The sequence below is a fragment of the Allobosea sp. P4_E12 genome (genome assembly GCF_056401655.1).
The window spans coordinates 225,163-279,204 of record NZ_JBFUIY010000001.1; the positions used below are offsets into that span (position 1 = coordinate 225,163).

The window sequence follows — 54,042 nt, forward strand, 5'->3', positions numbered from 1 at the left end:
CGGACATCTCGTCATCGCCGACGTGATTCCACCCGATGTCAGCGCGCTGACCGACGCCACGCAACTGCTCTCCTTCGCCTGGCGCGGCGGCTTCCTGATTGCCGCGCTCGGCGGGCTCGTACGCACCGCGTTCTCCGACTACCGGAAGCTGCGCGCCGAGTACGGGCTCTCGACCTATAGCGATACCGCCATCGTCACTTTGATCCGAGAGGGCGGGTTCGACGAGATCGAGCGCCAGCCGAACTTCGGCCACAACCCCCACCGCATGACCTTCCGCGCCCGCAATCCGGGCTAAGCCGCCACTAGATCATCGGCCCGGAAATCGTATCCGGACAGATGATCTAACCCTTTGTGTTTGCATCGGCCTTCCCGAAAACCGCAATCCACATTTCGGGCCGATGCTTTAGACGCCTTCGCGATCCGCGAAGGAGAAGAATTTATGGCCGAGGAAGGAGAACACCATCACGAGCAGCGTCGTGACGATCTGCATCGGCAGATAGGGTAGGCCAGCCCGCGTCACGAAGATATGCATCAGGATGCCGGTCAGCACGAAGCCGCCCGCTGCGATCAGCGCAAAGCGCCAGGTCGCTTGGGCGTGGCTGTGCGTAGCGTCAAAGGTCAGCCAGCGATTCAGCGTATAGGACACGACCGCGCCGAGCGTGAAACCGGCAAGCGTAGCCGGCACCGGGGCGACCCCGCCAAGCTCGACCAGTCCGATCAGCAGCGCATAATGCGCCACCGCCGTCACGCCACCGGAGAAAACATAGGCCACGATCTGGCGCGACTGACGGGGAAGACGAGAGAGAGGCATCCCCGCCCTCTACAGCATTTTCCTGCTGGCCAGTACCGGCTCGCGTGAAGGCCCGCGCAAGCCCCGCATGGCACACTCAATCAAGGCAGCCCAGGCAAGGCGCGAGGCGGCGCAGGTCCGGAAGTCATCAGATCGCGGTGTGCCGTGATGGCTTCCGGAATTCCGACCGGAACGCTCCGCGCAGCCCTTCAGCCGGCATCGCCACCGCCGGCGAGATTGGCGGGCATCCCGCCGACCGGCATGTCGAGCCCCTGCTTCAGCGTATCCAAATGAAACTCCCTGATACGACCGCTCGTGGGATCGCTGACGAAGGCGCTGTTCCCGACGATGCCCAGGCTCGGCGTCGGCGATTTCGCGCCGTACTGGCAATCGAAGGCGGGTACCGCGTCGAAGCTGGCGAGTTCTCGCCAGGCCGGCGCGATTTCATAGACGCGGAGCTTGCCGTCCGGTGTGAGGTTCGCCAGGCGGTCGCCACCGGCGTCGAGATCGAACTGGCAGGCTGGCTGACCGCCTGGCACCGGCAGGACATCCGCGACCGAGAGCAAGGTTGCGGCAGGGTCGATCCGCAGAAGCGCATTGTATGGCCCCTTCAGCCCGTAATTGGCGACGGCATAGCGCGCGCCCGTGCGCGCCTTGATGGCACTGACGCGCCGCTCGTCGGGATAGGCGATCTTGCGCGCAGTCCAGCGCCCGGACGTATCCCGGGCGAGGACGAGAACGCCGCCATCCACCCCGTCATTGCAGCCGAAGACGTGGCGCCCCTTGCTCTCGGCATAACCGTGGAAGAGCTTGCAGGAGGCGTCAGTGCGTGCAGGATCGTTGAAGCTTGCGACCCGCTTCCAGCCCTTGCCGCGCTCGAGGATTTCAAAGCCGTCCGGCCGAGACGAGGCGCTGCGGTCCTCGCCCTTGGCGTAGATCGCATTCGGCACCGACATCAGCCACTGCCGGCGCCCGAGCGGAATGGCAATGCCGTGCTGCGGCGCCGGGCTTGGCCATATCTTGCTGACGGGAGACTTGCCATCCAGGCTCTTGAGATCGACCAGCACCGCCTTCGGCTCGCTCTTGCGCTCCCAGGGCCTGTCTCCGTCGAAGAACAGCGCAATCTGCCCATGCCTGGAAACGACATGGGCCGGGCGGTCGCCCTTCACGGCGAAGTCGAGCAGCCTGACCGGCCCCTTGTCGACATCGACGTGATCGCCATGAGATTCATAGCGCAGTCCGCTATCGAGGAAGCGGATGGTGCCAACCTCGTCGCCTGTCTTGATGACGATGAAACGGCCGCCCTCGGCGCTGGCGAAGGACGGGTTGGGTTTCGGCACATCGAAGCTATGCGTCACCTCGCCGGAGTCGAGGTCGAGCACGCGCACGACCGGCTTCTCGTGATCTGCAAAGACGAGCCGGCCACGCAAGGTGGCGTGATCATGGGCAGAGGCCGCAGCTGCGGCGAGAACAAGGGTAAGCGCAGCTCCCGCTGCGAACTGAAAACGCATCGTTGTCTCCTGTGAACGAAGGGCAAAGGTCCGCCGGTATGCGGACCGGATCTCTCAGGCCGCAGCGGCCCGGCGCCAGACCGGAAATGGGTCAGGCAGGTCGCGGTAGCGTTCCGGTTTGAAGCTGATGGTCGGCGTCTCGCCGAGCAGGCAGGCGTCGAGCGCGCTGGCGATGGCCTGCTGGTCCATGCCCGAGCCAATGAAGACCAGCTCCTGCCGCCGGTCGCCCCAGACCGAATGCCAGTGTCGGTTCAGGATTGCGTTCCATTCGGGATGGTCGGGCCAGCGGCTGCGCGGCACGGACGCCCACCAGAACCCCATCGCCTCGGTTCGGCAGACGCTGCCAGCAAGGCTCATCTCGCCGACCCATTCCGGCCGGGTCGCCAGCCAGAAATGGCCCTTGGCACGGATCAGGCCGTCCCAGTCGCGCGCCAGGAAGGCGTCGAACCGCTCCGGATGGAATGGCCGCCGGGCGCGGTAGACGAAGGAGGAGATGCCATACTCCTCGGTTTCCGGAACATGATCCCGGCGGCCATGGAGCTCCTTGTACCAGAGCGGATGCTGCTCCGCCTTCTCATGGTCGAACAGGCCCGTATCGAGGATCGCTGCGAGCGGAGCACGCCCGAAATCGGTTTCGACCAGCTTTGCATCGGGATTGAGCGCCCGGATGATCTTGCGCACCAGATCGCGCTCTTCCGGCGCGACATCCGACACCTTGTTCAGGACGACGACATCGGCGAACTCGATCTGCTCGACCAGGAGATCGACCAGGGTGCGCTCGTCGTCCTCGCCCGCCGTCTCGCCGCGCTCACGCAGGAAGTCGCGCGAGCCATAATCCTTCATCAGGTTGATGGCATCGACGACGGTCACCATCGTATCGAGCCGCGCGAGATCGGAGAGGCTGGCGCCATCCTCGTCGCGAAACTCGAAGGTCGCGGCGATCGGCAAGGGCTCGGCAATGCCGGTGCCTTCGATCAGCAGGTAGTCGAAGCGTCCTTCCCCGGCGAGGCGACGCACTTCGGCGAGCAGGTCATCACGCAAGGTGCAGCAGATGCAGCCATTGCTCATCTCGACCAGCTTCTCGTCGGTGCGCGAGAGCTTGCCCCCGCCCTCCCGCACCAGATCGGCGTCGATATTCACCTCGCTCATGTCATTGACGATGACCGCAACCTTGCGGCCTTCCCGATTGTTGAGGACGTGATTGAGGAGCGTGGTCTTGCCGGCCCCGAGAAAGCCGGAGAGCACGGTGACGGGAAGGCGGGAATCCATTCGGCATCCATTATGTTATGTTACAACATAACATAAACAGCGATGCGAAACATTGGCAAGCCGGTTTCGACCGGGATGGGCTGATGCCCCCTACGGAGCGAGCAGCTTGTCTTCGGAAAACCGGGGAAGCGACGGATCGCGCCGCGCCGTCGCAATGATGCTGTCGAGCAGCCCGGGGAAGCGGCCGTCGAGTTCTCCGCGCCGCAGGCTGATGAAGCGGGACGTGCCCTCCGCCCGGGCCCGGGTTATGCCCGCCTCGCGCAGCTTGGCGAAATGATAGGCCAGCAGCGAGGGGGAGGCGAAATCCGTAAAACTTCCGCAGCGCGCCTCGAACTCCTCGGAGTCGGCCAGCGCCAGGACGATGGCGAGCCGCGTCGGATCGGCAAGCGCGCCAAAGACCGTCGCTGCGTCAATGCCGTCCATGTCGGGATGAAAGATCGGCTTCATGCCCCGGACATAGGAGATTGCGGCACTCCTGACAATATTCAACGTTCATTGAAATTAAGATTGACGGCAGATCGAACACGATCTTAAATTCAACGATCATTGAAATTTTGAAGGAATGTCCAATGGACACGCGTCTCGTCTGGCTCGCCGGCGGCGCCTTCGTCATCGGCACGGGAAGCCTGATGATCACCGGCATCCTGCCGAATCTGGCGGCCGCCTTCGGCACCTCGATCGATACGGCCGGCTTGCTGATCTCGATCTTCGCCGTCGCCTATGCATTAGGCTCCCCGGTCCTTTCCACCCTGCTGGGCGACGTCGACCGCCGGATGGTCCTCGCCGGCTCGCTCAGCGTCTTCGCCCTTGCCAATCTGCTTGCCGCTTTCGCGGCGAGCTTCGCCTGGCTGATGGTCGCGCGCATCGCCATGGCGCTCGCGGCCGGCGTCTTCATGCCGTCGGCCAACGCGGTCGCGGTCGCGCTGGTCTTACCGGAGCGGCGTGGCCGGGCTATCGCGCTGGTCACGGGCGGCATGACGGTTTCGCTGATTCTCGGCGTCCCGCTCGGCACCGCCATCACCTCCTATGGCGGCTGGCATCTCGCCTTCCTCCTGGTCGCGTTCATTGGCGCCCTTGGCGTCGCCGGGCTGCTCCTGAACCTGCCTGACGACCTGCCGCGCGGCGCCAATTCGCTCGGCGAGCGCCTGCAGGTCGCTCGCCGCGCCGATGTGCTGCTGGCGCTCGGCACCACCGCGCTTTGGACCACCGGCGCCTTCACGCTCTACACCTATGTCGCGCCCTTCCTCGCGACCCATGCCGGCATCAGCGGCCCCTGGCTCAGCGCCGCCCTGATCGTCTCCGGCATCGGTTCGGCCATCGGCAACCAGGCTGGTGGAATGGCGAGCGACCGCTTCGGCCCGGAGCGCACCCTCACCCTCGTCCTCACGGTGCTCGCATTGGCGCTCGCCTCCGCCTCGCTCATGGCGATCACGCTGCCCCCCGCGGCGGCCGTCTTCGTCGCTCCGGCGATCCTCTTCGTCTGGAGCATGGCCGGCTGGGCCGGGCACCCCTCGCAGATGTCGAGGCTCGCCGCGATGGCGCCCGACGCGACCGTCGTCGCGCTCTCGCTCAATGCATCCGCGCTCTATATCGGCATCGCCGCCGGCTCGGCATTGGGCCAGCAGACCCTGCGCCACGGCGCCTCATGGCAACTCGGTTTCGTCGGCGCGATGTGCGAGATCGGTGCACTTACCCTGCTTTGGATCTCCATCCGGCGACGCCGGACCGCGCGTCGCGAACTGGAAATCGGCAGGGTCCCTGTGGCGACGTCTGTGCGTTGAAGAGAGGTAAGCGCGCTTTTCCCTTCCTTCCGCGGCAACCTCCCTCTATAGCGAGCGCCTAGCATTCATTCAGGCGCTCGCTGACTCCCCTTTCCTCGCGGACGGGGATCCGTCCGGCGCGCGCCCGCACAAGCACTGGCCGGACCCATGCCCAAGCGCACAGACATCAAGACGATCCTCRTCATCGGCKCCGGCCCGATCRTCATCGGCCAGGCCTGCGAGTTCGACTAYTCCGGMACCCAGGCCTGCAAGACACTGAAGGCCGAGGGCTACCGCATCGTCCTGGTCAATTCGAATCCGGCCACGATCATGACGGATCCGGACCTCGCGGATGCCACCTATGTCGAGCCGATCACGCCCGAGATCGTCGCCAAGATCATCGAGAAGGAGCGCAACGTCCTGCCCGGCGGTTTTGCGCTGCTGCCGACCATGGGCGGCCAGACGGCACTGAACTGCGCGCTTTCGCTCAAGAAGATGGGCGTACTCGAGAAATTCGATATCGAGATGATCGGCGCCACCGCCGAAGCCATCGACAAGGCCGAGGACCGCGAGCTGTTCCGCGAGGCGATGACCAAGATCGGTCTCGATACGCCGCGCTCGCACCATGTCAGGACGCTCGGCCAAGCCCTCGAGGCGCTTGACGACATCGGTCTGCCGGCAATCATCCGCCCCTCCTTCACCATGGGTGGAACAGGCGGCGGCATCGCCTACAACAAGGGCGAATTCATCGAGATCTGCGAGCGCGGCATGGACGCTTCGCCGACCAGCGAAGTGCTGATCGAAGAGAGCGTGCTCGGCTGGAAGGAGTACGAGATGGAGGTCGTCCGCGACAAGGCGGACAACTGCATCATCGTCTGCTCGATCGAGAACATCGATCCGATGGGCGTCCATACCGGTGATTCGATCACCATCGCCCCGGCGCTCACGCTGACCGACAAGGAATATCAGATCATGCGCGACGCCTCGCTGGCGGTGCTGCGCGAGATCGGCGTCGAGACCGGTGGCTCGAACGTGCAGTTCGCGGTCGATCCTGCCACCGGCCGGATGATCGTCATCGAGATGAACCCGCGCGTCTCGCGCTCCTCGGCGCTGGCCTCCAAGGCGACCGGCTTCCCGATCGCCAAGGTCGCCGCGCGCCTTGCCGTCGGTTACACGCTCGACGAAATCGAGAACGACATTACCGGCGGCGCGACGCCGGCCTCGTTCGAGCCGACGATCGACTATGTCGTCACCAAGATCCCGCGTTTCGCCTTCGAGAAATTCCCCGGCGCCGAGCCGACCCTGACGACCGCAATGAAGTCGGTCGGCGAAGCGATGGCGATCGGCCGCACCTTCCAGGAATCGCTGCAGAAGGCGCTGCGCTCGCTGGAGACCGGACTCGACGGCCTCGATGAGATCGAAATCGAAGGTCTGGGCCAGGGCGACGACAAGAACGCGATCAAGGCCGCCCTCTCCTCGCCGACGCCAGACCGTCTGCTGCAGGTGGCCCAAGCGATGCGCTTCGGCTTCACCGACGAGCAGATCCACGAAAGCTGCAAGATCGATCCTTGGTTCCTCGAGCAGATGCGTGGGCTGGTCGAGACCGAGGACAAGGTGCGCAAGTACGGCCTGCCGACGACGCCCGGCGCCTTCCGCCAGATCAAGGCGATGGGCTTCTCGGACAAGCGCCTCGCTGCGCTCGCGAACCTGACCGAGGCCGAGGTGACCCAGCGCCGACATGCGCTCGAAGTGCGGCCGGTCTTCAAGCGGATCGACACCTGCGCCGCTGAGTTCGCCTCACCGACCGCCTATATGTACTCGACCTATGCCATGCCCTTCGCCGGCATGCCGGCTGACGAGGCCAACCCGTCCGACCGCAAGAAGGTGGTCATCCTCGGCGGCGGCCCGAACCGCATCGGCCAGGGCATCGAGTTCGACTATTGCTGCTGCCACGCCTGCTACGCGCTGCGCGATGCCGGCTATGAGACCATCATGGTCAACTGCAACCCGGAGACGGTTTCGACCGACTACGACACCTCCGACCGACTCTATTTCGAACCGTTGACCGCCGAGGACGTGCTCGAGATCCTCGAGACCGAGAAGCGCAGCGGCACGCTGCATGGCGTCATCGTCCAGTTCGGCGGCCAGACCCCGTTGAAACTGGCGAATGCGCTCGAAGAGGCCGGCATCCCGATCCTGGGCACCTCGCCCGACATGATCGACCTCGCCGAGGACCGCGACCGCTTCAAGCGCCTGCTCGACAAGCTGCATCTGAAGCAGCCCAAGAACGGCATCGCCTATTCAGTCGAACAGGCGCGCATGATCGCGGCCGAGCTCGGCCTGCCCTTCGTCGTGCGTCCGTCCTATGTGCTCGGCGGTCGTGCCATGGCGATCATCCGCGACGAGCCGCAGTTCGAGGACTATCTGCTCGGCACGCTTCCGAGCCTGATCCCGTCCGAGGTGAAGGCGAAATACCCGAACGACAAGACCGGCCAGATCAACACGGTGCTCGGCAAGAACCCACTGCTGTTCGACCGCTACCTCTCGGACGCGATCGAGGTCGATGTCGACTGCCTCAGCGACGGCAAGGACGCCTTCATCGCCGGCATCATGGAGCATATCGAGGAGGCCGGTATCCACTCGGGCGATTCGGCCTGCTCGCTGCCGCCCCGTTCACTCTCGCTGGCGACCATCGCTGAGCTCGAGCGCCAGACCAAGGCCATGGCGCTGGCGCTCGATGTCGGTGGGCTGATGAACGTGCAATACGCCATCAAGGACGGCGTCATCTATGTCCTCGAGGTCAACCCGCGCGCCTCGCGCACGGTGCCCTTCGTCGCCAAGGTCATCGGCGAACCGATCGCCAAGATCGCAGCGCGCATCATGGCCGGCGAGAGCCTCGCGAGCTTCGGGCTGAAGCCCGCTGCTCTGACCCATGTCGGCGTCAAGGAAGCGGTCTTCCCCTTCGCGCGCTTCCCCGGCGTCGACGTGCTGCTCGGTCCGGAGATGCGCTCGACCGGCGAGGTCATCGGCCTCGATCGTTCCTTCGACATCGCCTTCGCCAAGAGCCAGCTCGGTGCAGGTTCCAAGGTACCGATCAAGGGGACTGTGTTCGTCTCGGTGCGCGACGCGGACAAGCCGCGCATCGTGCCCTCCATGCGCATCCTGTCCGATCTCGGCTTCCGCATCCTTGCCACCGGTGGAACGCTGCGCCTGTTGCAGGAGGAAGGCATTCCAGCCGCCAAGATCAACAAGGTTCTGGAAGGCCGGCCGCACGTCGTCGACGCAATCAAGAACGGCGAGATCCAGCTCGTCTTCAACACGACGGACGGCCCACAGGCACTCGCGGATTCACGCTCGTTGCGCCGCACCGCCCTCTTGCACAAGGTGCCCTATTATACCACCTTGGCCGGAGCGATCGCGGCTGCCGAGGGCATCAAGGCCTATTGCAGCGGCGATCTCGAAGTACGATCGCTGCAATCCTACTTCGTCCGCGCCGCCTGAACGGCCGCGCGGCCGAAGCAGTTCTGAAAACGATCGGAAGCTGAACGCAGGCCGCGGGGGACGCGGCCGGCGGGTTCTGGCTTTCGGAATTGGGACGAGAAGATGGATAAGGTTCCTATGACGGTGGGCGGATTTGCCGCCCTCGAGGTCGAGCTGAAGCAACGCCAGCAGGTCGAACGTCAACGCATCATCGCTGCGATCTCGGAAGCGCGCGCACTTGGCGATCTCTCCGAGAATGCCGAGTATCATGCGGCCAAGGAGGCACAGTCCCTCAATGAGGGTCGGATCCTGGAGCTGGAATCGCTGATTGGGCGGGCGGACATCATCGATGTCACCAAGCTCGGCGGCGACACGATCAAATTCGGCGCGACCGTCCATCTGATCGACGACGACACCGAGGAAGCCAAGATCTATCAGATCGTCGGCGAGCCGGAATCCGACGTCCGCTCCGGCAAGGTCTCGATCGGCTCGCCGATCGCGCGCGCCCTGATCGGCAAGAAGGTCGGCGATTCCGTGCAGGTCAACACCCCCGGCGGCGGCAAGTCCTACGAAGTCGTGAGCGTCAGCTTCCGCTGAGGCCTCCGGGGGCATAGAATTGATGCCCCCGGACGATTATCTCGTCGGTGATGCATTGGCATCGGGAGATACAGTCATGACCACCCGTCGCGCGTTTCTCATGTCATCATTGGCGGCCACGGCGCTCGCGTCGTCGCCGCTTGGAGCCGCATCGGCGCTTGCCCAGGCGCAAGGTCCGATCGGCGGCATCCATGTCGATGTCTCCCGCCTCGTCGAGCAAGGCTGGGGGGCCAATGCCGGCACGATCAAAGCCGGCATGGAACGGGAACTTCGGACCGCCTTTGCCGGCGCCATCCAGCGCGGAGGGCCGGTTCTCGTCGTCAAGGTCCGCGGCATTTACCTGACGAGTTACGCTGGCAATGGCGGCGGCCGTTGGGGCGGTGGCGGCGGCCAGAACAACGACAATCTCGACAGTGAGGCGGTCCTGGTCGGCGCAGGCAATCGCGTGCTTGCGTCCTATCCGGTGCTCTCGACGATTTCCGCCAGCTATTCGGGTCCCTGGTATCTGCAGGATATCGATCAGCGCCGCATCGTCAGCCTGATCCAGAACAACGTCGCTTGGATCAAACGTTACGTGGCCGGCTGATCTCGTTCACACGGCTGGGATTGTCGTTGCCGCGTATGGCGCCGCACTCGGTGGCGGCGTAGTTCATTGCTTCAGTTGCGCCCCTGCGGAATGCAGTACGATGTCCCTGTCCGACAGGAGAGAGCCATGCTGAATCGTCGCGCCGTATTGGCCGCCGCACTCGGCGGCACTGCCTCTGCCTTGTTCGCTGTCTCGGTCCAGGCGGCCGCAGGCGGCGTGCGCGTCGATGTTTCCCACCTTGTTCAACAGGGCTGGGGTCCCAACGCCGCCCTTGTGAAGGCAGAGCTGGAACGCGAACTTGCCGGCAGCGGCCGCGCGGGCTCGACGCTTGTCGTCTCGGTGCTTCGCATCAACATGCCGAGCTATTCGGGCGGCGACGCGGAGGAAACCGGCGGCACTGTGGACGGAATGGAATCCGAAGCCCGGCTGATCGCTGCCGATGGACGGGTTATCGCAAGCTACCCGATCGTTTCGTCTTCATCAGCCTCATCCGGAGGCGCCTGGTTCGAGCCCGGCTTCGACAAGCGCCGGCTCGCGGCCCTGGTCCGGACCAACGCCGCCTGGATCAGACGCTATGTCGGCGAATGAGCCGCGGGCCGCCTGATCTCGAAGGCGGTCTTGCTGCGCGAGAACCCGCAGGCCTCGTAGAAACCGAGCACCGCTTCGTCCTTTCGCCCCGTCTGCAGCATGACCTTGTAGCATCCTGCCGAACAGGCCTGCTCGACAGCGGCGCCGATGACCCGCTTTCCAAGCCCCTGGCCCCGAAACCGCGCGTCCGCGACGACATTCTCGATCAGCGCAAAGGGGCTGAGGTTCCGGGTGAGATTCGGCACGACCACGATCACGCAACTTGCGATGGCGGCTCCGCCCAATTCGGCGATGTGAACCGTGATCAGGTCGCTGCCCAGGATCCGGTGCCAGGTCTCGGCGGCCATTTCGGCATTCGGGCGCGGGTCATCGCGATTCAATTGCGCATAGAGCGCCAGGATGGACGGCAGATGCTCGATGCCCGCCTTGCGGATCGCGATCTGCATCCGGCCCCCGCTAGATCACGCTGCGCTTGGACGAAATCGTCCAAACGCAGCGTGATCGATTCTCATAGTTTAGAGCATGCGTGATGCGAAAAGCCGTTGCCACTTTTTCGCAGCATGCTCTAGCCGAACGGTACGATCGGCTCGTCCTTGACGCGGTCAAGCGCCAGGGCCGTGCGCACATTGCGGACATTCGGCAGCGCAGTCAGCTCTCCGACGAAGTCCTGAAACGCCTTCAGGTCAGGCGCCACGCATTTCAGGATGAAATCGATGTCGCCCGAGAGCGTCCAGCATTCGCGCACGGCACCCCACTTGCGGATGCGCTCCTGGAATATCGCGAGATCGGCCTCGGCCTGGCTGGCGAGATGCACGAAGGCAAAGCAGACGACCTCGATCCCGAGCTTGCGCTCATCGAGTTGCGCCCGATAGCCGGTGATCAGCCCCGCTTCCTCGAGTGCCCGGACACGCCGGAGGCAGGGCGGCGGCGAGATGCCGACCCGGCTCGCCAACTCGACATTGGTCATGCGCCCGTCGGCCTGTAATTCGCGCAGGATACGCAGATCGATTTCGTCGAGTTTGGAACGCACACAGATCCCCAGAGCAAAGTCGCGCTGGTGTAGACGCAGCTCCCACGCGATACAAGGCGTCCCAACCACTGCCGCGGAGCCTGCTCTTGCCAGTTGAACCGATCCCGACGATCTGGGTCCTCACCGACGGCAAGGCTGGCGACGAGATACAGTGCCTTGGCGTCGCCGAACGGCTCGGCATCACCCCAGAGATCCGGCACATCGCCCCCGGTCGCCCCTGGAGCTGGCTGATGCCGCGCGGGCCGATCGATCCTCGCGAGGCCTCCCACAGACCTCAAAGCCCGATCCGCCCGCCTTTCCCCGATATCGTCGTCGCTTCGGGCCGGCGTGCCGCCGCCTATTTGCGTGCGGTCAAGAAGGCCTCGAAGGGCAGGACCTTCACCGTCTTTCTCAAGGATCCGAGGATCGGAGCCGGAGCAGCCGACCTGATCTGGGTCTCCGAGCATGATCGCCTGCGTGGCCCAAACGTGCTCGTCACCGTGACATCGCCGCACCGGCTCTCCCCCGGCCAGCTCGCTCAGGCCAGGCAGAGCCCGCCGCCGGCCATCGCCGCCCTGCCCCGACCGCGCGCTGCGGTCATGGTGGGCGGCGACAGCCGGCATCATAGCTTCCAGCCCGATGACATCGTCCGTTTCGCGAACGCACTCGATGCGCTCGCGGGCTCGGGCGTTGCCCTGATGGGCTCGCGCTCGCGACGTACGCCGGATGCGCTCGACAAGGCCATTGCCGAGGTCTTCGCGCGCCATGGCGGCTGGTGGTGGGATGGCACGGGCGCCAATCCCTATGTGCCGCTGCTCGCCAATGCCGATACCGTGGTCGTCACCGCAGACTCGACCAATATCGTCGGCGAGGCTGCAGCCACCGGCGCCCCCCTCCTCGTCTTCGAGCCGCATGGCGGCCACAGCAAATTCGCTCGCTTCCTCGAGGCGCTGAAGCGGCAAGGCGTTGTGCATCATTTCGAGGGACGGCTTGATGGCACCCGCTATGACCCCATAGACTCCACCGGCGTCATCGCGGAAGCGGTGCGACAGGCTTGGTTGCGGCACCGCGCCGAACTCGGCCTCGCCTGAGCATGAGCGGGCCTGGGCTTGCGTCCGCCGCACGAGACCGTATCTGACGGAACGAGGACGCAGCGCCACGCTGCGCGAAAAGGACCGAAACCATGGCTCATACCCATGCCCGCGTAATGATCATCGGCTCGGGCCCCGCCGGCTATACCGCCGCGATCTATGCGGCCCGCGCGCTGCTTGAACCGGTGATGATCTCGGGCTTCCAGCCTGGCGGCCAGCTGATGATCACCACCGATGTCGAGAACTATCCGGGTTTTGCCGACGTGGTTCAGGGGCCGTGGCTGATGGAGCAGATGCGCGCCCAGGCCGAGCACATGGGCACCAAGATGGTTTCCGACCATATCTCGAAGGTCGATCTGTCACAGCGCCCGTTCCGGCTCTGGGGTGATGGCGGCGCCACCTATAGCTGCGATGCCCTGATCGTGGCCACCGGCGCCCAGGCGAAGTGGCTGGGTATCCCCTCGGAGCAGACCTTCCAGGGCTTTGGCGTCTCGGCCTGCGCCACCTGCGACGGCTTTTTCTTCCGCGGCAAGGAAGTGGTCGTCGTCGGCGGCGGCAATACCGCGGTCGAGGAAGCGCTCTATCTCGCCAACCTTGCTGCGAAGGTCACCCTGGTGCACCGGCGCGATTCGCTGCGGGCCGAGAAGGTGTTGCAGGATCGCCTGTTCAAGCATCCCAAGGTCGAGGTCGTCTGGGACAGCGAGATCGCCGAGATCTGCGGCGGCACGCAGCCGCCGTCAGTCACGCATCTGCAGCTCCGCAACCTGAAGACGGGCGCAGAGAGCGAACTGAAGACCGACGGTGTCTTCATCGCCATCGGCCACAAGCCGTCGACCGAACTCTTCACCGGGCAGCTCGCCATGCGTGAATCAGGGTATCTCGACGTGGCGCCCGGCACGACGCAGACCAACATCCCCGGCGTTTTTGCCGCGGGTGACGTCACCGACGAGCATTACCGCCAGGCGGTGACGGCCGCGGGACTGGGCTGCATGGCCGCGCTCGATGCCGAAAGATGGCTTGCCGCCAACGTCACGGAACAGCGTGAAGCGGCCGAATAGGCCGAAAAAGACAACCCATCACGATTGTTGATGGGTTGTCTCACGAGATTCAGTGTGAAAAGAGGCCCCGTCGGCAAAGCAATCGTTGACGTTCCTGCGTTTTACCCCCCAACATGCACGAAACGCATAACGGGGGAAACGCGGTGGATTGGGACCGCATCAGGATTTTTTATACCGTCGCAGAATCCGGCAGCTTTACCAAGGCTGGCGACGTACTTGGTTTGAGTCAATCCGCCGTTAGTCGGCAGATTGGCGCGCTTGAGCGTGAGCTGCGTGCACCGCTGTTTCACCGCCATACGCGCGGGCTCATTCTCACCGAGCAGGGCGAATTGCTCTGGCGCGCGGCACGCGAGATGACGCAGCGCCTGGAGCGTACGCGCGCCCAGCTTTCGGAGACGCGCGAGCATCCATCGGGCGAGCTGAAGGTCACCGCGACACGCGGTCTCGGCGGCCATTGGCTAACCCCAAGGCTGGCGGAGTTCCTCGATCTCTACCCCGACATCAAGGTTGACCTCATCCTCACCGATGAGGAACTCGACCTCTCGATGCGCGAGGCCGATATCGCGATTCGCCTGCGCCAGCCGCAGCAGCCGGACCTGATCCAGCGCAAGCTCTTCACCGTGCATTTCCACGTCTATGGCTCACCGGCCTATATCAAGCGCTTCGGTGAGCCGAAGAGCTACGAGGATCTCGACAATCACCGGCTCCTGTCCTTCGGCAGCACCTCGCCGTCCTATCTGACCGCCGTGCACTGGCTCGGAACCCTGGGCCGCGAACAGCGCAACCCACGCCCGATCCATCTCACCGTGAACAACATCACGGCGATGAAGCGGGCAGTCGACAGCGGCGCGGGCATCGCGGTGCTGCCGGACTATCTGATCGAGACCGGCTCACCCCTCGTCCAGCTCATGCGCGAGACTGAGATGCCGCAACTCGAAAGCTATCTGGTCTATCCGGAAGAGATGAAGTCGGTGGCCAGGGTGCAGGCATTCCGCGACTTCCTGATCCAGAAGGCCCAGCGCTGGACCTACTAAACGGCCGGATGCCCCGGCTATGCGCGCAGCGCGGGTATCCCGCGCTGCGGCGAACGCATGCTTTCAGCCATTTAGGCTAAAATTTGTCGCACATAATGATAGGTCATGCAGTTTCCGCATAGCGGCCCCAAGCTATGCTGCATTGCAAAACGGCACGTGCTGCCCGATATAGCAATCACGGTTGTTCGGAACGGGCTCCGCATTCTCCTCCCGGCGTTGAGTTCGTTCCAGCCGTTCCCCTCTGAGATGTTTGGCGGTAACGCCGGATGTTTCAAACTTCAAAGGCCAGCTCCCTCGGGACGCTGGCCTTTTTTTCATGCGTGGTTATGCAGCCCGGCGCGCGAGCAGGCCCGCAAGTTCGGCGAGTTGGTCGATGAAGGCCTGCAGGAAGGCGCGGGTCGATTCATCGGGGACATCGCCGGCCTCGTCGACCAGATTGGGCTTCAGGCCGATATAGGCCTCGCCGCCCATAACCAGCGCACCAAGATTGCCAAGAATCACCCGCAGATGCTGCTGCGCTATCGCGGCACCGATCGCTGCCGGGCTCGTGCCGGCGATGGCGACAACCTTGCCCCGCCAGGAACTCTTGCCATAGGGCCGCGCCGCCCAGTCGATCGCATTCTTCAGCAGCGCGGGAATCGAACGGTTATGCTCAGGTGTAACGACGAGAACGGCGTCGGCAGCCGCGATCTCGTTCTTGAGGCGCGTCGCGCTTGCCGGCCAGTTCGCCTCGAGATCCTGATTGTAGAGTGGCAGATCGTCGATCGTGATGACGCTCGCCTCGAAGGCGCCGGAGCCGAGTCGCGACAGCGCGACGGCGAGCTTGCCGTTGATGGAATCCTTGCGTGCGCTGCCAATGATGACGGCGAGCTTCAGCTTTGCCATGGGAGTTTTCCTTGGTTACAAAAAGAGACCGAGGCTCAATAAATGCCTGTGTCAAAGCCACGCAAGGAGGCACAATTTTGTCACCAGAGAACCTGCATGTGCCTCACGAGTGCCGCGCCGTTGGCGAGATGCTGTCCCGCGTCGGCGACAAGTGGACGATGCTGGTCGTAGATCTGCTCGGCGGAGGGCCGAAGCGCTTCACCGAGATCAAGCGCGCGCTCGGCAGCATCTCGCAGCGCATGCTGACGCTGACGGTGCGCAATCTGGAGCGCGACGGCCTCGTCACGCGCACACAGTTCCAGACGATTCCGCCACGCGTCGATTATGAGTTGACCGAACTCGGGCACTCACTGCGCTATCCCGTCAAGGCGCTCAGCGATTGGGTCGTCGCGAACCGGCGCGACATCACGGCCGCGCGGAGCCGCTTCGACGAAGCGCAGGAGCCGAAGCGCAAGCTTCTCAAACTCGCCTGAGAGAAAAACTCAGCGCCGCCGCGCTTCCAGCGGCAGCGAATCGAACAGGCTCGGCACAGCGCTGGTGCGCGCCTTCTCGATCGTCAGCATGCGCAGCTTGGTCTCCACCCCGCCATCGGCTGAGAAGCCGCCGGTCTTGCCGTTGGCCGCCAGGACGCGGTGACAGGGCACGATGATGGGAAAGGGATTCTCTCCCAACGCGACACCAACAGCGCGCGCTGCGCCCGGCTCTCCGATCCGCGCCGCGACTTCGCCATAGGTCAAAGTTTCGCCTGGCGGGATGCTCAGGGCAACGGCATAGACCTTTCGGTTGAAGGCCGAGAGACCGTCCATCTCGATAGGCAGGTGAGCAAGATCCCGCTTCTCTCCCCGCAGCAATGCCATGATCGCGCCAATCGCATCCTGCACGAACGGCGGAGCAGCGCTTTCGACAGCCTCCGGATAGCGCCGAGCCAACCGCTGGCGGGCTCGCGCCTCATCCTGCTCCGGCAGTTGCGCACCGATCAGGCGTTCGGCATTCCAGACCAGCGCGCAGGCGCCGATTGCCGTATCGAACAGGCAGAAACCCTGGCTCATCACGCCTCCCGACGGAAGCGGCGGCCTCAGACGTAGAGCCGCTCGCCTTCAAGCCCTTTGTACATCGCTGCGACCTGCTCGCCATAGCCGTTGAAGAGCAGTGTCGGTCGACGCACGCGCGAACCGAGAACCTGCTCGCTGGCCTGGCTCCAGCGTGGATGCGGCACCTCCGGGTTCACATTGGCCCAGAAGCCGTATTCCGACGATTGCAGAGCCTCCCAGAAGGTCTTGGGCCGCTCGGCGACGAAGCTGATCCGCGCAATCGACTTCACCGATTTGAAGCCGTACTTCCACGGCGTGATCAGGCGAACCGGCGCACCATGCTGATTCGGCAGTGGCTTGCCGTAGATCCCCGTCACCATCAGCGTCAGGTCGTTATTCGCCTCCGCCATAGTCAGCCCCTCGGTATAGGGCCAGGGATACCAGCGTTGCGTCTGCCCGGAGGCGACGCGCGGGTTAAGGAAGGTTTCGAACTTGACGTATTTGGCACTCGAGAGCGGTTTCGCCAGCGCCACCAGGGCCTTCAGCGGAAAGCCGGTCCAGGGCACGGCCATTGCCCAGCTCTCGACGCAGCGGAAGCGATAGAGCCGCTCCTCAAGCGGCATCTTGCGGACGAGATCGTCGAACCCGATCTCGAATGGCTTCTCGACCATGCCGTCGATCGCGATGTTCCAGGGCCGCGTCGGCAGCTTCTTCGCCGCACTGACGACATCCTTGGACATGCCGAATTCGTAGAAATTATTGTAGTTCGCCGCCAGCTCCTCGTCGGTCACCGGCCGGTCGAGCGTGTAGCTCGCATTGCGCTTGGCAGGATAGAGATCGAGCGTCGGATCCGCGCCTTGCGCGGCTGCGATCTGGGGCAATGTACTCCCGGCGATCAGCCCCGCGCTCCCGCCGAGAAAGGCCCGGCGGTTCATGGCGATATGTTCGGGAGTGGCCTGGCTTTCGGGCAATTCCCAGCCAGGGCGGCGTTTGATCAGCATCGACGGACATGCTCCGTTTCAGAGAGCGAAGCTTAGTCCACAGATGAGCTTCAAGTGCAATTCACGAGGGGGAGAGGCATCGGGCCCCTCACCGCATGGCTCCATGCATCCCGGCCCAAGCGAAGCGCAGGACCGGGATGACGTCGGAGTGTTTGGAGTGGACGCGTCAGCCGCGCGCTTCCAGCGCCTTGACGATCGCATCGCCCATCTCGGCGGTCGAGACGGCATTGGCGCCCGGCGCGGCGATGTCCTTGGTGCGGGTGCCGGCGCCAAGCACATCGGCGATCGCGCCTTCGAGCCGGTCGGCCGCCTCGATGGCGCCGAAGGAGTAGCGCAGCGCCATCGCAAAGGAGCCGATCATCGCGATCGGATTCGCCAGGCCCTTGCCGGCAATGTCGGGAGCCGAGCCGTGGACGGGCTCGTAAAGCGCCTTGCGCTTGCCGGTGGCCGGATCTTCAGCACCAAGCGAAGCGGAGGGCAGCATGCCGAGCGAGCCGGTCAGCATCGCCGCGACGTCGGAGAGAATATCGCCGAACAGGTTGTCGCAGACGATGACGTCGTACTGCTTCGGCCAGCGCACGAGCTGCATGGCGCAATTGTCGGCGAGCACATGCTCGAGTTCGACATCCCGGTAGTCCTTGGCGTGCAGGGCCGTGACCGTCTGCTTCCAGAGCACGCCGGTCTTCATGACGTTGTGCTTCTCGGCCGAGGAGACCTTGTTGCGGCGGGTGCGTGCCAGCTCGAAGGCGACGCGCGCGATGCGTTCGATTTCGGGCGTGGTGTAGAGCTGGGTATCGACGCCGCGCTTGGAACCGTCCTCCAGCGTGACGATCTCCTTGGGCTCGCCGAAATAGACGCCGCCGGTGAGCTCACGCACGATCAGGATGTCGAGCCCCTCGACCACCTCGGGCTTGAGCGAGGAGGCGGAAGCCAGCGCCGGATAGCAGATCGCAGGCCGCAGATTCGCAAACAGGCCAAGATCCTTGCGCAAGCGCAGCAGGCCGGCTTCGGGGCGATGCTGATAGGGCACATCCGCCCATTTCGGGCCGCCCACAGCGCCGAACAGCACCGCATCGGCATCCTGGGCGAGCTTCATGTCGCCTTCCGAGATCGCCGCCTTGTGCGCGTCATAGGCAGCGCCGCCGACAAGTCCGCGCTCGATGGCGAAGGAGGCGAGGCCCTGCCTCTCGAACCAGCCGACGATCTTCTCGACCTGGCCGGTCACTTCGGGACCGATGCCGTCGCCCGGCAGGAGGAGGAGCTTGTGGGTCGCCATGGTCGCCTCACGCGTTTGTCGGATGTTGCTGGGGCCAGAGCGGCCTTGCCGGGCTGATTAGGCGGGGAACGGGAGTGACGCAAGCGCAGCCGCGGGGCAGCGCGCCTGCGCGGCAAGCAGAAGCTGTACGATCGGCACCAGCATCGAACCGCTTCACTCCGGCCGGAGTGAAGCGGAGAGCTGGAAGCCGTCGCAGAGCGCGACGATGGTTTCCGGATCGGAGCCGCTAGCGCAGTGCCTCTGGCATCAGCCAGTATCCCGACGGCAACGGGTGCTCCGTCCTCAGGCCTTCTTCTCCATGTTCCAGAAGAACTGGACGGGCGAGAGCACCATGCCGGTCAGGCTCTTGCGATAGGCCATTGGCTGCTGCACCAGCCCCGCCGGCGCATAGGGCACCGTCTCGAAGGCGCGCTTCTCGATCGAGGCGGCCAGCTCCTTCTGCTTGGCCACCTCAGGCGTTGCAATCCACTGATCGCGCAGACCTTCCAGCGTGGCATCCTCCGGCCAGCCGAACCAGGCGGCAGGGCCATTGCTGCGCAACAGCGGATGCAGCGCGGGATTGAGCACGTCGGCGCCCGACCAGAGCGTGTGGAACACCGACCAGCCGCCCTGGTCCGGCAATCCGCGGTTGGAACGCCTGCCGATGAAGCTGGCCCAATCGGTCGCGACCAGATCGACAGTCATGCCGAGCTTCTTCAGCAGTTCCTGTGTCACCAGGCACTGGTTATAGGCGATCGGCTGGTCGGCGGGTGCCAGTAGCAACACCTTCTCGTTCTTGTAGCCGGCCTCCTGCAGCATGGCCTTGGCCCGCTCCAGATTGTTGCCGAGTGCAGCCTGTCCGCCCGCTCCGGTCGACATCGGCGAGCCCGGCGTGAAGAAGGTCTTGCACTCCTTGTAGTAGTCCTTGCTGCCGACGACCGCCTCCATGTAGTCGGTCTGATCGATTGCCATCATCACCGCCCGGCGGATGCCGGGATTGTTGAAGGGCGGCTGCAGATGGTTGAAACGCATCAGCAAGATCAGTCCCAGCGGCACGTTCTCGATCGCGATCTCGGGATTGCTCTTGAGCAGGGGCAGGAGATCGACCGGCGGCTGTTCGTACCAGTCGACCTCGCCCTGCATCAGCGCGCCGACTGCGGCTGAAACCTCGGTCAGCGGCAACCATTCGATACGGTCGATCTTGGCGACCTTGCCGCCAGCGGCCCAGGACGGAGCCTCCTCTCGTGGCCTGTACTTGGCGAAGCGCTCATAGATCGCGTTCTGGCCCGGCACCCATTGCTTGTCCATGAAGCGCCAGGGTCCGGAACCGATCGCCTCCGTGATGTTCTTGGTTGGCTCCATCATGGCCACGCGCTCGGGCATCATGAAGGGCACGTTCGAGGAGAGCTTGCCGAGCGCGTCCGGCAGCATCGGGAAGGGCTTCTTCAGGCGGATGGCGAAGGTGCGCTGATCGACGACATCGTAACCCTCGACGAATGTCGCGAAAGTCTGCCCGAAGGCATCGCGCGCCGACCAACGCTTGATCGAGGCAATGCAGTCCTGCGCCCTGACCGGCTGCTCGTCGTGGAACATCAGTCCGTCGCGCAGATGGAAGGTCCAGCGCAGCCCGTCCGGCGCAGTCTCCCAGCTCTCGACCATTTGCGGCTGGATGCGGAACTGCGCGTCCGTCGCAAAGAGGGTATCATATATCAGATAGCCGTGATTGCGGATAACATAGCTCGTAGCGACGATCGGATCGAGGGAGGGCAACGGCGTTGACGGAATGAAGCGCAGCGTATTGGCGCGCGACTGCGCGCGCGACGGAAATCCAACGAGGCTGGAAGCGGTTAAAGCGGAACTTCCGGCCAGAATCTGACGGCGATTGAGTCGCATTCGGCATCCCCTTGCTCTTGAGCTTTCGCGCCTGGCGCGCCTGCCTTCTGTTAAGCAAGAGATATACCAGCATGACCATGCGGCCAGACGCAATGGCCCTTGCGATGGCCAGGCGGCATCAACTGGACTCGCCCCGGCCCGCTCGCTATTCCCTTGACCGTCTCAACGGGGTGCCCGGCGATTTCGGGCTGAGAGGGAAGCGCAGGGCTTTCAACCCGTCGAACCTGATCCGGATCGTGCCGGCGGAGGGATTGAGCACTGGCGTCTCGCATCCGGAGACCGCCTTCCCTCTCGACCGTCATGGCCTGCCGTCGAATGCATGCGGGGTGACGCCATGACCTTTCTGAACAACCGGTTGACCCGGATCGCCGCCGCGCTCTCGGCGCTCCTGCTCGCGACGCCGTCCATGGCCCAGGAGAAACCGGCACTGACGGTCTACACTTATTCCTCCTTCACCGGGAAATACGGTCCCGGCGCGAAAGTGAAGGCGGCCTTCGAGGCGCAATGCAGTTGCACGCTGAACTGGGTCGCAAGCGATGATGCCGGCTCCCTCGTCGCGCGCCTGAAGCTGGAGGGTGAGGCGACCAAGGCCGATGCCGTGCTCGGCCTCGACATGAACCTTGCTGCAGAAGCCAAGGCGACGGGACTGTTCCAGCCCCATGGCCAGGACCGTGCCGCGCTCACTTTGCCCATCGCCTGGACTGACGATACCTTCCTGCCCTTCGATTGGGGGCATCTCGCCTTCGTCTATGATTCAACCAAACTTGCCGCGCCGCCCACCAGCCTGAAGCAGCTTGTCGACGATCCGAATGGGCCAAAGCTCGTGCTGCAGGACCCGCGCACCAGCGCGCCCGGGCTTGGCTTCCTGCTCTGGATGCGATCCGTCTATGGCGACGGCGCTGACGCCGCCTGGACCAGGCTCAAGCCGCGCATCGTCACCTTCACCAAGGGCTGGTCCGAGGCCTACGGACTCTTCCTCAAGGGCGAGGCCGACATGGTGCTCTCCTACGCGACATCGCCGGCCTATCACATCGGCGCCGAGAAGAAGACGCAGTACAAGGCCGCCCCCTTCAGCGAAGGCCACTATCTGCATGTCGAACTCGCCGGCATGACGCGCACGACGCGGCAGCCGGAACTCGCCAAACGCTTCCTCGCCTTCACGCTTTCGGACGCCTTCCAATCGCTGATCCCGGAAGGCAACTGGATGATGCCGGCGAAACAGGCGACAGGTGGACTGCCGGCTTCATTCGCCGATGTCGTCAAGCCGGAACGAACCTTGCTGTTCACGCCGGACGAGGTGCGCACGCAGCGCCGAACCTTCATCGACGCCTGGCTCGCCGCAGCGAGCCGCTGAGGCCTTGCTCCGCCCGGCCACGCTCACTGCGCTTGCCATCCTTGCGCTCGCCGGCGCCTCGCTCGCCGGGCTGGCGCGAGCCGGCGGCGACGTCGCGGCCCTGTCGTCGCTCGGCCCCTATCTCGCTCGCCTCGTCGCAGGAGCGACCGTCCAGGCGGGCCTGTCGATGCTGCTCTCGCTTCTGCTGGGCACGGCACTGGCGCTTGCCTTGCTGCGCCGCCGCTTCCCAAGCCGCAACCTCCTGCTCGCCGTGCTGACCGCCGCCGCCGTCGCACCGACGATCGTGATCGTCTTCGGCGTCATCGCGATCTATGGCCGTTCCGGGTTGCTCGGCGACCTGGCGCGTGCCGTCGGTGCTGAACCGCCGGCGATCTACGGGCTCCAGGGTATCCTGATCGCGCATGTGCTGATGAATACGCCGCTGGTGACGCGCACGCTGCTTCAGGCCTTCGGCCGCGAACCGGGCGAGCGGAGGCGCCTGGCGTCGGCACTCGGCTTCTCCGCCGCCGATTGTTTCCGGCATCTCGACTGGCCCGTGATCCGGCGCGAAGCCCCGGCGCTAGCCACCTTCGTCTTTCTGCTCTGCTTCACGAGCTTTGCCGTCGTGCTCTCGCTCGGTGGCGGGCCTGCCAATGCGACGCTGGAAGTCGCGATCTACGAAGCGGTCCGTTTCGAGGCCGATTTCGCCCGCGCGGCCGCTCTCGCCAGCCTCCAGCTTGTGCTCTGCCTCGGACTTGCGACTGCGCTCGCCGCACTCGCGCCGGCGGCCCGCGACGAGGCAAGTGCCGAGCGCCATGCGGTGCGCCCCGATATCCTCGCCCCTTCCCTGCGGCGGCTGGACTGCCTTGTTCTCATTCTGGCGACGGCATGGATCGCACCGCCTCTCCTCAGCATCGCAAGCGGCCTCACAGCCGTACCGATGCTCGCGACCGCCGAATTCGCATCGGCTGCCGCGACGAGCGCGGCGATCGCGCTTGGCGCTGGCCTCCTCGCCTGCCTGTTTGCCGTACTGCTCGCCAGCGCCGCGCGCGGACGCCGGCCGCGCCCGGGACTTCCCGACCTTGCCGCCTTCACCATGCTTGGCCTGCCGCCCTTCGCCTTCGTGGCAGGGCTGTACGTCCTGACCCGCAACCTCGCCGATCCCGCAATGCTCGGTCTGCTGCTTGTGCCGCTCGTCAACGCCCTGATGGCGCTGCCCTATGCCTATCGGCTGCTGGCACCGCCACTCGCGACCAGCGCCGAGCGCCATGGAAGACTGGCAGAGAGCCTCGGCATTGCCGGCTGGACCCGGCTGCGTCTCGTCGAATGGCCAGCCCTGCGCGCACCGCTGGCGGCCGCATTCGCCTTTGCCACGGCGCTCTCGCTCGGCGATTTCGGCGTCATTGCTCTGTTCGGTGGCGGCGAGCTCACCACCTTGCCCTACCTGCTGGCGAACCGCCTCGGCGCCTATCGCATGGATGAAGCGGGAGCGCTGGCGCTCGTGCTGGTGCTTTCCGCCGGGGGGCTCGCCTACCTGACCGAGCACTGGAGTGCGCGTCATGCTTGAGCTGGCGGGCCTGTCCCTCAACTATCCCGGATTCGAGGCGCGCTACGACCTCGTCATTCCAGCGGGCGCGCTCTGCGCCGTCATCGGCCCGTCAGGCGGCGGCAAGACCACGCTGCTCCATGCCATCGCCGGCTTCGAACAGCCTGCGGCCGGAACCCTCCGCTTTGCCGGCGCAGATCTGCTGCCGCTCGCACCAGCCAGACGACCAGTCTCGATCCTGTTCCAGGATCACAATCTCTTCCCGCACCTCACGGCAGCTGAAAACGTCGCGCTTGGACTGAAACCGTCACTGCGGCTCGACGCCTCCGAGCGCGAGCGCGTGGCAGCTGCGCTGGCCGCGGTCGATCTCGCCGGCTTCGCAGCCCGCCGACCGGCGGAACTCTCGGGCGGTCAGCGTCAGCGCGTCGCCCTCGCCCGCGCCCTCCTGCGCGGCAAACCGCTGATGTTGCTCGACGAACCGTTCGGCGCACTCGACCCCGGGCTACGCCGCGAGATGATCGAGCGCGTCGATGCGCTGCGCCGCGAACACGGCCTCACCGTGCTGATGACGCTGCACACGCCGGAAGAGGCGGCCGGCCATGCCGACCTTTTTGCCTTCGTTAGGAATGGCCGCGTCGAAGCATCCGGCCCGTGGACGCGCCTGACGGCGTCGGACGGACCAGAGCCTGTCAGGCGCTTCCTGGGCATCTGAAGCGCGCCGTCCCGACTAACCGCGCAGCCGGGCCGTAATTTCGATCTCGATCTTCATCTCGGGCTTCAGTAGCCCGGATACGACATAGATGCCGGCCGCTGGCCGGATCTGCCCGAAGATTTCGCCGCAGACGGTGAGAACCGGTTCGCAATAGCTGCGATCCGTGACGAAATACTGCGCGCGCACGACGTTGGCGAGTGCAGAGCCCGCTTCGGTCAGGACCGCGTCCAGCGTCCGGAAGATGTTGCGCGCCTGTTCCGCCGGATCCTCCGGCATCGTCATGGTGACATAGTCATAGCCAGTCGTGCCCGAGACGAAGACGAGGTCGCCATCGACCACCGCCCGCGAATAGCCGAAGGCGAGCTCGAACGGCGAACCGGTGGATATCAGCCGGCGCTTCGGATCCAACATCGTCATCCCCGTCCACCCTTGAGCGCGCGCAACACCTTGGCGCCCGGCCGGCCGGTCTGCGGCATGCCGATCTGCGATTCGATTTCCTTGATGGCGGCCCTGGTCAGCGAACCGACGGCGCCGTCCGGCTCGCCGACATTGTAACCCCGCGCGCTCAGCAGGCGCTGCAATTCGCGACGCTGCTCGCGCGAGAGCGGCGGATCGTCGGTCGGCCAGTCAGCCTGGATTCCCGGCCGGCCGCGGATGCGGTCCGAGAGCAGCGATATGGCAAGTGCGTAGGAATCCGCACCGTTATAGCTGTAGGCCGCGTCATAGTTCTTGAAGACCAGGAAAGCCGGACCATTGCGGCCGGCCGGCATCAGCAACCCGGCATTGCCCGAGCCGGACAGTCCCGAGCCGTCATATTTGACGATCCCGCGTGCAGCCCAGGATGAGAGCGGCTGCTTCGGATTGCGCCCGGTCGGACCGGAATAGCCGTTGGGGACGCGCACCTCGTAACCCCAGGTCGCGCCAGTCACCCAGCCGGCCTTGGCCATGAAGTTGGCGGTCGAATGTAGTGCGTCGGGAATCGAGTCGACGAGATCGCGCCGTCCATCGCCATCGCCATCGACGGCGAGCCGCATATAGGTCGAGGGGATGAACTGGGTGTGGCCGAAGGCGCCGGCCCAGGAACCCATCAGGCGGTCGGCCCGGACATCGCCGCGCTGGATGATCTGCAGCGTCGCGATCAGCTCACCCTTGAAGAACGCGTTGCGACGCGGTGCGAGACAGGCGCCGGTCGAGAGCGCCTGGACGAGGGGCATCTTTCCGCGCGCCTTGCCGAAATCGCTCTCGACGCCCCAGACCGCGACGATGGCATGGCGGTCGACGCCAAAACGCTGCTCGGCCGCGGCGAGGGTCGAGGCATGCTGACGCAGCATGTTGCGCCCCTCCGCCACCTTCTCCTCATCGACCAGCGTGCCGAGATAATCCCAGATCGGAGTCTTGAACTCCGGCTGGTTGTTCATCGCCTCGATCACCTTCATGTCGGGCGTGACGCCCGCCATGGCCCGGTCGAAGGTGGCGCCGGACACGCCTTTCGCTGCAGCCTCCGAACGCAGGCCGGCAATGCAGGACTGGAAGTCCGCCTGGGCGCCGGACGCGAAGAGGATGAGCGGAAAAGCCAGTTTGAATGCGCGCATGAACCCACCGAAACCCAAGGAATGACGCAAAACTAGGGCCGAATGGTTAAAGGAGATTAACCATGCGCGAACTGCGCGCAAAAGTCGCAAAAGACGGCTATGGCAGGGGCCTGACCTGATTCGAGGCGATGCCGCCCATGCCTGTCGCCACAACCGAGCTCCTCGGCTTCACCGCAGCCGCGCTGACGACCCTGTGCTGGCTGCCCCAGGCCTGGCACACGATCCGGACCCGGGACACACGCGCGATTTCGCTCTGGACGCAGATATTCTTCGCGCTCGGCATTATTCTCTGGCTGGTCTACGGGCTCCTGCTGATGTCCTGGCCGCTGATCGGCGCCAATGCCGTGACATTGGTGCTGGTCCTCACCATCCTGACCATGAAGCTGCGCTACGGCTGAACCGGCTCTATCGGGAACCCCGCACGCTGGTTAGGCTTTCTGTAGACACAGCCTCGGACCGCCAATCCCCATGCCAACCCTCTCCACCGCCCATCTCCTGCCGACCGCCATGCTTGTCGGCTCGAATGTCTTCAAGACCTTCTCCTGGTATGGCCATCTCAGCTACAAGAGCACCGCGATCTGGCTCGCCATCCTCGCCAGCTGGATGATTGCACTGCCGGAATACATGCTCGCCGTCCCTGCCAACCGCATCGGCAATGCGGTCTATTCCGCCGCCGAGCTGAAGACGATGCAGGAGGTCATCCCCCTCACCGTCTTCGCCGGCTTTTCCGTGCTCTGGCTCAAGGAGCCGCTCGGCCGGAACCATGCGATCGGTTTCGCGCTGATTGCGGCCGGTGCCTTCTTCATCTTCCAGGGCAAGGCGTAAGCAGGATGGCCAATCTCCCTTCGCCCGGACATCCCGCGGTCTCCGCCTATCTCGCCAATGGCTATGACGGAGTCGTCGGCATGTCGTCCCGCTTTGCCGCGGCGATCTGCGCGCGGCTGCTGCGCCTGCAAACCGAGGAAGGGCTGCATGGCCCGGTTGCCGAGATCGGCGCCTTCGAGGGACGCTTCTTCATCGCTCTCGCCCATGCGCTCGAGCCGGGCGAGGTCGCTCTCGGCATCGATATCTTCGAGTGGCCGAATCCGGAGGTTGAGCAACGCTTCGAGGCGAATTGCCTGAAGCACGGCATCGGCCCCGAGCGGCGCGTCACGATCAAGGGCGATGCGGGAGCGATGGCGCCAGTCGACCTGCTGAAGCACACCGGCGACGCGAAGCTGCGTCTCATCCACATCGACGGCGAGCATTCCCGCGTGGCGCTCGCCAGAGATCTCGCACTCGCCACCGCCTGCCTGGCCGATGGCGGGCTGATCGTTCTCGATGACATGCTGCATCCCGGCTACCCGACGTTGATGGTCGCGGTGCAGGCCTATCTCGATGCACACCCTCAGATTGTGCCGCTCTGCATCATCGACCGTGAGACGATTGTCGGCGCCACCAAATTCGTGCTCTGCGAGCAGCACTGGTTCGAGCGCTATCAGGCTCGGATGCTCGATATCTTCAAGGAGCAGATCTGGCCGCTGGGCGCCGACTTCGAACCGCATTGGTGCCTGGTGCTGTCGCTCGACACCCGGCTGGCGGACATCACCTGAGCTGCCGGCGCACTGCCTGCCGTATGTCATTCCGGACACGCCGCCATAGCGCTGCCGTCCGGCACGTCGGGTCGGTGCCGGGCTCAAGAATGGTTTCCGGCCTTCAGCTTCGCTGCGGCCGGGATGACCGTATCACCCCGACCACCTAGGAAGACTGCCGTGAAGAAAGCGATCCTCGTCGCCCTATCCATCTTGAGCCTCTCGACGCCGGCGCTCGCCGGCCCGACCTGCAGCCCGAGCGACGACCGCGCCAGGATCCTCGCCTCCGCCAGCACAGGCGACGTCCACCCAACCTGGCGCGGCGGAAAACATGTCGGTTACGGCTGGTCGCTGCAGGTCAAGCGCAACGCCCGCGACGACGCCGGTACGTCCTATTATGTCGGGGATCTCTATGACACGCGCGGTCAGCTCTCGACGCGCAATGCCTTCGTCATCGAGAACGAATGGGATTGCGGTCCCTGACGCGCCCGCTCCGGCGCTTACCGCGCCGGCCTGACCCGCAGGATCTTGCCGTTGGCATCATCGCTCAGCAGGTAGAGATAACCGTCGGGGCCTTGCCTGACGTCACGAATGCGCTCGCTGAGCGTGGTCAACAGCCTCTCCTCGCCGGTGACCGTCTCGCCCTGTGTCGAGAGGCGGATCAGCATCTGCCCGGCAAGGGCGCCAACGAAGAGAGAGTTTTTCCAGGCCGGCCAGATTTGCCCGGTATAGAAGGTCGCGCCGGACGGCGCGATCGACGGGTCCCAGTAGAACAGCGGCTGCTCCATACCGGGTTTCGATGTGCCCTCACCGATCTTCGCGCCGGAATAGTCGATCCCGTAGGTGATCACCGGCCAGCCATAGTTGAGCCCGGCCTTCGGCGTGTTGATCTCGTCGCCGCCGCGCGCGCCGTGCTCTGCGGTCCAGAGTTGCCCGGTCTCTGGATGCAGCGTCGCGCCCTGCACGTTGCGGTGGCCGATCGACCAGATCTCCGGTTGCCAGCCCTCCTTTTTTGGATTGCCCGCCGCCGCCTTTCCCTCCGGGCTGATCCGCAGGACCTTGCCAAGGTGATTGCCCGGGTTCTGCGCCTGATCGCGCTGGCTGAAGCGGTCGCCCACCGTGACGAACAGCGCGCCCGTCCGGTCGAAGACCAATCGCGAGCCGAAATGCATGTTGCTGTTGATCGTCGGCATCTGCCGGAAGATCACGCTCATCCCTTCGAGCGCGGTGCCGCCCGCATTGAGACGCCCGCGCGCGACGCTGGTGCCGTTTCCATTGGCGCGCGGCTCCGCGAAGGAGAGATAGATCTGCCGGTTATGGGCAAATTGCGGATCGAGCGCGACATCGAGCAGCCCGCCCTGCCCGCGTGCCATGACGCTCGGCACACCCGCGATCGGCCGCGAAATCTCGCCCGCGGCGGAAACCAGCCGCAACCGGCCCGGCCTTTCGGTCACGAGCATGCGCCCGTCAGGCAGGAAGGCGAGGCCCCAGGGATGCTCCAGACCGCTCGCCACCGTCTCGACGACCAGCTCGCCCGCGCTCGATGGGAAGCGCTGCTGGGCATCGGCCGTCGCCGACAGTGCCAGGACTGAAAGCGTGGCGCTGAAGCAGGCGGCAAGAACGCTGTGGCGCATGGAACTCTCCCTGTCGTAGCGGAACGTCAGTGAGGCAAAACGCGCGGAATCACCACTCGGTTGCTTCGAGCTCACGCCGAAGTGAAACGATCGCCTGGGTCTCGTCGAGCGCGACGTCGTCGCTGGTCACGGCCTGGCCGGCCGCGACATCCCGTTCGAGCTTGACGCCATGCGCGAGCCCGATCGGCAGGGCGCGGACTTCGCGGCTCGCCCGCGCCGGCATCAAGCGGCCATAGACCGTGTATCCGCCCTCCCCGTCCAGCATCTCGCCGGCCTTGAGGTCACGCTTGGCCACCGCAGCAGCGTCTCCGCGCCACTCGCGGGTGCTGCCGGTCGGCTCGCCGCGCAGGGCCGCGTTGAGGACCGACATCGAAAGCTCCAACCCGATCAGGTGGAACGGCTTGTACATCGCCGCATATTGGCCGGTGGAATCGGTCGGCAGGCCGTATTGCTTGAAGCAGGCCGCGGCGTAGTCGTTCGGCGCCTTCAGCACGACATAGACGCCCCAGCGCAGGTCGCGAAACACAGGCCGCCCGTTACGCTCGAGCGAAGACACCACTTCGACCATGCCGTCGCGATCGAGTTGCCCCCCGACCGCCTTCGGCCGCAGCACATGGGCAAGGTCGTCGACGCCGACGGGCGGGAACGCGAGGCCGGCCTCCGGCACGTCGAGCCCGCAGGCATTGGCGATCGCCGCCATCTCTATCGCCGACTTCGTTCCATCGAGGAAGGAGTTGAACATTTGCGGGTTCATGCCCGCCGCCTTGGCCGCCTCGGGCGTCAGCCCGTAATGGGTCCAGACATCGTCCGGCGTGACCTGATGGTAGGCCGGCAGATATTTCGTGCCCTTGCCAGCCGCGGCAACCGTGAATCCGGTCGCACGCGCCCAGTCGACCATCTCCGAGACAAGCGCCGGCTGGTCGCCATAGGCCATGGAATAGACCACGCCCGCGGCCCGAGCACGGGTCGCGAGCACCGGGCCGACCAGCACGTCAGCCTCGACATTGACCATCACCACATGCTTGCCGGCGGTGATCGCCGCCAGTGCATGGTGTGCGCCGGCGGCCGGATGGCCGGTTGCCTCGATGACGACCTCGATACCGTCCATCGCAGCCGCCTCGGCGCCGTCCGCGACATAGCGGGTCGCCTCGATGCGGGCCTCGTCCCAGCCGACCTGCCGGCACGCGCGCTTCGCCCGCTCGGGATCGAGATCGGCAATGACAGCGACCTCCAGCCCCGCAATATGGGGCACCTGCGACAGGAACATCGAGCCGAACTTTCCGGCCCCGATCAGTGCGACGCGTACGGGCTTTCCTGCATCGCGGCGGGTGGCGAGAAGTGGCATCAGATTCATGACGACGCTCCGGTGTTCAATGATCTCGGGCAGAGTCACGCGCGTCGATCCGGCGACAGCGACGCCGCCAGCCCGGATCCGTCATGGGATGCACGACGGATTCGGGGCTCGAGCGGCCAGGCCACATGCCCGGAATGACGGAGGCGGACTGAACGATAACGCCGGTTATTCCGGCTTCACGCCGGCATCGGCGATGATCTGCTTCCAGGTCGCGATCTCCTGGAGGTGATAGGGCTTGAACGCGGCGGGATCGCGCACCTTCAGTGTGAAGCCGAGCTTGAGGATCGCCTCGGTTATGGCAGGCTTGGCGATCGAGGCCATGACTGCCTTCGAGAACGTGTCCAGGATCGGTTGCGGAACCGCGGCAGGTGCGAAGAATGCCGCCCAGGAATCGGCGTCGGCATTGCTGACCCCCTGCTCGCGCAGGGTGGGGATATCCTTGGCGCGCGGATTCCGCTCCGGGCTCGCCAAAGCCAGCGCGCGCATGCTGCCGGCGTTGATCTGCTCCAGCACGCTCGGCAGCGTCGAATTGGCGATGTCGATGCGCCCGCCGATGATCTCCTGCACCAGCGGCGCGGCGCCGCGGAAGGGCACATGCGTCATCTTGATGCCGGTGCGCTGCATGAACAGCTCCATCGCCAGATGCGAGCCGGAGCCGACGCCGGTGGAGCCGTAGTTCAGCTTGTCGGGATCCGCCTTGGCCAGCGCGATCAGCTCGGCAATGGTCTTGGCCGGCAGGTCGTTGCGGACGACGAAGGCGTGCTCGAAGGCGCCCACGCCGCAGAGCGGCGCAAAATCCTTCACCGCATCGTAGCCGGGCTCCTTCAGCAGGAACATGTTGTTCCCATGCGTCTGGTTGTTGCCGAAGATGAAGGTGTAGCCGTCCGGTTCCGCCTTGGCCACGGCGCGCGTGCCAACCGCCCCCGATGCACCGGCACGGTTGTCGACCAGCACGTTCTGGCCGATCGAGGTCGAGAGATCCTGCGCGACGAAGCGGGCAATGGCGTCGGTCGGTCCACCCGCCGGATAGGGAACGACCAGCGTGATCGGCTTCGACGGAAACGTCTGCGCCCGAACGATGGCCGGAGCAAAGGCGGCACCGGCAATGATGCCGAGCGTGGTGCGGCGGGTCAGCGACATGAAAGTCCTCCGGGGTGCCCGATTTGGAGACTGGGCTTGCCGCGAGAATTACGGGCAAAGGCGCCATGCGTCCAGCGGCAGGTGCCGGCGCCGCGGGAGGCTGTAGCCTGCGCTCAGCGAGCAACGGGGAACGAGCCGCCCATGACCATCCGCATCGAACGCGACGGTAAGGTCGCGACCGTCATCCACAGCCGCATCGAGGCCCGCAACGCGATGGATCCCGACAGCGCCGAAGCGCTGACGGCCGCCTTCCGCGAACTCGACGCCGATCCTGAAACCGGCGCGATCGTGTTCTGGGGCGAAGGCGGCGCCTTCTGCGCCGGCTGGGACCTGAAATATGCGCAGGCCTTCACCGATGCAGAGCGCTTCCGCACGGAGATCGTCGAGGGACTGGCTTTTCCCCACGGCGGTGGCCCGGCCCCACGCGGCCCGATGGGCCCCTCGCGGCTGGAGATGGGCAAGCCCGTGATTGCCGCCATCGAGGGCCCGGCCGTCGCTGGCGGGATGGAACTCGCACTTTGGTGCGATGTCCGGATCATGGCCCAGGACGCCTATTTCGGCGTCTATTGTCGGCGCTGGGGTATCCCGTTGATCGACGGCGGCACGGTGCGCCTGCCCCGCCTTGTCGGCCAGGGCCGTGCGCTCGAGATCATCATGACCGGGCGCAAGGTCGCAGCCGACGAAGCCCTGCGGATCGGGCTCTGCGAGACAGTGGTCCCGCGCGGAGAAGCCCGCGCCGCCGCCGAGGCAATGGCGCAGCAGATCGTCCGCTTCCCACAGGGCGCCATGCTGGCCGACCGCCGCAACGCGATTGCCGGGCACGGCCTCGGCGTCCGCGAGGCGCTGGCGCGGGAATGGGCTGGAGCCGTCGAGACCATCGTCAAGGACGGTGCGGCCGGAGCCGGACGCTTCGCCGGCGGCAAGGGGCGTGGCGGCGACTTCGAGGATATTTGAAGGCTGCCTCTGTCTCGGCCGGGCCGGAATGGCACGCGGTTTCAGCTCGGTCGCCAGGCCCTACTCGCCGAACCCCGCCCGCTTCAGCCGCTGCACCGCGACGTCGAGTGCCTGCAGGAAGGCTGACCGGTCCTTCTGCGAGAAGGGTTTCGGCCCGCCGGTCACCGCCCCGGCGGCACGCAGATCCTCCATCATGTCGCGCGTCGCCAGCGCCATGCCGATCGAGGCTTCGGTGAAGGGTTTGCCTGTCGGCCCGATGACATCGGCTCCGGCCTTGATGCAGCGATCGGCAAGCGGGATGTCGGAGGTGATGACGATCGCACCGCGCGCCACCCGCTCGGCAATCCAGTTATCGGCAGCATCGAACCCGTCGGATACGATCACCCGTTCGATCCAGCTCTCCCGCGGCACCATCATGAAGCTGTTGGCGACAACGAAGACCTTGAGCCCATGCCGCTCGGCCACGCGATACACCTCCGGCTTCACCGGACAGGCGTCGGCATCGACATAGATCGCGATGGTGCTGGGGCTTGGTTCCATGGGGGTCAGCGCATCGCAGGGAACGGCAGGGCATGCAAGGACGGCTTTATGCCGGCCTTATGCGGCAGCGCGTCTTCCACATCGCAAGCTTAGCGGGAGCGGACCTACATCTCGACCATCGATGGAGGTCGAGATGACGACTGATACCGCCTACGCCCATACCTCTCACCAGCGCCGCGCCCGCGCGGTCTATCGCACTGTGGCGAAGAAGCGGCCGGCGACCGGCCTGCTCGCGGCAGAGCTTGCTGCACTGGCCTGCTTTGCGCTCGCGGCCGCCGGCTTCATCGGCCTGCGCGCCTGGCTGTTCCTGCCGAATTGAGCGCTGCGACATGGGACAATCCACGCCGGTCCAGCCGCTCGAAGGAGCGAGCCATCTCTTCCTTGTCGGGCAGTCGAAGCACGGTTTCTGGGTCGCCCGCGACCTCGAAGGCCAGTCTGAAGGCATTTTTCGCGAGAAGAAGGATGCGGTCCGCTTCGCCATGTTCGAGGGCGGCCATCCCAACGCGGTGATGCTCTCGCCCAACGCGGTCGAGCCCAGCTTCGGCATGGGAGTACGCTGATCCTGATCCAGTCTGACGATGCCGTATCTGCTTCGGCCGGGCGCAAGCCCGGCCGCTTGCTTCATGACACCGGCCATTCCCTTTGGGACCACATCTCGACCGTTGAAGCGGCCGACCGAAAGAACCTGCAACGGCCGATGGACCGGCGACTTGAAAGGGAACTCTACGCCATCTTCCTCGCAGCAGCCGGGGCGCTGATCGATCAACTCGTCGAGGTCGGCATCGACGATCCCGGCGATATCGCCCGGCGGCTGAATCGTCGCGGCTTTCCCTGCTGGGGCCGTCCGCGCTGGAGCACGGGAAGCGTCGCAACGATTACGCGGCGCCGGCGCATGGCGGAGGCGCATGATGATGTCGCCCAGGCATCAACCGGGCGACGCGAGATATCCCGAGAAACCGCGTGCACTTCGGCCGGCGCTGGCCTAGGCTCGAACTCTGCTTCGATGTGACAGAGTCCGGCTACCGCCCGGGCCGACCGCGGCAGCCGAAAGCCGGCCGCAGAATGACCGAAGACAGCACGAGTTTCACTGCACAGCGCCGCTTTCGCGCAACCACTCCGAGTATGTCGGTATCCGACCAGGACTGCCGATCTGCCCGTTGACCTGAGAAGGGGCGCAGCCCGCGCCCCTCGAAGCGAGGAATGAGACGATGGCAAAGGGTGAACAACGCGGCAACCGCGAAGCCAAGAAGCCGAAGAAGGACAAGCCGAAGGTCTCGGCAGCGGCCCCTTCGACCTTCGCTGCCGTGGTCGCAAAGGCCGCGGCTCCGCAAAAGAAGAAGTGAGGCGCCGGCAGCCGCTGCCCTGCCTCGCAGGGCCGGCTTTTCCCGACCGCAACGCACCGCCGACAGGACACAGATGATACGCTTCAGGACGATCGAACCGGAGGCGGCGGCGAAACTCACTGCGCCGTCGGCAGCCTCCGCTCAGCCCGCATCAGCCAAGGCCGGGGCACTGGCGGCTGGCTCCAGCAGTGCTGAGGCAGCGGCACAGGAGCTGCCTCAGCAGAAGCCCGTCCGGGCGAAGAAGCAGGGCGCAGCCCGGCTCTTCGACGAATAGCTCCGGGGACCTGCTCGTCAGGCCTCGATGACTTCGTCGGTCCAGACCCTGAAACCGACCAGCGTGTTCGGCCCGAAGGTGGTCGTGATGGCGACATCAGCCGCGTCGCGGCCGCGCGCGATCAGCACCCGGCCGATCCGCGGCACGTTATTGCGCGGGTCGAACATCTCCCAGCCACTGCTCAGGTAAGCCTCGAAGGACGCTGCGAAATCGCCCGGCGGAAACGGGGGAGGCGTGCCGACGTCGCCGAGATAGCACGTGCAATAACGCGCCGGGATGTTCATCGCCCGGCAGAACGCGATCGCGAGATGCGCATAGTCGCGGCAAACGCCACGCCCCTCGCGATAGGCCTCCGACGCCGTCCGCGTCACGCTCGCATCATTGTAGTCGAAGGCGATGCGCTGGTGCACGAAGTCGCAGATCGCCTGCACACGCGGCGCGCCCGGCAGCACATGGCCGAAGAGCTGCCAGGCCAGATCGAGCAAGCGGTCGCTGTCGCAGAAGCGACTGGCGAGCAGAAAGACCAGGCACTCCTCCGGCAACAGCTCGACCGGGACCTGCCCTGCGTCGTGGCGGAGCGTTTCAGGCAGTCCGCTGTCGTTGATCACGGCATCGGCCGAGATTCGCACGCGCCCTTGCGGCGCCACCAGCCGGCTGCACCAATTGCCGAAACCGTCGCGATAAGCGCTGACGCGGACCGGTGGATCCAGGCGCATGTGGTCAGGCTCGTCCAGCTCGGACACCCGGCTGAAATGCACATGCAGCATCAGGATCATGGGGGTTGGTTGCGGAAAGTCGTAATCGAGCTCGTAGCCGATCCTGAGTTTCACGTGATGCCTTCTGCGCGACACTCCGCGCTGGTCACTGGTTGCGCCCCCAAAGGGGCGTCCGGCACCATGCACCTTTCGGGCCGGGATGGCACTGATGGGCGTGGCCCTCCCTCGCCAGCCCGTGCGAGGCGCATCATTCACATTGCTGCTGCCAGCCATGACGCACTCTTGCTTGCGGTGCCGGCTCGCGCGCCCTAAACCACGCGCGCGCCATGTGGCGCTATCCGAAAGCTCCGCCGGAGATCGATCATGGCCTTTCTTGCCGATGCCCTGAAGCGCGTGAAGCCGTCCGCGACCATCACCATCACGCAGAAGGCGCGCGATCTGAAAGCCCAGGGCAAGGACGTGATCTCGCTTTCGGTCGGCGAGCCGGACTTCGACACGCCCGATAATATCAAGGAAGCCGCCATCGCCGCGATCAGGCGCGGCGAGACGAAGTACACGCCGGTCTCCGGCATTCCGCAGCTGCGCGAGGCGATTACCCGCAAGCTGAAGCGCGAGAACGGCCTCGACTACAAGCCGAGCCAGACGATCGTCTCCACCGGCGGCAAGCATGTCATCTACAACGCGCTCCTCGCCACCCTGAACCCCGGCGACGAGGTCGTCTGCATCTCGCCCTACTGGGTCAGCTATCCCGAGATGGTTGCGCTCTGCGGCGGCACGCCGACCTTCGCCGAGACCCGCATCGAGAACGAGTTCAAGCTCCAGCCGGAGGATCTCGAGAAAGCGATCACCCCCAGGACCAAGTGGGTCATCCTGAACTCGCCTTCGAACCCGTCGGGCGCCGCCTATAGCCATGCCGAGATGAAGAAGCTCACGGATGTCCTGATGCGCCATCCTCATGTCTGGGTGCTGACCGACGACATGTACGAGCACCTGGTCTATGGCGACTTCCAGTTCGTCACGCCCGCTCAGGTCGAACCCGGTCTCTACGAGCGCACGCTGACCATGAACGGCGTCTCGAAATCCTACGCCATGACCGGCTGGCGCATCGGCTACGCTGCCGGCCCGCAGCATCTGATGAACGCCATGGACCTCGTCCAGGGCCAGCAGACCTCCGGCACCTCGGCGATTTCGCAATGGGCGGCGGTCGAGGCGCTCGACGGTACGCAGGAGCACATTCCGGTCTTCCGGAAGGCCTTCGAGCGTCGCCGCGATCTCGTGGTCTCGATGCTGAACCAGACGCGCGGCCTCAAGTGCCCGACGCCGGAAGGCGCGTTCTACGTCTATCCCGATTGCTCGGCGCTGATTGGCAAGAAGCTGCCGAACGGCAAGGTGATCGAGACCGACGAAGACCTCGTCATGGGCCTGCTCGAGACGGAAGCCGTCGCGGCCGTCCACGGCTCCTCCTTCGGCCTTGGGCCCAATTTCCGCATCTCCTACGCCACCTCGGACGAGAAGCTGGAAGAAGCCTGCCGCCGCATCCAGCGCTTCTGCGCCGAGCTGCGCTGAGCCAGCGATCGTGAATTGCCGCGGGCGCGCCACTCGGCTAGCGCTTGCGGCATGAACCGCCGCTCCTTTCTGATCCTGACGGCCGCCCCGCTCCTCGCGGGGGCGGCCGTGGCGCAATCTGGGCCTCCGTCGCTCTCCGTGCGGCAGGCCTATGACGGAGCCAAGGCCGGCACGCTGATTCTCGTCGATATCCGGACACCAGAGGAATGGGCCGATACCGGCGTGCCGGTCGGCGCCATCAGGTTGGATATGGAGGCCAGCGCCTTCGAGGCGCGGCTTGCCGCGCTACGGCTCGAGAATCCCGGCAAGACCATCGCGCTGATCTGCCGTACTGGAAACCGCAGCAGCTCGCTGCAGCGCAAGCTCGCCGGCCGCGGCTGGCGTGACATTGTCGATGTCCGCGGCGGCCTGCTCGGCAATCCCGGCGACAAGGGTTGGCTGGCCGAGCAGTTGCCGGTGACGGCCTATCCCTGAGATCTGCGGCCCGAAAGCAGGTCCGGCCGCCTTTCGCGCGTGATCGCCTCAGCCTGCTCGCGCCGCCAGCGGGCGATGCGAGCGTGGTCTCCCGACAGCAGCGCCTCGGGCAGCCCCCTGCCCTCCCACTCGCGCGGGCGCGTATAGTGCGGATATTCGAGCAGGCCGTTCTCGAAACTCTCCTCCGAACCGGAGGCTTCCTTGCCCATCACGCCGGGAATCAGGCGCACGCAAGCATCCAGCAGCACCATCGCCGCCATCTCGCCGCCGGAGAGGATGTAGTCGCCGATCGAGACCTCGGTCAGGCCGCGCCCCTCGATCACCCGTTCATCCACGCCCTCGAAGCGCCCGCAGACGATGACGACGCCATCGCCGGCCACCCAATCGCGGACCTGGCGCTGATCCAGCCTGCGCCCGCGCGGGGACATCAGCAGGCGCGGTCTTGGATCGTCGACCGGAACCGCCGCATCGATCGCAGCTGCCAGCACGTCGCAGCGCAGCACCATGCCAGCACCGCCGCCAGCCGGGTTGTCGTCGACATTGCGATGACGGCCGATGCCGTGGTCGCGGATCTGGTGGGTATCGAGCTGCCACAATCCCTTGCGCAATCCCTCCCCCGCCAGGGAAGCACCGAGCGGGCCGGGAAACATCTCGGGATAGAGGGTCAGGATCGAGGCGCGAAAGCTCATGCCGAAGCAAAGCGCAGCGACGGATGCCCGTCCAGCGCTGCGAAATCCCTGGCACTGCCGATGACATTGTCGAAGCCGGAGAAGGCCCCCGCCTCGAGCATCGTCAGGATCGCGACGGCCCGCATGCCGGCACGCTTCGCGGCCTCGACGCCCAGCGGCGCGTCCTCGAAGACGAGGCAGCTTTCGGGAACCACGCCCATGCGCTCGGCGGCCGCCAGGAACATGTCGGGATGCGGCTTGCCCCGAAACCCCTGCGATGGGGAGACGATCGTGGCGAAGCGCGAGCGCAGACCAAGCGTATCGAGCACGAGGTCGATATTGGCCGGCGGCGCAGCGGAAGCGACCGCCATCGGAATCCCGGCAGTCTCGGCTCGCGCCATCAGATCGAGCAGCCCCGACAACGCCGCGACATGGGGGCGATAGGCCGCGCGATAGAGTTCTTCCTTGCGCAGGCCGCGCGCTTCGAGCTCAGCATCCTCAGCCTCTGGGAAATAGGCAGAAAGGATTTCGAGATTGGCCTTGCCGGCGGTGCGGCTGAAGAAGCTTGCCCGGTCGAAGGCGAGGTTCTCGGTCTTGTGCCACGCCTCCCAGGCATCATCGTGGAAGCGCATGTTGTCGACGATGGTGCCATCCATGTCGAAGATCAGGGCGCGGATCGAGGTCTCACTTGTCATCGACATCCTCAAACAATCCGGCCGGAGGGTCCGCTTCGATGCGTCGCGCTGCAATGTCGATTCGGGGTGTGAAGGCCTTGGTGAACGGCATCAGCACGGAGCGGCCATCCGGAGTGCGGATGTCAAGCAGGTCGCCGGCGCCATAATTGTCGACGGACGTGACCTCGCCGAGAGGCTCGCCTTGCGGCCCGACCACGGAACAGCCGACCAGATCGGCCTGGAGGAACTCGTCCTCATCATCGGCCGGCGGCAGGTTTGCTCGCTCGGTATGGAGCTTGAGCCCAGTCAGGGTTTCGGCCGCCTCGCGGCTGGTCACGCCCTTCAGGCGGGCAATGACCACTTCCTTGGCGGGCCTGATCTCCGCGATTTCGAAACGGCGGCCGTGATCGTCGATCAGCGCGCCATAGGCCGCGATATCGAGCGGATCGGCCGTGAAGGCCTTGATCCGCACCTCGCCTTTGACGCCATGCGGCGCCCCGACGATGCCGAGCAGGACGAGTTCGTTATCAGCCATCAAACGCCATTCCGGGTCACCGCGAAGCGAGCAGCCCGGAACCCATAATCACCAAGGAGTAAAGGAAGAAATCGGCGCGGCCGCCCCGAAAGGCGGCCGCGTCTCAAAAGGTTCACTCAGCAGCTTCAGCCGGAGCAGCGGCCTTCTCGGCCTTCTTCTCGGCGCGCTCCTTGGCCTTCTCGCCGGGAACGGCCTTCGCCGGGTTGTTGCGGGCCGGACGCTTCAGCAGGCCAGCAGCGTCGAGGAAACGCAGGACGCGATCGGTCGGCTGGGCGCCCTTGGCGAGCCAGGCCTTGGCCTTCTCGAGGTCGAGCACGACGCGCTCCGGCGAATCCTTCGCCTTCATCGGATCATAGGCGCCGATCTTCTCGATGAAGCGGCCATCGCGCGGCGAACGGGCGTCAGCGACGACGATGCGGTAATAGGGGCGCTTCTTGGCGCCGCCGCGGGTGAGGCGGATCTTCAGGGACATGATAATCTCCAGTCAGTTCAGGTTTGCAGGCTTCTGTTTCGCAGGCTCGGCAGCCGGATGCCGGTAGATGCCGACCTCCCAGCCACGGATCACGAAGGGTTTCTCGAATCTGGCGCCGAGACGCTCGGCAACCTGGATCGAGGGTCGATTGTCGGGGTGGATGAAGCTCATCAGCGTCGTCCAACCCAAGTCACGATAGGCATAGTCACGAGCGCGCAGCGCAGCTTCGGTCGCGTAGCCGCGCCCATGCTCACCGGCGAAAAGGCTCCAGCCGATCTCCGGCTCGGGCCAGCCTTCCGGCGAGAGCAGCCCACACCAGCCGACGAGCCGGCTGTCTTCCTTGGCCTCGAGGGCCCAGAGACCGAAACCCAGCAGGGACCAATGGCCGGCCATGCTGGCAAAGCGACGCCACGAATCCTCGCGCCCGCTGGCGCCACCGACGAAACGGGTCAGCTGCTCGTCGCCCAGGAACGCGGCCACGCGATCGAAATCGCCCTTGGCCCAGCCGCGCATCACCAGGCGCTCGGTCTCGAGGACGGGGATCACTTCTTCTTCCCGCCGAACGGATTGCCGCCGAGACCAGGCAGGCCGCCCAATCCGGGCAGTTTCGGCATCATGCCGGCGGGCGGCGTCACGCCCTTGGGCAGGCCGGGGAAACCGCCCGGCGGCAGCGAAGGCAGCCCGCCGCCAGCGCCGAGCTGCTTCTGCAGATCCGCGAGCTGGGCCGGGTCCATCTTGGACGGATCAGGCATGCCCGGCGGCAATCCGCCGCCGCCCATGCCGAACATCTGGCCAAGCTTGCCGAGCATGCCGCCCTTCTGCTTCGACATCGCCTTCATTGCGTCGGCCATACCGCGGTGCATCTTGAGCAACTTGTTGATCGACTCTGCCGAGGTACCTGACCCTGCCGCGATGCGCTTCTTGCGGCTGTTCTTGAGAAGGTCGGGGTTCTTGCGTTCGGCCGGCGTCATCGAGTCGATCGCCGCGATCATGCGCTTGAACATCTGGTCGCCCACGCCAGAACTGGCGAGCTGGCTCTGAGCCTGCTTCATCCCGGGCAGCATACCCATGATGCCGCCGAGCCCGCCCATCTTCTCCATCTGCTGCAACTGCGTGCGCATGTCGGAGAGATCGAAATTGCCCTTTGCCATGCGCTGGGCGACGGCCTGCGCCTGCTCGGCATCGATCGTCTCGGCCGCCTTCTCGACGAGCGAAACGATGTCGCCCATGCCGAGGATACGATTGGCGACCCGCGAGGGATGGAAATCCTCGAGGGCATCGGTCTTTTCGCCCGTGCCGACCAGCTTGATCGGCTTACCGGTGACGGCACGCATCGAGAGCGCCGCGCCACCGCGCGAATCGCCATCCATACGGGTCAGCACGATGCCGGTGAGCCCAACGCGCGCGTCGAAGGCACGCGCCGTATTGACCGCGTCCTGGCCGGTCAGCGCGTCGGCGACGAGCAGCACCTCATGCGGGTTCGTCGCAGCCTTCACATCGGCGACTTCCGCCATCAGCGCCTCGTCGAGCGTGACGCGACCGGCGGTGTCGAGCATGACGACATCGAAGCCGCCGAGCTTGCCGGCCTCGATCGCGCGGCGCGCGATCTGGACGGCCGACTGGCCGGCGACGATGGGCAGCGTATCAACACCGACCTGCTGGCCGAGGATAGCCAACTGCTCCATGGCAGCGGGGCGGCGCGTGTCGAGCGAGGCCATCAGCACCCGCTTCTTGTGCCGGTCGCTGAGGCGCTTGGCGATCTTGGCGGTCGAGGTCGTCTTGCCCGAGCCCTGCAGGCCGACCATCAGGATCGGCACCGGCGGCACCGAATCGAGCGTGATGCCTTCGCCCTCGCCGCCAAGGGTGTCGATCAGGACGTCGTTGACGATCTTGATGACCTGCTGGCCGGGCGTGACCGATTTCAGAACCTCGGCGCCGACCGCGCGCTCACGTACCTTGTCGGTGAAACTGCGCACGACCTCGAGCGCGACATCCGCCTCCAGCAGCGCGCGGCGAACCTCGCGCAGGGCTGCGTTGACGTCGTCCTCGGTCAGCGAGCCCCTGCGGGTCAGGCCCGAGAGGATGCCGGAGAGTCTGTCGCTCAATGTGCCGAACATGCGGCCCCTTGTCGGTTTTGTACGGCTCTTTCATCCAACAGAACGGACATCACCCCCAAGCGGTTTCGCGCCCGAGGGCGCAGACGCGCTGTCGGGCGTTGACCTCCGGGCTCTCATGGCTCATGCGAGCGGCCCGGTCGGCGGATGCGGTCTCGTCGATGTCGGCGAAACGAATGCTGGGGTTAAAGCGTCAGAATGTGGCGAAAGTCAAGATTGCGGACGCATGGTGGCAATCTCGCCGCGATTGACCGCTAGCTGATCTGACCCGATCAACAACAGAATCGTCCTGATCGCATGACCCGAACCGCTGCTGCCGCCCTTCTCGCCACCGCCCTCCTGACCGCTGGCTGCGCCACCGAACCACTGCGCACGGGCCCCATCAATCCGAAATCCGCCGAGAAGCTGGCCGCGGTACAGGTCGACCGCGCCGCAGCAACGCGAATCCTGAACAACTATCGCGCCAGTCTCGGCCTCGGCCCCGTGCGGCTCGACCCCGCGTTGACGGCGATGGCCCAGCGCCAGGCCGACGCGATGGTCGCCGGCAACGCGCTCTCGCACGATGTCGGCGGCAACTTCACGGCCCGCGTGCACGCGGCCGGGCTGAATACGGGCCGTGCAGCCGAGAATCTGGGAGGCGGCTACTATTCAACCGAGGAGGCTTTTGCGGGGTGGCGTCAATCGTCGGGACATGACGCGAATTTGCGCATGCCCGAGGCGACGCGCTTCGGCATTGCGCTGGCAAAGGACCCACGCACTCAGTACCGCGCCTATTGGGCCCTGGTTGTCGCAGCTGACCCGCAGCCCCGTAGGACGGTAGACGCCGGGCCGCTCGTTCCGGTGGAAAGTTTACGCAGGGTTCGCGCTGAAGGTGACAGGCAGATTGCAGGGCGGTAGTTGTCGCGTCCCCCCTTTTGAATACGGATTGCGAGATGCCTTACGCTGCGCCGAAATTGATCGCCCTTGCGGCAGCCTCCCTGTTTGTCGGCCTGTCCCAGGCTCAAGCTCAGGCCCAACCCTGCGCCAGCAACTTCAAATCGGCCGGTGTTCCGATGCTCACCGCCCTCACCTACCGGACCTGGGATCTCATCCCCAACCGGGCGCCGGCCGTGGTGCTGCCCGCGCTTGCCAGGGCCGTGGCGGCCGACGGCTTCGACGGCATCCAGGTCGACAAATCACTCGGCACGATTTCCGCCCTCCAGGAAGTGACCGGATCCGGCCGCCCGCAAACGCTTCGCGTGACCGCACGCCCGAGCGGCAAGGGTACGCGGGTCGACATCGTCTTCACCGTGCAGCCGGGACAGATCGCGGAGGAAGGCGGCACCCGCGCGGCGATGTGCAAATTCATCTCGAGCGCTCGTCGCTGAGGCCGCATTACGCGCCTCGTAGCGGCCGCGGCGGCTGAGGCTGCGGCGGCCTCTTTACAAAGTCTCGCGCCTCGGGATTGCTCGGGCTGCAACCTCGGGAGCCTCGCCATGACCTTCGAAGCCTGGGCCGCCTTCGCGGCCGCAACCGCCGTCCTGCTCGTTATCCCGGGCCCCACGATCCTGCTCGTGATGTCCTATGCCCTGGGCCAGGGCTGGCGCACCGCCTTCCCGATGGCAGTCGGCGTCGCGCTCGGCGATTTCACCGCAATGACGCTCTCGATGCTCGGGGTCGGCGCTTTGCTGGCAGCCTCGGCGACTGTGTTCACCGCGCTGAAATGGGTTGGCGCAGCCTATCTCGTCTATCTCGGCGTGAAACTCTTCCGCGCCGGCGGCAGCCTGAATGCCGAACCCCGCAAGGATGCTGCCTCGGCCTTGAAGATGCTCGGCCATGCCTGGCTGGTGACAGCTCTCAACCCGAAGAGCATCACCTTCTTCGTCGCCTTCCTGCCGCAGTTTCTCGACGCCAAGGCCGATTTCTGGACACAGATGCTGATCTTCGAGGCAACCTTCATCACGCTCGCCTTCGCCAATGCATTGGGCTACGCGCTGATCGCCTCGCGTGCCCGTTCGGTGGTCAGCAATCCGCGTGCGATCGGCCTGTTCAACAAGGCTGGCGGAACGCTCCTGATCGGTGCCGGCATCGCGACCGTGGCGATACGCTCGGGCAACCACTGATAATGGGCAGAGCCAGCATGCGCGACGGCAAGGACAGCCACACGCTCGATTTCTACGCGAGCGAGGCCGAAGCCCATGCGTCGCGCGGCCAGGCGGCGAGCCGCGCGAAGCTTCAGGGCTTCATGTCGTTGCTGCCGCCCGGCGGACGCGTGCTCGAACTTGGATGCGGCGCCGGACAGGACAGCGAGGCGCTGCTGGCGCAGGGCTTCGACGTCTTGCCGACCGATGGCTCTCCAGAACTCGCGGCACAGGCAGAGCGCCGCCTCGGTCGTCCGGTGGCTGTCCTCCTGTTCGAGGACCTCGCCGAGCATGAGGCCTTTGACGGAATCTGGGCCAATGCCTGCCTGCTCCACGTCCCCCGTGCGGCCCTGCCTGCCATGATCGCACGCGTGCATGCCGCGCTGAAACCTGGCGGCGTCTTCTATGCCAGCTTCAAGGCTGGAGAGCAGGACGGCCGCGACCGCTTCGGCCGCTATTTCAACTACCCGTCGCCCGAATGGCTGCGCGGCGCGTACGGCACTGGGCGCTGGTCCAGGCTCGACATCGTCGAGGAAATCGGGAGCGGCTATGACCGCGAGCCCACCGATTGGCTGCATGTCACAGCGTTCAAGATGCCGTGACGATGCGGTTTCCTGTGGGCGGGGCCCTCTTTCCGGGGCAGGATCGCAGGGCTTGATCCCGCCGCAACAGGCCCCACTTCTCCCGCCATGAACCGCCGCAAACTCCTCTCGCTTCTCGGTGTCTCCGCTTTGCTCAGCTCGACTGGCATGGCCTGGGCCGCATTCTCACGCTCGCGCAACCCCTATTACCAAGGGCCGGTCAGCGAGAATTTCGACGGACTGCGCTTCACCGATGGCCGGCCGGTCAACAAGGGCCTGCTCGACGTCCTGAGATGGCAGACCTCGAAGCGCGAGCGTGAGGCCTTTCCGGCGCATTACCCGGCCCCGACGCAGGACAAGCCACCTGCGCGTGTCGAGGGCCTGCGCATCGTCCATCTCGGCCACGCCTCGTTCCTCTACCAGATCGCCGGGCTCAATGTGCTGGTCGACCCGGTCTATTCCGAGCGCGCCAGCCCCTTCTCCTTCGCTGGCCCACGACGCGTGAACGCTCCGGGCGTCGCCTTCGACGACCTGCCGAAGATCGATGTCGTGCTGATCACGCATAATCATTACGACCATCTCGACCTCGCGGCACTCGACGCGCTCCACCGGCGCGACAAGCCGCGCATGATCATGCCGCTCGGCAACGACACGATCATCCGCGCCCGCAATCCCGCCATCCACGCCGAGGCCTATGACTGGAAAGCGAAGGTCGCCCTGTCCGACGCCGTCACCGCGACATTGGTTCCGACCTATCACTGGTCGGCGCGCGGCACGCTCGACCGCCGCATGGCGCTCTGGTGCTCCTTCGTCATCGAAACCCCACTGGGCAAGGTCTTCCATATCGGCGATACCGGCTATCACGATGGCTCGCTCTACGAGCGGCTCGGTGCCGAGCATGGCCCGTTCCGCCTGGCTGTGCTGCCGATCGGCGCTTACGAGCCGCGCTGGTTCATGGGCGACAACCACATGAATCCGGAAGAAGCCGTCAGGGTCATGCTCTCGCTACGCGCCGAGCAGGCGCTCGGACACCACTGGGGCACATTCCAACTGACCGACGAAGGCATCGAGCGTCCGCCCGAAGCCCTGAAGCTCGCCCTTGCGCAAGCGAACCTGCCCGAGGAGCGCTTTCGGCCGATGCGCCCCGGACTGAGCTGGAACGCCTGAGGACGATCTGCTGGCGGCACATCGCGACCGGCTGAGAGCTGCCGGCCGAAGCAAGGTGCTCGCTAAAGCCGAAGCCTATTGCGGTTGCACGTAGACGTTGATCTCGAGGTTCGGATCGCCCGGGTCCTTGAGATCGGTGACATATTCCTCGAGGAAGGCGTCCTTCACCTTGATGTTCTTGGCCTCGAGATAGGCCGTGATCGTCTCATAGGTGGAATCGATGTCGTCATAGGGCGCCGTATGCACGAAACGCAGCGAGAGCCCAGCCGGGCTCGTGCTCGACCGCACGCCATTGGCGAGCGGCACCGCACCGTCCGGCGCCCGGTCCACAGGCAGCATCGCCTCGAAGCGGAAGCCGCTATCGTCCGTCTCGATGAAGAGCGTCAGCGGCCGGCCGGCGACCGAAAGCGCCGATCGTGAGGCCTGCTCGCGCAGGATACGGAAACTCTCGACCAAACGCTGGAAGCCCTGATCCCAGCTCGACTGGCCAGAGATCGCGAGCACCGGCTTAGGCACCAGTTGCACCTCGTCGACATCGCTCGGGTCGCCCGGTTTGCCCGCGAGCGTCGCGTTCGGGTCGGGCACAACGGTCGACTGCCGCTGCTGCGGTGCGACCGGTGGAGCGGGAAGCGGCGGAGCAGGCGGAGCCTCCGGCGTGGCCGGGGCAGGGACCAGAGGCGGAAGCGGCGCGGGAGGTGGCGGCGCAGCGCCCTGCGGTATCGGCCCGCTTGGCACCGGCTGGCCCGCCGATGGCGGCGGCGTCACAGGCGGCGCCGGTAGCGGCACGGGCGGGGGCGTCAGGCTGTCTGCCGGGGCCTGTGTCGGCACCTGCACGGGCACGGCCTGGACGGGAGCCGGGCTCGGCGATGCGGCGCCCGGCGGCGGCGCAAGGGGAGCAGCCTCCACCGGCGTGGGCGGAGCCACCCGGGTTTGTGCGATGGCGAGGGAGCCGGCGGCGAACACGCCTGCGACAGCCAGAATTCCAACCCGGAAATGCCGCATCATCTTAGCCCTGACAGAGAGGAGCGATTCGCGCCCTTGCGCCGCAGCATAGAATGTCCGTGAGCGCGCAGGAACGGCTGGAAGGGTGGCTTTTTCGCGTCAGCTCCCTCATATAGCCGCTCTTTGTTGGACCTGTGACCAAATGAACGCATTGGCGCATCGCCGGTTCCTGAAAATGAACGGGCTCGGCAACCAGATCACCGTGCTCGACCTGCGCGGCACCAGGCTGAAAGTCAGCGAAGCGGAGGCGCGTGCCATCGCCGCGGAGCCGCGCGCGCATTTCGACCAATTAATGGTGCTGCACGATGCGCGCACGCCCGGCACGGATGCCTTCATCCGCATCTACAACACGGACGGCTCGGAAGCCGGCGCTTGCGGCAATGGCACGCGCTGCGTCGCCTGGGCCATGCTGGCCGATCCCCGGATGGGTGACAGTAACCGGAGCGAGCTGCTGCTGGAAACCAAGTCGGGACTGCTCCCCGCCTCGCGCATCGACGATCTCGTCTTCACCGTCGACATGGGCCGACCGAAGCTGGCCTGGGACGAGATCCCGCTGGCAGATCCGTTCCACGATACCAGCCGCTTCGAGCTGCAGATCGGGCCGATCGACGAGCCGATCCTGCACACGCCTTGCGCGGTCAATATGGGAAACCCCCACGCCGTCTTCTTCGTGGACGATCCCTACGCCTTCAACCTGGAGCAGATCGGGCCGCTGCTCGAAAACCACCCGATTTTCCCTGATCGGGCCAATATCGAGTTGGCCGCGGTGAAGGCTCCCGACCATATCGTGCTGCGCGTCTGGGAACGCGGGGCGGGCATCACCCAGGCTTGCGGCTCCGGCGCGTGTGCCGCGCTCGTCGCCGCTGTGCGGCGCGAATTGTCGGCGCGCAAGGCGGTGGTCAGCTTGCCGGGCGGCGATCTCATCATCGAATGGCGCGCAAGCGACGACCATGTCCTGATGACCGGCCCAGTCGCGTTCGAGTGGGAGGGCGTGCTCGAGCCGGCGCTGTTCGAAAGCGCGACTTGATGACGCTCGAAGTCGTCACCTTCGGCTGTCGCCTCAATATCGTCGAGAGCGAGGCAATCAGGACGCAGGCGGAGGCAGCCGGCCTTGGCAACGTCGCGATCGTCAACTCCTGTGCCGTGACGACGGAGGCCATGCGGCAAGCACGCCAGGCCGTCCGGCGTCTCAAGCGCGAACAGCCTGACAGGCCCGTCATCGTGACCGGATGCGGCGCGCAGGTCGAATCCGGCGTCTTCGCGGCAATGCCGGAGACCGCGCGCGTCCTCGGCAACGCCGAAAAGATGCGGGCCGAGACCTGGATATCGCTCGCCCGTTCGAACAGCCTGGCCTCGGACGCCGAGGTCAATCCCGAGGACAAGACGACCGTCTCCGACATCATGCGCGAGACCACGCTGCAGACGCTGTCGCCCAACGCCTTTGCAGCCCATACCCGCGCCTTCGTTCAGGTCCAGAACGGCTGCGACCATCGCTGCACCTTCTGTGTCATTCCTTATGGCCGGGGCAATTCACGCTCGCTCGGCGTCGCAGCGGTCCTCGGCCAGTGCCGCAAGCTGGTTGAGAATGGCGCCCGCGAAATCGTGCTGACCGGCGTCGACCTGACGAGCTATGGCCGGGACCTGCCGGAGCTCCCGACGCTCGGCGAACTCGTGCAGACCATCCTGCGCGCCCTGCCCGCCCTGCCGCGCCTGCGCCTCTCCTCGATCGACGCGGTCGAGGTCGACGATGCGTTGCGCCAGGCCATTGCGACCGAACCGCGGCTGATGCCGCATCTGCATCTCTCGCTCCAGGCCGGCGACGACCTCATCCTGAAGCGGATGAAGCGGCGCCATTGCCGCGAAGACGCCGTCCGGTTTTGCGCGGAGATGCGGGCGCTGCGCCCCGACATCGTCTTCGGCGCCGATCTCATTGCCGGGTTTCCGACCGAGGATGAGGCGATGTTCGCCCGCTCGCTCTCGCTGATCGACGAATGCGGCCTGAGCTATGTTCACGCCTTCCCCTATTCGGCCCGGCCCGGCACCCCGGCCGCCCGAATGCCGCAACTGCCCGGCGAGATCGTCAGCGACCGGGCCGCACGCCTGCGCGCCGCGGCACAAGCCGCCCATGCGCGCCATCTGCAGGCCCGTATCGGCCGGCCGCTCAGTGTGCTGACGGAACGCGGCAATACGGGCCGCGCCGAGGATTTCACGCTGCTCCGTTTCGCGCGCGATGTGGCGGCCGGAGAGATCGTCGAAGCCTGCGCCACCGGCGCCAATGGCAATGCCCTGCTGGCAGCCTGACGGCGAAGGCGCAGAACGGCGCGATCAGTGCACCATTCCGGCTACGCGGTGGACCTGATTGTTGCAGTACCCGCGCGGATTCCAGGGCGTCTCGAGTGGCTGAACCCGGCCTTCGACATCCCGCGCGCGAGCCATAATCGTCACCGGCCCCGCCACGGCAATGGTCAGCATCGTCTGGAAACGGCGCCAGGCGAATGCGCCTTCCGCCGGCTCGAGTGCGACGTCGCACCAGGTTTTGCCGCCATCGGACGATAGGTCCATCGCCGCTATCGGGACCGCTCCGCTCCAGGCAAAGCCGCGAACCGCGAATGGCGTTCCGGCCACAGCCGTGAAGCCCTCAAGGGGCGCCGTGACCAGCGACTTCACAGGCATGTCGGTGAGCACGGCGAACAGGCTTTCGTCTATCGCTTCACCCGGGCGCATCGGCACGACCGGCATGCGATAATCGGTGCCCCGCATTTTCTCGCCGTCATGCTCGCGAGGGCGGATGGTGATCCGATCCAGCCATTTCTGCCAGGCAGAGCCCGGAAAGCCGGGCGCGACAATGCGCAGCGGTCCGCCATGCAGACGCGGCAACGGCTCGTCATTCATCGCGAAGGCGACAAGCGTCTCATCGCTCATCGCCTTGGCGATCGGCAGGCCACGCGAGAGCGCGTCCTTGGTTTCGTCCTTGATCGCACGGTCGGGGCTGTAATGCGCCGTATAGACAGCGCTGGGCAGCAAACCCGCATGAGCCAGCAGGTCCTTGAGCCGAACCCCGGTCCAGCGCGCGCAGCCCACCGCGCCGAGCCGCCATTGCAACCCGTCGGTCCTGGGCGAGAACTGCACGCGCCCGTTGCCGGCGCATTCGAGCACGGCGGTGACGGTGACGGTCTCGAACTCGCGCTGCAGTTCCTGAAGCGTCCAGGTCGCCGGCCGCTCGACCTCCCCGTCGAGCGTCAGCGTCCATGCTTCAGGGGCAGCAATCTCAGGCAAGGCGCCATTGTCGCGAATGAAGAAAGCATCGACCGGTGTGATCGGAGTATCGAGCAGCCCGATCGCCGGCTCGGCATTCAGCGCCTCCTCGTCATGGACATAGAGCCCGGGCTTGAGGCGGCGCAGCAGCGGCAGTTCGATGAGTCGACGGGGCAAATAGCTGCCTTGTTCCGAGCGGGCGGGAAGGTCGGCGCTGCACGATCACGGCCACCGGATTCCGTGCAAACGCTAGTCAAACCCACCCGCTCGATCAAGTCGTGCCGTTCAGCCCTTGGCCGTGACCTCCTCGCGCAGGGCGCGGCGCAGCACCTTGCCGACATTGGTCTTCGGCAGGCTGTCACGGAAGATGATCTGCTTCGGCACCTTGTAGCCGGTGAGATTGTCCTTGCAGAAGCTGCGCAACTCGTCGGCTGTCAGGCTGGCGTCCCTCTTGACCACGAAAGCCGTCACCGCCTCACCGGAATGCTCGTCGGGCAGGCCGATGACGGCAGATTCGAGCACGCCCGGATGGGTGGCGAGGACGTCCTCGACCTCATTAGGATAGACGTTAAAGCCGGAGACCAGCACCATGTCCTTCATCCGGTCGACGATCTTGATCTGCCCGTCGGGCAACAGAACACCAATATCGCCCGAGCGGAAATAGCCGTCCGGGGTCATCACCTTCGCGGTCTCGTCCGGTCGCTGCCAATAGCCGCGCATGACCTGCGGGCCGCGGATGCAGACCTCGCCCGGCTCGCCCATCGGCATGTCATTGCCGTCGACATCCCGGATCGCGAAATCGGTCGAGGGCAGCGGATACCCGATCGTGCCGGTGAACTCGGCAATGTCGGGCCGGTTGGCCGAGGCGACTGGCGAGGTCTCGGACAAACCGTAGCCCTCGACGATCGGCCGCCCGGTGACCTCCCGCCAGCGCTTGGCGACCACCGCTTGCGTCGCCATGCCGCCCGCCACCGCAAAACGCAATTCCGAGAAATCGACATTCTCGATCTCTGGATGGTTGGCCAACGCATTGTAGAGCGTGTTGACACCGGAGAAGAGCGTGAAGCGGCTCGTTTTCAGGATCTTGATGAAGCCCGCGATATCGCGTGGATTGGCGATCAGGAGCCCCTTTGCGCCGATCCGCAGCATGAACATGCAGCAGCAGGTCAGCGCGAAGATATGATAGAGCGGCAGCGCCGTGACCATGACATGCTGGTAGTCGCTGCGGCCGAGCGGTGGCTCGAGCCCCCAGCCCAGCCAGAGCGCGCATTGCTCGACATTGGACGCGACGTTGTGATGGGTCAGAGTCGCGCCCTTGGCGACGCCGGTCGTACCGCCGGTATACTGCAGGAAGGCGACATCCTCGGGCAGGACGACGACCGGTGTCATCGTCGATGGGCCGGCGAGAATAGTCTTCAGCGGGACCGCGCCCGGCAGGTTGAACGGCTTGACGACCTTCTTGATCCTGCGGGCCACGAAATTGACGATGGCCCCCTTGAAGCCCATCAGGTCGCCGGCCGTCGCCAGGACAATCTGGTCGAGCTTGAGATTCGGTCGGGCCTCCTCGACGACATGGGCAAAATTCTCGATCACCACGAGCACGCGGGCGCCCGAGTCGTTGAGCTGATGGGTCAGCTCACGGGCCGTATAGAGCGGATTGACGTTCACCACCGTGTAGCCGCCGAGCAGCGTTCCGAAGATCGCGGCCGGATTGGCCAGGATGTTGGGCATCATCAACGCGATGCGGTCGCCCTTCTTGAAGCCGCGGGCCTGCAGCCAGGCAGTGAAGGCGCGGGCGGCTTTCCCGACCTCCGCGAAACTGATCGCCTTGCCGAAGCTCTCGAAGGCCGGGCGCGCGGCATAGGTCGTGACGGCATGACTGATCAGATCGGCGAGCGTTCCGACCTTGGCCTGATCGATCACCGGCGGAACCGCCGGCGGATAATGCGCCAGCCAGGGCCGCGGATCCGCTGCTGCCTGTGCGGCGCTCGTCACCTTCATCGTCGCTCCTCCCGTCTCGCAGGCATTTTCCCACTCACGCGAGCGTTTCTGCCTTGTTGTAACCATACAGTGCGGAACGAAAGCGGCGGGCGCAAGCGCCCGCCGCTCTGCCGTCGCCACAAGGTTCATATATGAACCTTTTAGGTCACACCTGGGTTTCAGCGCCCGTGCGCCAGGGCCTGCGCCGCCACCACGGCATCGGCCGATTTGCCGGCGAGTTCTGCAAGATGGTCGAACCTGACGCTGAAGGAACCGACGCCCGAGGTCGCCGAGCGCAGCTCCACGATCAGACCGCCCATTTCCGCTTCCGGGATCAGGGCGTTGATCTGATCCCAGCCACGCCATCCCGGCCGGGCGTCGTAGCCCAGGATCTGGCCGCGCCTTGCAGAAACGATGGCTGAGGCCCGCGACATCGCGTCCGATGGAATGACGACCTCGACGGCGAGGATCGGCTCGAGCAGCACGGATCTGGCCTGCGGGATTGCGTCCGCCATGGCCAGCCGCGCTGCCTGCCTGAACGCCATGTCGGAGGAATCGACGGTATGGTAGGAGCCGTCGGTCAACGTCACCTCGATATCGACGAGCGGGAAGCCAAGCGGCCCGTGCTGGCAGAAATCCCGCACACCGGCCTCGACGGAAGAGATGTACTGTCTCGGCACGACGCCGCCCGTGATGCGGTCGACGAACCGAATGCCCTCGCCGCGCTCGAGCGGCGCCACCTCGAGCACCACATCGCCATACTGGCCATGCCCGCCGCTCTGCTTGCGATGCCGCCCACGCGCGCTGGCCTTGCCGCGAATAGTCTCGCGATAACCGATCTCAGGTGGATGATTCTGAGCCGAAACGCCGTAGCGCCCGGACAACCGCTCCATTGTCACGCGCAAATGCATCTCGCCCTGCCCCGAGAGCCGCACCTCGCCGAACTCCGGCAGGTGCGACACGGTCAGCGCGGGATCTTCCTCCGCGATGCGCCCGAGCGCAGCGGTGAGCCGGACGTCATCCTTGCGATCCTTGACGCTGATCCCGAGCGCATGGACCGGCTCGGGCGGAGCAACCGACGTCACGACGCCTGGACGGACCTTGCCGGCAGCCAGCGCATCCCCCGTGCGCACGCCTTCCAGCCGGGAAAAGGCGGCAACCTGTCCCTCTTCTGCGGCAGGCTTGCGCGTCTGCTCGGCTCCCTTCAACTCGATGACACCGCCGATGCGCGTCTCGACGCCGCTGGACGAGGTCACGACGTCGCCCTCGGCGAGCCGCCCGCGCAATACGCGGGCCAGTGAGATCTTGCCGCCCTGGCTCGAATGCCAAGTCTTCATCACCTGCGCCAACGGCGCGCCATCCTCGACGACGCCGATGCGCCCGCGGGTTTCCGGAAGCGAAGGCGCTTCATGCCGCAGGGCCTTGAGCAGCCGCGTGACGCCATTGCCCCGCTCGGCCGCGCCAATCAGCACCGGCACGACGTGGCGGTGCTGCAGCTCCCGCGCGAGATCGTCGAAAATCCGATCCTGCGGGGGCTCCATGTCGCCCAGCAGATCCTCCATCAGCTCATCATCATAGTCCGCAAGCTTCTCCAGCATCGAGAAGCGCGCCTCCTTCTCGCGGCCAACCTCCTCCGACCCGAGGGGCACGATCTCGCTCGGCGCATGCTCGCGGTAGATGAAGGCCCGCTCGAGAGCGAGGTCGATGAAACCAACGGCGATGCCCTTCTGCCAGATCGGGATCTGACGCAGCAGCAGCGGCGTACGCGAGGCGCGCTGCAGGATGCCAAGTGTCTCGCGCACCCGGCGCGTTGCCGTGTCGATCTTGTTGAGGAACAGGAAACGCGGAATATCCGCCTCCTCGAGCTCGCGCAGGACGAGTTCGAGC

60 protein-coding genes and 1 riboswitch (2 of these 61 cut by a window edge) are annotated in these 54,042 nt (G+C 65.5%); of the genes, 32 read left to right on the forward strand and 28 right to left on the reverse strand.

Going from position 1 to position 54,042, the window contains the following annotated elements:
• On the forward strand, nt 1-295 hold the end of the coding sequence (locus AC1DW9_RS01060) for a methyltransferase domain-containing protein (RefSeq protein ID WP_441505269.1). 398 nt of this gene lie to the left of the window's left edge; only the last 295 of its 693 coding nucleotides appear in the window; its start codon lies beyond the left edge, outside the window; it ends in the stop codon at nt 293-295.
• 108 nt (nt 296-403) lie between these two features.
• On the opposite strand, the gene AC1DW9_RS01065 is transcribed toward AC1DW9_RS01060, so the two are convergent.
• The 4 genes from AC1DW9_RS01065 to AC1DW9_RS01080 all read right to left on the reverse strand — a co-directional run bounded on the left by AC1DW9_RS01065 (nt 404) and on the right by AC1DW9_RS01080 (nt 4,017).
• Nucleotides 404-811 carry a GtrA family protein gene (locus AC1DW9_RS01065; RefSeq protein ID WP_441505268.1) on the reverse strand — a complete coding sequence of 136 codons (408 nt, stop codon included), beginning with the start codon at nt 809-811 and terminating at the stop codon, nt 404-406.
• Between the two features lie 188 nt (nt 812-999).
• Complete coding sequence (locus AC1DW9_RS01070; RefSeq protein ID WP_441489405.1) at nt 1,000-2,301, reverse strand: hypothetical protein; 1,302 nt, start codon at nt 2,299-2,301, stop codon at nt 1,000-1,002.
• A gap of 54 nt (nt 2,302-2,355) precedes the next feature.
• Nucleotides 2,356-3,570, reverse strand: a complete 1,215-nt coding sequence (zigA, locus tag AC1DW9_RS01075) for a zinc metallochaperone GTPase ZigA (RefSeq protein ID WP_441505267.1) — start codon at nt 3,568-3,570, stop codon at nt 2,356-2,358.
• A 90-nt stretch (nt 3,571-3,660) separates the two neighbouring features.
• Nucleotides 3,661-4,017 (reverse strand): ArsR/SmtB family transcription factor, encoded by a 357-nt coding sequence (locus AC1DW9_RS01080; protein ID WP_476768557.1) that lies wholly within the window; start codon nt 4,015-4,017, stop codon nt 3,661-3,663.
• A gap of 122 nt (nt 4,018-4,139) precedes the next feature.
• Here AC1DW9_RS01080 and AC1DW9_RS01085 point away from each other — a divergent pair, with 122 nt between their 5' ends.
• From AC1DW9_RS01085 to AC1DW9_RS01105, 5 genes are all read left to right on the forward strand, one after another.
• Nucleotides 4,140-5,351 (forward strand): MFS transporter, encoded by a 1,212-nt coding sequence (locus tag AC1DW9_RS01085; protein ID WP_441505265.1) that lies wholly within the window; start codon nt 4,140-4,142, stop codon nt 5,349-5,351.
• Between the two features lie 147 nt (nt 5,352-5,498).
• Nucleotides 5,499-8,831, forward strand: a complete 3,333-nt coding sequence (gene carB / locus AC1DW9_RS01090; RefSeq protein WP_476855008.1) for a carbamoyl-phosphate synthase large subunit — start codon at nt 5,499-5,501, stop codon at nt 8,829-8,831.
• 102 nt (nt 8,832-8,933) lie between these two features.
• Complete coding sequence (gene greA / locus AC1DW9_RS01095) at nt 8,934-9,407, forward strand: transcription elongation factor GreA (protein ID WP_113513985.1); 474 nt, start codon at nt 8,934-8,936, stop codon at nt 9,405-9,407.
• Between the two features lie 76 nt (nt 9,408-9,483).
• A complete protein-coding gene (locus AC1DW9_RS01100; RefSeq protein ID WP_441489410.1) occupies nt 9,484-9,993 on the forward strand; it encodes a hypothetical protein in 510 nt (169 codons plus the stop codon).
• Between the two features lie 126 nt (nt 9,994-10,119).
• The gene (locus AC1DW9_RS01105; RefSeq protein ID WP_441489411.1) at nt 10,120-10,581 is read left to right on the forward strand and encodes a hypothetical protein; all 462 of its coding nucleotides are present in this window, start codon (nt 10,120-10,122) and stop codon (nt 10,579-10,581) included.
• Here AC1DW9_RS01105 and AC1DW9_RS01110 read toward each other — a convergent pair.
• Both AC1DW9_RS01110 and AC1DW9_RS01115 read right to left on the reverse strand, forming a co-directional pair.
• Nucleotides 10,566-11,027 carry a GNAT family N-acetyltransferase gene (locus AC1DW9_RS01110; protein ID WP_441505264.1) on the reverse strand — a complete coding sequence of 154 codons (462 nt, stop codon included), beginning with the start codon at nt 11,025-11,027 and terminating at the stop codon, nt 10,566-10,568. The two genes, AC1DW9_RS01105 and AC1DW9_RS01110, sit on opposite strands and share 16 nt — an antisense overlap.
• Nucleotides 11,028-11,146: 119 nt before the next feature.
• Nucleotides 11,147-11,611 (reverse strand): Lrp/AsnC family transcriptional regulator, encoded by a 465-nt coding sequence (locus AC1DW9_RS01115; protein WP_441489413.1) that lies wholly within the window; start codon nt 11,609-11,611, stop codon nt 11,147-11,149.
• A gap of 86 nt (nt 11,612-11,697) precedes the next feature.
• Between AC1DW9_RS01115 and AC1DW9_RS01120 the strand changes: the two genes are divergently transcribed.
• The 3 genes from AC1DW9_RS01120 (at nt 11,698) to AC1DW9_RS01130 (ending at nt 14,773) form a co-directional block, all read left to right on the forward strand.
• Entirely contained in the window at nt 11,698-12,681 is a 984-nt protein-coding gene (locus AC1DW9_RS01120) for a mitochondrial fission ELM1 family protein (RefSeq protein ID WP_441505263.1), read from the forward strand.
• Nucleotides 12,682-12,773: 92 nt separating this feature from the next.
• Entirely contained in the window at nt 12,774-13,739 is a 966-nt protein-coding gene (trxB, locus tag AC1DW9_RS01125) for a thioredoxin-disulfide reductase (RefSeq protein ID WP_476775156.1), read from the forward strand.
• Nucleotides 13,740-13,882: 143 nt separating this feature from the next.
• On the forward strand, nt 13,883-14,773 hold the full coding sequence (locus AC1DW9_RS01130) for a LysR family transcriptional regulator (protein WP_043233503.1): 891 nt from the start codon (nt 13,883-13,885) through the stop codon (nt 14,771-14,773).
• A gap of 324 nt (nt 14,774-15,097) precedes the next feature.
• Here the strand turns inward: AC1DW9_RS01130 and AC1DW9_RS01135 are convergent, their stop codons facing one another.
• Nucleotides 15,098-15,658 (reverse strand): NADPH-dependent FMN reductase, encoded by a 561-nt coding sequence (locus AC1DW9_RS01135; RefSeq protein ID WP_476775157.1) that lies wholly within the window; start codon nt 15,656-15,658, stop codon nt 15,098-15,100.
• Between the two features lie 128 nt (nt 15,659-15,786).
• Here AC1DW9_RS01135 and AC1DW9_RS01140 point away from each other — a divergent pair, with 128 nt between their 5' ends.
• Nucleotides 15,787-16,131 (forward strand): winged helix-turn-helix transcriptional regulator, encoded by a 345-nt coding sequence (locus tag AC1DW9_RS01140; protein WP_441505367.1) that lies wholly within the window; start codon nt 15,787-15,789, stop codon nt 16,129-16,131.
• Between the two features lie 9 nt (nt 16,132-16,140).
• On the opposite strand, the gene AC1DW9_RS01145 is transcribed toward AC1DW9_RS01140, so the two are convergent.
• From AC1DW9_RS01145 to AC1DW9_RS01160, 4 genes are all read right to left on the reverse strand, one after another.
• Nucleotides 16,141-16,707: a methylated-DNA--[protein]-cysteine S-methyltransferase gene (locus AC1DW9_RS01145; RefSeq protein ID WP_476775158.1), complete on the reverse strand. Its 567-nt coding sequence runs from the start codon at nt 16,705-16,707 to the stop codon at nt 16,141-16,143.
• Nucleotides 16,708-16,733: 26 nt separating this feature from the next.
• The gene (gene msrP, locus AC1DW9_RS01150; protein ID WP_476775159.1) at nt 16,734-17,690 is read right to left on the reverse strand and encodes a protein-methionine-sulfoxide reductase catalytic subunit MsrP; all 957 of its coding nucleotides are present in this window, start codon (nt 17,688-17,690) and stop codon (nt 16,734-16,736) included.
• Between the two features lie 166 nt (nt 17,691-17,856).
• Complete coding sequence (gene leuB, locus AC1DW9_RS01155) at nt 17,857-18,966, reverse strand: 3-isopropylmalate dehydrogenase (protein WP_441489419.1); 1,110 nt, start codon at nt 18,964-18,966, stop codon at nt 17,857-17,859.
• 282 nt (nt 18,967-19,248) lie between these two features.
• A complete protein-coding gene (locus AC1DW9_RS01160) occupies nt 19,249-20,838 on the reverse strand; it encodes an ABC transporter substrate-binding protein (protein ID WP_441505260.1) in 1,590 nt (529 codons plus the stop codon).
• Nucleotides 20,839-20,994: 156 nt separating this feature from the next.
• Nucleotides 20,995-21,106: riboswitch (TPP riboswitch) on the forward strand.
• Nucleotides 21,107-21,172: 66 nt separating this feature from the next.
• On the opposite strand from AC1DW9_RS01160, the gene thiB reads away from it, so the two are divergent.
• The 3 genes from thiB to AC1DW9_RS01175 are packed head-to-tail and all read left to right on the forward strand — an operon-like array spanning nt 21,173 to nt 24,429.
• A complete protein-coding gene (gene thiB, locus AC1DW9_RS01165) occupies nt 21,173-22,192 on the forward strand; it encodes a thiamine ABC transporter substrate binding subunit (protein WP_441505259.1) in 1,020 nt (339 codons plus the stop codon).
• Between the two features lie 4 nt (nt 22,193-22,196).
• Nucleotides 22,197-23,738 (forward strand): ABC transporter permease family protein, encoded by a 1,542-nt coding sequence (locus AC1DW9_RS01170; protein WP_441505258.1) that lies wholly within the window; start codon nt 22,197-22,199, stop codon nt 23,736-23,738.
• Nucleotides 23,731-24,429, forward strand: coding sequence for a thiamine ABC transporter ATP-binding protein (locus tag AC1DW9_RS01175; RefSeq protein WP_441505257.1), 699 nt, complete (start codon nt 23,731-23,733; stop codon nt 24,427-24,429). Before AC1DW9_RS01170 ends, AC1DW9_RS01175 begins: the two co-directional genes overlap by 8 nt.
• A gap of 15 nt (nt 24,430-24,444) precedes the next feature.
• Here AC1DW9_RS01175 and AC1DW9_RS01180 read toward each other — a convergent pair whose 3' ends face one another.
• Nucleotides 24,445-24,846: a RidA family protein gene (locus AC1DW9_RS01180; RefSeq protein WP_441489424.1), complete on the reverse strand. Its 402-nt coding sequence runs from the start codon at nt 24,844-24,846 to the stop codon at nt 24,445-24,447.
• Complete coding sequence (locus AC1DW9_RS01185) at nt 24,843-26,021, reverse strand: lytic murein transglycosylase (RefSeq protein ID WP_476775160.1); 1,179 nt, start codon at nt 26,019-26,021, stop codon at nt 24,843-24,845. The genes AC1DW9_RS01180 and AC1DW9_RS01185 overlap by 4 nt, the downstream gene beginning before the upstream one ends.
• 137 nt (nt 26,022-26,158) lie before the next feature.
• Here AC1DW9_RS01185 and AC1DW9_RS01190 point away from each other — a divergent pair, with 137 nt between their 5' ends.
• The 4 genes from AC1DW9_RS01190 (at nt 26,159) to AC1DW9_RS01205 (ending at nt 28,075) form a co-directional block, all read left to right on the forward strand.
• Complete coding sequence (locus AC1DW9_RS01190) at nt 26,159-26,419, forward strand: SemiSWEET family sugar transporter (protein WP_476775161.1); 261 nt, start codon at nt 26,159-26,161, stop codon at nt 26,417-26,419.
• Between the two features lie 70 nt (nt 26,420-26,489).
• A complete protein-coding gene (locus tag AC1DW9_RS01195) occupies nt 26,490-26,846 on the forward strand; it encodes a DMT family protein (protein WP_476775162.1) in 357 nt (118 codons plus the stop codon).
• Between the two features lie 5 nt (nt 26,847-26,851).
• Nucleotides 26,852-27,613 carry a class I SAM-dependent methyltransferase gene (locus AC1DW9_RS01200; RefSeq protein WP_441489428.1) on the forward strand — a complete coding sequence of 254 codons (762 nt, stop codon included), beginning with the start codon at nt 26,852-26,854 and terminating at the stop codon, nt 27,611-27,613.
• 159 nt (nt 27,614-27,772) lie between these two features.
• Nucleotides 27,773-28,075 carry a hypothetical protein gene (locus tag AC1DW9_RS01205; RefSeq protein ID WP_069879702.1) on the forward strand — a complete coding sequence of 101 codons (303 nt, stop codon included), beginning with the start codon at nt 27,773-27,775 and terminating at the stop codon, nt 28,073-28,075.
• Nucleotides 28,076-28,092: 17 nt separating this feature from the next.
• Here AC1DW9_RS01205 and AC1DW9_RS01210 read toward each other — a convergent pair whose 3' ends face one another.
• The 3 genes from AC1DW9_RS01210 to AC1DW9_RS01220 all read right to left on the reverse strand — a co-directional run bounded on the left by AC1DW9_RS01210 (nt 28,093) and on the right by AC1DW9_RS01220 (nt 31,720).
• A complete protein-coding gene (locus AC1DW9_RS01210; RefSeq protein ID WP_476775163.1) occupies nt 28,093-29,226 on the reverse strand; it encodes a PQQ-dependent sugar dehydrogenase in 1,134 nt (377 codons plus the stop codon).
• A 49-nt stretch (nt 29,227-29,275) separates the two neighbouring features.
• Nucleotides 29,276-30,580: an NAD(P)H-dependent oxidoreductase gene (locus tag AC1DW9_RS01215; RefSeq protein WP_476775164.1), complete on the reverse strand. Its 1,305-nt coding sequence runs from the start codon at nt 30,578-30,580 to the stop codon at nt 29,276-29,278.
• A 165-nt stretch (nt 30,581-30,745) separates the two neighbouring features.
• Nucleotides 30,746-31,720: a Bug family tripartite tricarboxylate transporter substrate binding protein gene (locus tag AC1DW9_RS01220; protein WP_476775165.1), complete on the reverse strand. Its 975-nt coding sequence runs from the start codon at nt 31,718-31,720 to the stop codon at nt 30,746-30,748.
• A gap of 141 nt (nt 31,721-31,861) precedes the next feature.
• Here AC1DW9_RS01220 and AC1DW9_RS01225 point away from each other — a divergent pair, with 141 nt between their 5' ends.
• Nucleotides 31,862-32,674: a crotonase/enoyl-CoA hydratase family protein gene (locus tag AC1DW9_RS01225; protein ID WP_476775166.1), complete on the forward strand. Its 813-nt coding sequence runs from the start codon at nt 31,862-31,864 to the stop codon at nt 32,672-32,674.
• A gap of 60 nt (nt 32,675-32,734) precedes the next feature.
• Here the strand turns inward: AC1DW9_RS01225 and AC1DW9_RS01230 are convergent, their stop codons facing one another.
• On the reverse strand, nt 32,735-33,214 hold the full coding sequence (locus tag AC1DW9_RS01230; RefSeq protein WP_476775167.1) for a YaiI/YqxD family protein: 480 nt from the start codon (nt 33,212-33,214) through the stop codon (nt 32,735-32,737).
• A gap of 133 nt (nt 33,215-33,347) precedes the next feature.
• Here AC1DW9_RS01230 and AC1DW9_RS01235 point away from each other — a divergent pair, with 133 nt between their 5' ends.
• The 5 genes from AC1DW9_RS01235 (at nt 33,348) to AC1DW9_RS01255 (ending at nt 34,831) form a co-directional block, all read left to right on the forward strand.
• On the forward strand, nt 33,348-33,533 hold the full coding sequence (locus tag AC1DW9_RS01235) for a hypothetical protein (RefSeq protein ID WP_441489433.1): 186 nt from the start codon (nt 33,348-33,350) through the stop codon (nt 33,531-33,533).
• A gap of 10 nt (nt 33,534-33,543) precedes the next feature.
• Nucleotides 33,544-33,774, forward strand: a complete 231-nt coding sequence (locus AC1DW9_RS01240; RefSeq protein WP_441489434.1) for a hypothetical protein — start codon at nt 33,544-33,546, stop codon at nt 33,772-33,774.
• A 137-nt stretch (nt 33,775-33,911) separates the two neighbouring features.
• Nucleotides 33,912-34,223: a hypothetical protein gene (locus AC1DW9_RS01245; RefSeq protein ID WP_476768539.1), complete on the forward strand. Its 312-nt coding sequence runs from the start codon at nt 33,912-33,914 to the stop codon at nt 34,221-34,223.
• A gap of 199 nt (nt 34,224-34,422) precedes the next feature.
• Nucleotides 34,423-34,557, forward strand: coding sequence for a hypothetical protein (locus AC1DW9_RS01250; RefSeq protein ID WP_280114129.1), 135 nt, complete (start codon nt 34,423-34,425; stop codon nt 34,555-34,557).
• 73 nt (nt 34,558-34,630) lie between these two features.
• On the forward strand, nt 34,631-34,831 hold the full coding sequence (locus tag AC1DW9_RS01255) for a hypothetical protein (protein ID WP_441505245.1): 201 nt from the start codon (nt 34,631-34,633) through the stop codon (nt 34,829-34,831).
• A gap of 17 nt (nt 34,832-34,848) precedes the next feature.
• Here AC1DW9_RS01255 and AC1DW9_RS01260 read toward each other — a convergent pair whose 3' ends face one another.
• On the reverse strand, nt 34,849-35,661 hold the full coding sequence (locus AC1DW9_RS01260; protein ID WP_441505244.1) for a transglutaminase-like domain-containing protein: 813 nt from the start codon (nt 35,659-35,661) through the stop codon (nt 34,849-34,851).
• Nucleotides 35,662-35,910: 249 nt separating this feature from the next.
• On the opposite strand from AC1DW9_RS01260, the gene AC1DW9_RS01265 reads away from it, so the two are divergent.
• Entirely contained in the window at nt 35,911-37,113 is a 1,203-nt protein-coding gene (locus AC1DW9_RS01265; protein WP_069879692.1) for a pyridoxal phosphate-dependent aminotransferase, read from the forward strand.
• Nucleotides 37,114-37,164: 51 nt separating this feature from the next.
• A complete protein-coding gene (locus AC1DW9_RS01270; protein WP_441489437.1) occupies nt 37,165-37,587 on the forward strand; it encodes a rhodanese-like domain-containing protein in 423 nt (140 codons plus the stop codon).
• Here AC1DW9_RS01270 and trmD read toward each other — a convergent pair.
• From trmD to ffh, 6 genes are all read right to left on the reverse strand, one after another.
• The gene (gene trmD, locus AC1DW9_RS01275) at nt 37,578-38,276 is read right to left on the reverse strand and encodes a tRNA (guanosine(37)-N1)-methyltransferase TrmD (protein ID WP_441489438.1); all 699 of its coding nucleotides are present in this window, start codon (nt 38,274-38,276) and stop codon (nt 37,578-37,580) included. The two genes, AC1DW9_RS01270 and trmD, sit on opposite strands and share 10 nt — an antisense overlap.
• Complete coding sequence (locus AC1DW9_RS01280) at nt 38,273-38,956, reverse strand: HAD family hydrolase (RefSeq protein WP_441489439.1); 684 nt, start codon at nt 38,954-38,956, stop codon at nt 38,273-38,275. The genes trmD and AC1DW9_RS01280 overlap by 4 nt, the downstream gene beginning before the upstream one ends.
• Nucleotides 38,940-39,464, reverse strand: coding sequence for a ribosome maturation factor RimM (rimM, locus tag AC1DW9_RS01285; RefSeq protein WP_441505241.1), 525 nt, complete (start codon nt 39,462-39,464; stop codon nt 38,940-38,942). Before rimM ends, AC1DW9_RS01280 begins: the two co-directional genes overlap by 17 nt.
• 112 nt (nt 39,465-39,576) lie before the next feature.
• Entirely contained in the window at nt 39,577-39,936 is a 360-nt protein-coding gene (rpsP, locus tag AC1DW9_RS01290) for a 30S ribosomal protein S16 (protein ID WP_043233545.1), read from the reverse strand.
• Nucleotides 39,937-39,948: 12 nt separating this feature from the next.
• On the reverse strand, nt 39,949-40,482 hold the full coding sequence (locus tag AC1DW9_RS01295; RefSeq protein ID WP_441489441.1) for a GNAT family N-acetyltransferase: 534 nt from the start codon (nt 40,480-40,482) through the stop codon (nt 39,949-39,951).
• Nucleotides 40,479-42,053, reverse strand: coding sequence for a signal recognition particle protein (gene ffh, locus AC1DW9_RS01300; RefSeq protein WP_441489442.1), 1,575 nt, complete (start codon nt 42,051-42,053; stop codon nt 40,479-40,481). Before ffh ends, AC1DW9_RS01295 begins: the two co-directional genes overlap by 4 nt.
• A 294-nt stretch (nt 42,054-42,347) precedes the next feature.
• Here ffh and AC1DW9_RS01305 point away from each other — a divergent pair, with 294 nt between their 5' ends.
• The 5 genes from AC1DW9_RS01305 (at nt 42,348) to AC1DW9_RS01325 (ending at nt 45,918) form a co-directional block, all read left to right on the forward strand.
• The gene (locus tag AC1DW9_RS01305; RefSeq protein ID WP_441505240.1) at nt 42,348-42,947 is read left to right on the forward strand and encodes a CAP domain-containing protein; all 600 of its coding nucleotides are present in this window, start codon (nt 42,348-42,350) and stop codon (nt 42,945-42,947) included.
• A gap of 35 nt (nt 42,948-42,982) precedes the next feature.
• Entirely contained in the window at nt 42,983-43,417 is a 435-nt protein-coding gene (locus AC1DW9_RS01310; protein WP_441505239.1) for a hypothetical protein, read from the forward strand.
• 108 nt (nt 43,418-43,525) lie between these two features.
• Nucleotides 43,526-44,152, forward strand: a complete 627-nt coding sequence (locus AC1DW9_RS01315; RefSeq protein WP_441505238.1) for a LysE family translocator — start codon at nt 43,526-43,528, stop codon at nt 44,150-44,152.
• Between the two features lie 17 nt (nt 44,153-44,169).
• On the forward strand, nt 44,170-44,772 hold the full coding sequence (locus AC1DW9_RS01320; protein ID WP_476775168.1) for a class I SAM-dependent methyltransferase: 603 nt from the start codon (nt 44,170-44,172) through the stop codon (nt 44,770-44,772).
• 87 nt (nt 44,773-44,859) lie between these two features.
• Nucleotides 44,860-45,918 carry an MBL fold metallo-hydrolase gene (locus AC1DW9_RS01325; protein WP_476775169.1) on the forward strand — a complete coding sequence of 353 codons (1,059 nt, stop codon included), beginning with the start codon at nt 44,860-44,862 and terminating at the stop codon, nt 45,916-45,918.
• A 75-nt stretch (nt 45,919-45,993) separates the two neighbouring features.
• On the opposite strand, the gene AC1DW9_RS01330 is transcribed toward AC1DW9_RS01325, so the two are convergent.
• Entirely contained in the window at nt 45,994-46,923 is a 930-nt protein-coding gene (locus AC1DW9_RS01330) for a GyrI-like domain-containing protein (protein ID WP_476855009.1), read from the reverse strand.
• 139 nt (nt 46,924-47,062) lie between these two features.
• Here AC1DW9_RS01330 and dapF point away from each other — a divergent pair, with 139 nt between their 5' ends.
• Nucleotides 47,063-47,947: a diaminopimelate epimerase gene (dapF, locus tag AC1DW9_RS01335; protein WP_476775171.1), complete on the forward strand. Its 885-nt coding sequence runs from the start codon at nt 47,063-47,065 to the stop codon at nt 47,945-47,947.
• Nucleotides 47,947-49,221: a tRNA (N(6)-L-threonylcarbamoyladenosine(37)-C(2))-methylthiotransferase MtaB gene (gene mtaB, locus AC1DW9_RS01340; protein ID WP_476775172.1), complete on the forward strand. Its 1,275-nt coding sequence runs from the start codon at nt 47,947-47,949 to the stop codon at nt 49,219-49,221. The genes dapF and mtaB overlap by 1 nt, the downstream gene beginning before the upstream one ends.
• A gap of 24 nt (nt 49,222-49,245) precedes the next feature.
• Here mtaB and AC1DW9_RS01345 read toward each other — a convergent pair whose 3' ends face one another.
• From AC1DW9_RS01345 to AC1DW9_RS01355, 3 genes are all read right to left on the reverse strand, one after another.
• Complete coding sequence (locus AC1DW9_RS01345; RefSeq protein WP_476775173.1) at nt 49,246-50,352, reverse strand: sulfite oxidase; 1,107 nt, start codon at nt 50,350-50,352, stop codon at nt 49,246-49,248.
• Nucleotides 50,353-50,460: 108 nt separating this feature from the next.
• Nucleotides 50,461-52,176: an AMP-binding protein gene (locus AC1DW9_RS01350; protein ID WP_476768528.1), complete on the reverse strand. Its 1,716-nt coding sequence runs from the start codon at nt 52,174-52,176 to the stop codon at nt 50,461-50,463.
• A gap of 158 nt (nt 52,177-52,334) precedes the next feature.
• Nucleotides 52,335-54,042, reverse strand: the 3' portion of a protein-coding gene (locus AC1DW9_RS01355; protein WP_441505232.1) for an elongation factor G. Its footprint extends 371 nt past the window's final position; the window shows 1,708 of its 2,079 coding nt (coding positions 372-2,079); its start codon lies off the right edge, out of view — the gene reads right to left on this strand; the stop codon is at nt 52,335-52,337.

Coding starts and splice junctions, on each gene's coding strand:
- AC1DW9_RS01105 (WP_441489411.1), top strand. CDS start 10,120: ATGCTGAATCGTCGCGCCGTATTGGCCGCCGCACTCGGCGGCACTGCC.
- leuB (WP_441489419.1), bottom strand. CDS start 18,966: ATGGCGACCCACAAGCTCCTCCTCCTGCCGGGCGACGGCATCGGTCCC.
- AC1DW9_RS01085 (WP_441505265.1), top strand. CDS start 4,140: ATGGACACGCGTCTCGTCTGGCTCGCCGGCGGCGCCTTCGTCATCGGC.
- AC1DW9_RS01225 (WP_476775166.1), top strand. CDS start 31,862: ATGACCATCCGCATCGAACGCGACGGTAAGGTCGCGACCGTCATCCAC.
- AC1DW9_RS01235 (WP_441489433.1), top strand. CDS start 33,348: ATGACGACTGATACCGCCTACGCCCATACCTCTCACCAGCGCCGCGCC.
- AC1DW9_RS01240 (WP_441489434.1), top strand. CDS start 33,544: ATGGGACAATCCACGCCGGTCCAGCCGCTCGAAGGAGCGAGCCATCTC.
- ffh (WP_441489442.1), bottom strand. CDS start 42,053: ATGTTCGGCACATTGAGCGACAGACTCTCCGGCATCCTCTCGGGCCTG.
- dapF (WP_476775171.1), top strand. CDS start 47,063: ATGAACGCATTGGCGCATCGCCGGTTCCTGAAAATGAACGGGCTCGGC.
- AC1DW9_RS01265 (WP_069879692.1), top strand. CDS start 35,911: ATGGCCTTTCTTGCCGATGCCCTGAAGCGCGTGAAGCCGTCCGCGACC.
- AC1DW9_RS01080 (WP_476768557.1), bottom strand. CDS start 4,017: ATGAAGCCGATCTTTCATCCCGACATGGACGGCATTGACGCAGCGACG.
- AC1DW9_RS01310 (WP_441505239.1), top strand. CDS start 42,983: ATGCCTTACGCTGCGCCGAAATTGATCGCCCTTGCGGCAGCCTCCCTG.
- greA (WP_113513985.1), top strand. CDS start 8,934: ATGGATAAGGTTCCTATGACGGTGGGCGGATTTGCCGCCCTCGAGGTC.
- AC1DW9_RS01175 (WP_441505257.1), top strand. CDS start 23,731: ATGCTTGAGCTGGCGGGCCTGTCCCTCAACTATCCCGGATTCGAGGCG.
- AC1DW9_RS01320 (WP_476775168.1), top strand. CDS start 44,170: ATGCGCGACGGCAAGGACAGCCACACGCTCGATTTCTACGCGAGCGAG.
- AC1DW9_RS01250 (WP_280114129.1), top strand. CDS start 34,423: ATGGCAAAGGGTGAACAACGCGGCAACCGCGAAGCCAAGAAGCCGAAG.
- AC1DW9_RS01230 (WP_476775167.1), bottom strand. CDS start 33,214: ATGGAACCAAGCCCCAGCACCATCGCGATCTATGTCGATGCCGACGCC.
- AC1DW9_RS01145 (WP_476775158.1), bottom strand. CDS start 16,707: ATGAGCCAGGGTTTCTGCCTGTTCGATACGGCAATCGGCGCCTGCGCG.
- AC1DW9_RS01065 (WP_441505268.1), bottom strand. CDS start 811: ATGCCTCTCTCTCGTCTTCCCCGTCAGTCGCGCCAGATCGTGGCCTAT.
- msrP (WP_476775159.1), bottom strand. CDS start 17,690: ATGCTGATCAAACGCCGCCCTGGCTGGGAATTGCCCGAAAGCCAGGCC.
- AC1DW9_RS01160 (WP_441505260.1), bottom strand. CDS start 20,838: ATGCGACTCAATCGCCGTCAGATTCTGGCCGGAAGTTCCGCTTTAACC.
- AC1DW9_RS01195 (WP_476775162.1), top strand. CDS start 26,490: ATGCCAACCCTCTCCACCGCCCATCTCCTGCCGACCGCCATGCTTGTC.
- thiB (WP_441505259.1), top strand. CDS start 21,173: ATGACCTTTCTGAACAACCGGTTGACCCGGATCGCCGCCGCGCTCTCG.
- AC1DW9_RS01180 (WP_441489424.1), bottom strand. CDS start 24,846: ATGACGATGTTGGATCCGAAGCGCCGGCTGATATCCACCGGTTCGCCG.
- AC1DW9_RS01100 (WP_441489410.1), top strand. CDS start 9,484: ATGACCACCCGTCGCGCGTTTCTCATGTCATCATTGGCGGCCACGGCG.
- trmD (WP_441489438.1), bottom strand. CDS start 38,276: ATGAGCTTTCGCGCCTCGATCCTGACCCTCTATCCCGAGATGTTTCCC.
- AC1DW9_RS01245 (WP_476768539.1), top strand. CDS start 33,912: ATGGACCGGCGACTTGAAAGGGAACTCTACGCCATCTTCCTCGCAGCA.
- AC1DW9_RS01185 (WP_476775160.1), bottom strand. CDS start 26,021: ATGCGCGCATTCAAACTGGCTTTTCCGCTCATCCTCTTCGCGTCCGGC.
- AC1DW9_RS01070 (WP_441489405.1), bottom strand. CDS start 2,301: ATGCGTTTTCAGTTCGCAGCGGGAGCTGCGCTTACCCTTGTTCTCGCC.
- mtaB (WP_476775172.1), top strand. CDS start 47,947: ATGACGCTCGAAGTCGTCACCTTCGGCTGTCGCCTCAATATCGTCGAG.
- AC1DW9_RS01190 (WP_476775161.1), top strand. CDS start 26,159: ATGCCTGTCGCCACAACCGAGCTCCTCGGCTTCACCGCAGCCGCGCTG.
- rimM (WP_441505241.1), bottom strand. CDS start 39,464: ATGGCTGATAACGAACTCGTCCTGCTCGGCATCGTCGGGGCGCCGCAT.
- AC1DW9_RS01315 (WP_441505238.1), top strand. CDS start 43,526: ATGACCTTCGAAGCCTGGGCCGCCTTCGCGGCCGCAACCGCCGTCCTG.
- AC1DW9_RS01255 (WP_441505245.1), top strand. CDS start 34,631: ATGATACGCTTCAGGACGATCGAACCGGAGGCGGCGGCGAAACTCACT.
- AC1DW9_RS01305 (WP_441505240.1), top strand. CDS start 42,348: ATGACCCGAACCGCTGCTGCCGCCCTTCTCGCCACCGCCCTCCTGACC.
- AC1DW9_RS01140 (WP_441505367.1), top strand. CDS start 15,787: ATGCTGTCCCGCGTCGGCGACAAGTGGACGATGCTGGTCGTAGATCTG.
- AC1DW9_RS01325 (WP_476775169.1), top strand. CDS start 44,860: ATGAACCGCCGCAAACTCCTCTCGCTTCTCGGTGTCTCCGCTTTGCTC.
- AC1DW9_RS01220 (WP_476775165.1), bottom strand. CDS start 31,720: ATGTCGCTGACCCGCCGCACCACGCTCGGCATCATTGCCGGTGCCGCC.
- AC1DW9_RS01270 (WP_441489437.1), top strand. CDS start 37,165: ATGAACCGCCGCTCCTTTCTGATCCTGACGGCCGCCCCGCTCCTCGCG.
- zigA (WP_441505267.1), bottom strand. CDS start 3,570: ATGGATTCCCGCCTTCCCGTCACCGTGCTCTCCGGCTTTCTCGGGGCC.
- AC1DW9_RS01330 (WP_476855009.1), bottom strand. CDS start 46,923: ATGATGCGGCATTTCCGGGTTGGAATTCTGGCTGTCGCAGGCGTGTTC.
- AC1DW9_RS01210 (WP_476775163.1), bottom strand. CDS start 29,226: ATGCGCCACAGCGTTCTTGCCGCCTGCTTCAGCGCCACGCTTTCAGTC.
- AC1DW9_RS01135 (WP_476775157.1), bottom strand. CDS start 15,658: ATGGCAAAGCTGAAGCTCGCCGTCATCATTGGCAGCGCACGCAAGGAT.
- AC1DW9_RS01200 (WP_441489428.1), top strand. CDS start 26,852: ATGGCCAATCTCCCTTCGCCCGGACATCCCGCGGTCTCCGCCTATCTC.
- AC1DW9_RS01280 (WP_441489439.1), bottom strand. CDS start 38,956: ATGTCGATGACAAGTGAGACCTCGATCCGCGCCCTGATCTTCGACATG.
- rpsP (WP_043233545.1), bottom strand. CDS start 39,936: ATGTCCCTGAAGATCCGCCTCACCCGCGGCGGCGCCAAGAAGCGCCCC.
- trxB (WP_476775156.1), top strand. CDS start 12,774: ATGGCTCATACCCATGCCCGCGTAATGATCATCGGCTCGGGCCCCGCC.
- AC1DW9_RS01350 (WP_476768528.1), bottom strand. CDS start 52,176: ATGAAGGTGACGAGCGCCGCACAGGCAGCAGCGGATCCGCGGCCCTGG.
- AC1DW9_RS01110 (WP_441505264.1), bottom strand. CDS start 11,027: ATGCAGATCGCGATCCGCAAGGCGGGCATCGAGCATCTGCCGTCCATC.
- AC1DW9_RS01215 (WP_476775164.1), bottom strand. CDS start 30,580: ATGAATCTGATGCCACTTCTCGCCACCCGCCGCGATGCAGGAAAGCCC.